Source organism: Marinobacterium stanieri, assembly GCF_900155945.1.
Classification (GTDB): domain Bacteria; phylum Pseudomonadota; class Gammaproteobacteria; order Pseudomonadales; family Balneatricaceae; genus Marinobacterium; species Marinobacterium stanieri.
This window is the reverse complement of the sequence record NZ_FTMN01000007.1, coordinates 230,686-284,519: the sequence shown is the minus strand read 5'-3', so window position 1 is coordinate 284,519 and position 53,834 is coordinate 230,686. Positions and strand designations below refer to the sequence as shown.

At 54.5% G+C, this 53,834-nt stretch carries 60 protein-coding genes (1 of these 60 running past the window's edge); 33 read left to right on the top strand and 27 right to left on the bottom strand.

Translation table 11 applies throughout. From position 1 onward, the window contains the following. Positions 1–179: 179 nt before the first annotated feature. The 7 genes from BW956_RS16105 (at position 180) to BW956_RS16080 (ending at position 4,056) form a co-directional block, all read left to right on the top strand. Positions 180–593 carry a DUF4279 domain-containing protein gene (locus BW956_RS16105; protein ID WP_076464201.1) on the top strand — a complete coding sequence of 138 codons (414 nt, stop codon included), beginning with the start codon at positions 180–182 and terminating at the stop codon, positions 591–593. Positions 594–703: 110 nt separating this feature from the next. Then, positions 704–1,180, top strand: coding sequence for a hypothetical protein (locus BW956_RS16100; protein ID WP_076464198.1), 477 nt, complete (start codon positions 704–706; stop codon positions 1,178–1,180). Positions 1,181–1,340: 160 nt separating this feature from the next. Next, positions 1,341–1,502: a hypothetical protein gene (locus BW956_RS22495; RefSeq protein ID WP_175612033.1), complete on the top strand. Its 162-nt coding sequence runs from the start codon at positions 1,341–1,343 to the stop codon at positions 1,500–1,502. A gap of 238 nt (positions 1,503–1,740) precedes the next feature. Continuing rightward, positions 1,741–2,046 carry a hypothetical protein gene (locus tag BW956_RS16095; RefSeq protein ID WP_076464195.1) on the top strand — a complete coding sequence of 102 codons (306 nt, stop codon included), beginning with the start codon at positions 1,741–1,743 and terminating at the stop codon, positions 2,044–2,046. A 109-nt stretch (positions 2,047–2,155) separates the two neighbouring features. After that, positions 2,156–2,440: a hypothetical protein gene (locus BW956_RS16090; protein ID WP_076464192.1), complete on the top strand. Its 285-nt coding sequence runs from the start codon at positions 2,156–2,158 to the stop codon at positions 2,438–2,440. 364 nt (positions 2,441–2,804) lie between these two features. Further along, entirely contained in the window at positions 2,805–3,323 is a 519-nt protein-coding gene (locus tag BW956_RS16085) for a DinB family protein (protein WP_076464190.1), read from the top strand. 106 nt (positions 3,324–3,429) lie between these two features. Next, the gene (locus BW956_RS16080; protein ID WP_076464187.1) at positions 3,430–4,056 is read left to right on the top strand and encodes a LysE family translocator; all 627 of its coding nucleotides are present in this window, start codon (positions 3,430–3,432) and stop codon (positions 4,054–4,056) included. 187 nt (positions 4,057–4,243) lie between these two features. Here the strand turns inward: BW956_RS16080 and BW956_RS16075 are convergent, their stop codons facing one another. Next, on the bottom strand, positions 4,244–4,633 hold the full coding sequence (locus tag BW956_RS16075; protein ID WP_076464184.1) for a universal stress protein: 390 nt from the start codon (positions 4,631–4,633) through the stop codon (positions 4,244–4,246). A 233-nt stretch (positions 4,634–4,866) separates the two neighbouring features. Between BW956_RS16075 and BW956_RS16070 the strand changes: the two genes are divergently transcribed. The 9 genes from BW956_RS16070 to BW956_RS16030 all read left to right on the top strand — a co-directional run bounded on the left by BW956_RS16070 (position 4,867) and on the right by BW956_RS16030 (position 12,627). After that, positions 4,867–5,940, top strand: a complete 1,074-nt coding sequence (locus BW956_RS16070; RefSeq protein WP_076464181.1) for a BamA/TamA family outer membrane protein — start codon at positions 4,867–4,869, stop codon at positions 5,938–5,940. A 152-nt stretch (positions 5,941–6,092) separates the two neighbouring features. Continuing rightward, on the top strand, positions 6,093–6,929 hold the full coding sequence (locus tag BW956_RS16065; RefSeq protein ID WP_076464178.1) for an acid phosphatase: 837 nt from the start codon (positions 6,093–6,095) through the stop codon (positions 6,927–6,929). 135 nt (positions 6,930–7,064) lie between these two features. Next, positions 7,065–7,724, top strand: a complete 660-nt coding sequence (locus tag BW956_RS16060; protein ID WP_076464175.1) for a hypothetical protein — start codon at positions 7,065–7,067, stop codon at positions 7,722–7,724. A gap of 20 nt (positions 7,725–7,744) precedes the next feature. Next, positions 7,745–8,764: a leucine-rich repeat domain-containing protein gene (locus tag BW956_RS16055; RefSeq protein ID WP_076464172.1), complete on the top strand. Its 1,020-nt coding sequence runs from the start codon at positions 7,745–7,747 to the stop codon at positions 8,762–8,764. Between the two features lie 58 nt (positions 8,765–8,822). Then, positions 8,823–9,419 carry a glutathione S-transferase family protein gene (locus BW956_RS16050; protein WP_076464170.1) on the top strand — a complete coding sequence of 199 codons (597 nt, stop codon included), beginning with the start codon at positions 8,823–8,825 and terminating at the stop codon, positions 9,417–9,419. Between the two features lie 255 nt (positions 9,420–9,674). Next, positions 9,675–10,403, top strand: coding sequence for a GGDEF domain-containing protein (locus BW956_RS16045; protein WP_139327212.1), 729 nt, complete (start codon positions 9,675–9,677; stop codon positions 10,401–10,403). Positions 10,404–10,607: 204 nt separating this feature from the next. Further along, positions 10,608–11,435 (top strand): AraC family transcriptional regulator, encoded by an 828-nt coding sequence (locus BW956_RS16040; protein ID WP_076464165.1) that lies wholly within the window; start codon positions 10,608–10,610, stop codon positions 11,433–11,435. A 30-nt stretch (positions 11,436–11,465) separates the two neighbouring features. Further along, a complete protein-coding gene (locus BW956_RS16035; protein ID WP_076464162.1) occupies positions 11,466–12,083 on the top strand; it encodes a LysE family translocator in 618 nt (205 codons plus the stop codon). Positions 12,084–12,168: 85 nt separating this feature from the next. Then, the gene (locus BW956_RS16030; RefSeq protein ID WP_076464160.1) at positions 12,169–12,627 is read left to right on the top strand and encodes a hypothetical protein; all 459 of its coding nucleotides are present in this window, start codon (positions 12,169–12,171) and stop codon (positions 12,625–12,627) included. Positions 12,628–12,677: 50 nt separating this feature from the next. Here the strand turns inward: BW956_RS16030 and BW956_RS16025 are convergent, their stop codons facing one another. From BW956_RS16025 to minC, 7 genes are all read right to left on the bottom strand, one after another. Beyond that, a complete protein-coding gene (locus BW956_RS16025) occupies positions 12,678–14,756 on the bottom strand; it encodes a methyl-accepting chemotaxis protein (RefSeq protein WP_076464157.1) in 2,079 nt (692 codons plus the stop codon). Positions 14,757–15,000: 244 nt separating this feature from the next. After that, positions 15,001–15,207 carry a transcription antiterminator/RNA stability regulator CspE gene (gene cspE / locus BW956_RS16020; RefSeq protein ID WP_010322464.1) on the bottom strand — a complete coding sequence of 69 codons (207 nt, stop codon included), beginning with the start codon at positions 15,205–15,207 and terminating at the stop codon, positions 15,001–15,003. A gap of 303 nt (positions 15,208–15,510) precedes the next feature. Next, a complete protein-coding gene (locus BW956_RS16015) occupies positions 15,511–17,601 on the bottom strand; it encodes a methyl-accepting chemotaxis protein (protein ID WP_076464155.1) in 2,091 nt (696 codons plus the stop codon). 372 nt (positions 17,602–17,973) lie between these two features. Further along, entirely contained in the window at positions 17,974–18,210 is a 237-nt protein-coding gene (locus BW956_RS16010; protein ID WP_076464153.1) for a hypothetical protein, read from the bottom strand. 247 nt (positions 18,211–18,457) lie between these two features. Further along, positions 18,458–18,706, bottom strand: coding sequence for a cell division topological specificity factor MinE (gene minE / locus BW956_RS16005; protein WP_010322461.1), 249 nt, complete (start codon positions 18,704–18,706; stop codon positions 18,458–18,460). Next, complete coding sequence (gene minD / locus BW956_RS16000; RefSeq protein WP_010322460.1) at positions 18,706–19,518, bottom strand: septum site-determining protein MinD; 813 nt, start codon at positions 19,516–19,518, stop codon at positions 18,706–18,708. Before minD ends, minE begins: the two co-directional genes overlap by 1 nt. 34 nt (positions 19,519–19,552) lie before the next feature. Further along, positions 19,553–20,323, bottom strand: coding sequence for a septum site-determining protein MinC (gene minC / locus BW956_RS15995; protein ID WP_076464150.1), 771 nt, complete (start codon positions 20,321–20,323; stop codon positions 19,553–19,555). A gap of 177 nt (positions 20,324–20,500) precedes the next feature. Here minC and BW956_RS15990 point away from each other — a divergent pair, with 177 nt between their 5' ends. Beyond that, positions 20,501–20,878 carry a glutaredoxin family protein gene (locus BW956_RS15990; RefSeq protein WP_010322458.1) on the top strand — a complete coding sequence of 126 codons (378 nt, stop codon included), beginning with the start codon at positions 20,501–20,503 and terminating at the stop codon, positions 20,876–20,878. Positions 20,879–20,975: 97 nt separating this feature from the next. Further along, complete coding sequence (cysG, locus tag BW956_RS15985) at positions 20,976–22,373, top strand: siroheme synthase CysG (RefSeq protein WP_076464147.1); 1,398 nt, start codon at positions 20,976–20,978, stop codon at positions 22,371–22,373. Between the two features lie 20 nt (positions 22,374–22,393). Here cysG and nhaD read toward each other — a convergent pair whose 3' ends face one another. Further along, positions 22,394–23,635, bottom strand: a complete 1,242-nt coding sequence (nhaD, locus tag BW956_RS15980; protein ID WP_076464144.1) for a sodium:proton antiporter NhaD — start codon at positions 23,633–23,635, stop codon at positions 22,394–22,396. Between the two features lie 73 nt (positions 23,636–23,708). Between nhaD and BW956_RS15975 the strand changes: the two genes are divergently transcribed. Continuing rightward, positions 23,709–23,990 (top strand): GIY-YIG nuclease family protein, encoded by a 282-nt coding sequence (locus tag BW956_RS15975; protein WP_175612032.1) that lies wholly within the window; start codon positions 23,709–23,711, stop codon positions 23,988–23,990. Positions 23,991–24,056: 66 nt separating this feature from the next. Next, entirely contained in the window at positions 24,057–24,356 is a 300-nt protein-coding gene (locus tag BW956_RS15970; RefSeq protein ID WP_010322454.1) for a hypothetical protein, read from the top strand. Here BW956_RS15970 and purT read toward each other — a convergent pair whose 3' ends face one another. Together purT and BW956_RS15960 are read right to left on the bottom strand one after the other, a co-directional pair. After that, complete coding sequence (gene purT / locus BW956_RS15965; protein ID WP_076464141.1) at positions 24,357–25,538, bottom strand: formate-dependent phosphoribosylglycinamide formyltransferase; 1,182 nt, start codon at positions 25,536–25,538, stop codon at positions 24,357–24,359. A 233-nt stretch (positions 25,539–25,771) separates the two neighbouring features. Next, entirely contained in the window at positions 25,772–26,398 is a 627-nt protein-coding gene (locus BW956_RS15960; protein ID WP_076464138.1) for a LysE/ArgO family amino acid transporter, read from the bottom strand. Between the two features lie 123 nt (positions 26,399–26,521). Here BW956_RS15960 and BW956_RS15955 point away from each other — a divergent pair, with 123 nt between their 5' ends. Next, positions 26,522–27,436, top strand: a complete 915-nt coding sequence (locus tag BW956_RS15955; RefSeq protein WP_244894382.1) for a LysR family transcriptional regulator ArgP — start codon at positions 26,522–26,524, stop codon at positions 27,434–27,436. An 81-nt stretch (positions 27,437–27,517) separates the two neighbouring features. On the opposite strand, the gene BW956_RS15950 is transcribed toward BW956_RS15955, so the two are convergent. Then, complete coding sequence (locus tag BW956_RS15950) at positions 27,518–29,248, bottom strand: DEAD/DEAH box helicase (RefSeq protein ID WP_076464136.1); 1,731 nt, start codon at positions 29,246–29,248, stop codon at positions 27,518–27,520. Between the two features lie 169 nt (positions 29,249–29,417). After that, positions 29,418–30,200, bottom strand: coding sequence for a hypothetical protein (locus tag BW956_RS15945; protein WP_076464133.1), 783 nt, complete (start codon positions 30,198–30,200; stop codon positions 29,418–29,420). A gap of 128 nt (positions 30,201–30,328) precedes the next feature. Between BW956_RS15945 and smrA the strand changes: the two genes are divergently transcribed. The 3 genes from smrA to BW956_RS15930 all read left to right on the top strand — a co-directional run bounded on the left by smrA (position 30,329) and on the right by BW956_RS15930 (position 33,753). Further along, on the top strand, positions 30,329–30,916 hold the full coding sequence (gene smrA, locus BW956_RS15940; RefSeq protein ID WP_076464131.1) for a DNA endonuclease SmrA: 588 nt from the start codon (positions 30,329–30,331) through the stop codon (positions 30,914–30,916). A 66-nt stretch (positions 30,917–30,982) separates the two neighbouring features. After that, positions 30,983–31,687 (top strand): hypothetical protein, encoded by a 705-nt coding sequence (locus tag BW956_RS15935; RefSeq protein ID WP_076464128.1) that lies wholly within the window; start codon positions 30,983–30,985, stop codon positions 31,685–31,687. After that, positions 31,684–33,753, top strand: coding sequence for a tRNA(Met) cytidine acetyltransferase TmcA (locus tag BW956_RS15930; protein WP_076464126.1), 2,070 nt, complete (start codon positions 31,684–31,686; stop codon positions 33,751–33,753). Before BW956_RS15935 ends, BW956_RS15930 begins: the two co-directional genes overlap by 4 nt. Here BW956_RS15930 and BW956_RS15925 read toward each other — a convergent pair. From BW956_RS15925 to BW956_RS15905, 5 genes are all read right to left on the bottom strand, one after another. Next, entirely contained in the window at positions 33,731–35,101 is a 1,371-nt protein-coding gene (locus BW956_RS15925; protein ID WP_076464123.1) for a methyltransferase, read from the bottom strand. The genes BW956_RS15930 and BW956_RS15925 overlap by 23 nt on opposite strands. Before the next feature lie 214 nt (positions 35,102–35,315). Continuing rightward, positions 35,316–36,716: a sigma 54-interacting transcriptional regulator gene (locus tag BW956_RS15920; RefSeq protein ID WP_010322444.1), complete on the bottom strand. Its 1,401-nt coding sequence runs from the start codon at positions 36,714–36,716 to the stop codon at positions 35,316–35,318. 3 nt (positions 36,717–36,719) lie between these two features. Next, positions 36,720–37,157: a hypothetical protein gene (locus BW956_RS15915; RefSeq protein ID WP_139327211.1), complete on the bottom strand. Its 438-nt coding sequence runs from the start codon at positions 37,155–37,157 to the stop codon at positions 36,720–36,722. A gap of 66 nt (positions 37,158–37,223) precedes the next feature. Then, entirely contained in the window at positions 37,224–38,642 is a 1,419-nt protein-coding gene (locus BW956_RS15910; protein WP_076464119.1) for a sensor histidine kinase, read from the bottom strand. A 142-nt stretch (positions 38,643–38,784) separates the two neighbouring features. Then, positions 38,785–38,991 (bottom strand): dodecin, encoded by a 207-nt coding sequence (locus BW956_RS15905; RefSeq protein WP_010322441.1) that lies wholly within the window; start codon positions 38,989–38,991, stop codon positions 38,785–38,787. Between the two features lie 120 nt (positions 38,992–39,111). Between BW956_RS15905 and BW956_RS15900 the strand changes: the two genes are divergently transcribed. Continuing rightward, complete coding sequence (locus tag BW956_RS15900; protein ID WP_139327210.1) at positions 39,112–40,104, top strand: hypothetical protein; 993 nt, start codon at positions 39,112–39,114, stop codon at positions 40,102–40,104. Positions 40,105–40,107: 3 nt separating this feature from the next. Here the strand turns inward: BW956_RS15900 and BW956_RS15895 are convergent, their stop codons facing one another. The 3 genes from BW956_RS15895 to BW956_RS22490 all read right to left on the bottom strand — a co-directional run bounded on the left by BW956_RS15895 (position 40,108) and on the right by BW956_RS22490 (position 42,641). Then, positions 40,108–40,611 carry a DnaJ domain-containing protein gene (locus tag BW956_RS15895; protein ID WP_010322439.1) on the bottom strand — a complete coding sequence of 168 codons (504 nt, stop codon included), beginning with the start codon at positions 40,609–40,611 and terminating at the stop codon, positions 40,108–40,110. A 47-nt stretch (positions 40,612–40,658) separates the two neighbouring features. Further along, positions 40,659–42,377, bottom strand: a complete 1,719-nt coding sequence (gene olsF, locus BW956_RS15890; protein ID WP_076464113.1) for a bifunctional ornithine lipid synthase OlsF — start codon at positions 42,375–42,377, stop codon at positions 40,659–40,661. A 90-nt stretch (positions 42,378–42,467) separates the two neighbouring features. Beyond that, a complete protein-coding gene (locus BW956_RS22490) occupies positions 42,468–42,641 on the bottom strand; it encodes a hypothetical protein (protein WP_175612031.1) in 174 nt (57 codons plus the stop codon). Positions 42,642–42,702: 61 nt separating this feature from the next. Here BW956_RS22490 and dinB point away from each other — a divergent pair, with 61 nt between their 5' ends. Further along, the gene (gene dinB / locus BW956_RS15885) at positions 42,703–43,794 is read left to right on the top strand and encodes a DNA polymerase IV (protein ID WP_175612030.1); all 1,092 of its coding nucleotides are present in this window, start codon (positions 42,703–42,705) and stop codon (positions 43,792–43,794) included. On the opposite strand, the gene BW956_RS15880 is transcribed toward dinB, so the two are convergent. Continuing rightward, on the bottom strand, positions 43,795–44,136 hold the full coding sequence (locus tag BW956_RS15880; RefSeq protein WP_076464110.1) for a HopJ type III effector protein: 342 nt from the start codon (positions 44,134–44,136) through the stop codon (positions 43,795–43,797). Between the two features lie 93 nt (positions 44,137–44,229). Further along, on the bottom strand, positions 44,230–44,553 hold the full coding sequence (locus tag BW956_RS15875) for a hypothetical protein (protein ID WP_010322435.1): 324 nt from the start codon (positions 44,551–44,553) through the stop codon (positions 44,230–44,232). Positions 44,554–44,717: 164 nt separating this feature from the next. Here BW956_RS15875 and BW956_RS15870 point away from each other — a divergent pair, with 164 nt between their 5' ends. From BW956_RS15870 to BW956_RS15860, 3 genes are read left to right on the top strand one after another with little or no spacing between them, the layout of a single operon-like run. Further along, the gene (locus BW956_RS15870; protein ID WP_010322434.1) at positions 44,718–44,960 is read left to right on the top strand and encodes a FeoA family protein; all 243 of its coding nucleotides are present in this window, start codon (positions 44,718–44,720) and stop codon (positions 44,958–44,960) included. Further along, positions 44,950–47,466 (top strand): ferrous iron transport protein B, encoded by a 2,517-nt coding sequence (gene feoB / locus BW956_RS15865; protein ID WP_076464108.1) that lies wholly within the window; start codon positions 44,950–44,952, stop codon positions 47,464–47,466. The genes BW956_RS15870 and feoB overlap by 11 nt, the downstream gene beginning before the upstream one ends. Then, positions 47,463–47,732, top strand: a complete 270-nt coding sequence (locus tag BW956_RS15860) for a FeoB-associated Cys-rich membrane protein (RefSeq protein ID WP_076464105.1) — start codon at positions 47,463–47,465, stop codon at positions 47,730–47,732. Before feoB ends, BW956_RS15860 begins: the two co-directional genes overlap by 4 nt. A 35-nt stretch (positions 47,733–47,767) precedes the next feature. On the opposite strand, the gene BW956_RS15855 is transcribed toward BW956_RS15860, so the two are convergent. Next, positions 47,768–48,727 (bottom strand): ketopantoate reductase family protein, encoded by a 960-nt coding sequence (locus tag BW956_RS15855; protein WP_076464102.1) that lies wholly within the window; start codon positions 48,725–48,727, stop codon positions 47,768–47,770. A 118-nt stretch (positions 48,728–48,845) separates the two neighbouring features. Between BW956_RS15855 and BW956_RS15850 the strand changes: the two genes are divergently transcribed. Continuing rightward, positions 48,846–49,166: a DUF6482 family protein gene (locus tag BW956_RS15850; RefSeq protein WP_076464099.1), complete on the top strand. Its 321-nt coding sequence runs from the start codon at positions 48,846–48,848 to the stop codon at positions 49,164–49,166. 14 nt (positions 49,167–49,180) lie between these two features. Here the strand turns inward: BW956_RS15850 and BW956_RS15845 are convergent, their stop codons facing one another. Continuing rightward, positions 49,181–49,489 (bottom strand): AzlD family protein, encoded by a 309-nt coding sequence (locus tag BW956_RS15845; RefSeq protein WP_076464096.1) that lies wholly within the window; start codon positions 49,487–49,489, stop codon positions 49,181–49,183. After that, positions 49,479–50,195, bottom strand: a complete 717-nt coding sequence (locus tag BW956_RS15840) for an AzlC family ABC transporter permease (RefSeq protein WP_076464093.1) — start codon at positions 50,193–50,195, stop codon at positions 49,479–49,481. Before BW956_RS15840 ends, BW956_RS15845 begins: the two co-directional genes overlap by 11 nt. A gap of 287 nt (positions 50,196–50,482) precedes the next feature. Between BW956_RS15840 and BW956_RS15835 the strand changes: the two genes are divergently transcribed. Beyond that, positions 50,483–51,133, top strand: coding sequence for a methyltransferase family protein (locus BW956_RS15835; RefSeq protein WP_076464090.1), 651 nt, complete (start codon positions 50,483–50,485; stop codon positions 51,131–51,133). A gap of 4 nt (positions 51,134–51,137) precedes the next feature. After that, entirely contained in the window at positions 51,138–52,157 is a 1,020-nt protein-coding gene (locus tag BW956_RS15830) for an AbrB family transcriptional regulator (RefSeq protein WP_076464088.1), read from the top strand. A 33-nt stretch (positions 52,158–52,190) separates the two neighbouring features. Here the strand turns inward: BW956_RS15830 and BW956_RS15825 are convergent, their stop codons facing one another. Next, positions 52,191–53,549, bottom strand: coding sequence for an aminotransferase-like domain-containing protein (locus BW956_RS15825; RefSeq protein ID WP_244894381.1), 1,359 nt, complete (start codon positions 53,547–53,549; stop codon positions 52,191–52,193). A 72-nt stretch (positions 53,550–53,621) separates the two neighbouring features. On the opposite strand from BW956_RS15825, the gene BW956_RS15820 reads away from it, so the two are divergent. Continuing rightward, positions 53,622–53,834, top strand: the beginning of a protein-coding gene (locus BW956_RS15820) for a DJ-1/PfpI family protein (RefSeq protein WP_076464083.1). The gene runs 390 nt beyond the window's last position; only the first 213 of its 603 coding nucleotides appear in the window; its start codon is at positions 53,622–53,624; the stop codon falls past the right edge of the window.

Here is a 53,834-nt window from a genome sequence, read left to right as displayed (position 1 = left end):
CCGTCGCTCAATCGAGCTGCTGCATGAAGGCCCTCAATGGCCGTTGAGGGTGGGTCCCAATTTACCCGAAAAACACAGAGAATTATCCATACAAGTAATTGTAGTCGCCCGCAAGCGGGCTGGGACCTCCACTGCTACGCAGTTCCGGCCCCTAAATTAGGCGTTAGGCATAAAAAGAAATGGCACAAGTAAGTAGATCGAAAGCGTCTTTACGATTAATAGGTGACTCTCTTAATCCCAAGGAGATATCAGATGTTTTGGGGTGTGAGGGTACAACTATGTATTCGAAAGATGATGTTCGTATCAACAAAAGAACAGGTAGCCATTACGAACGAAAAAGTGGCCACTGGTCTTTGGTAGCAGCGGAATGCGAGCCAGAAGATATTGATGGCCAAGTTTCGGAAATACTAAGCCAATTGTCCAGTGATTTAACTATTTGGAATGAGCTATCAAGTAAGTACAGCATTGATTTGTTTTGTGGGATATTCATGGAAAAAAGCAATGAAGGCATGGATATATCACCCAAGACATTGGTAGAGCTTGGCAATCGCGGCATTATGCTCGCGCTTGATATTTACGATGGATCGGAGTAAGACAATGCCTAACAAAGTGGTGTTGTTCGCCGCTATTGCGGCTGGGACCTCCACTGCGCTGCGCTTCGTTCCGGCCCCAAACCACGGCGTTAAGCTCAAAGGGAGTCAGGGTGTCAAAGTACGAGATTTTAAGTGTTCTCTTGGGCTGTATCGCCACGATCGTTAGTTTGATTGTTTGGTTTGGCCAAAGGAAAATTCAAAAAGAATCCAACGATCTGCAGCGGGCTACGTCCGAGCTCGCCAAAAAGCAACTGGAAATTTTGCTGCGTGAAGAGCGAGGAAAAAATACTGCTCGACTGTCATTCGATCTTTTCAAAGATGGCAAGACTTACCGTTTCCGCATAACCAATATCAGTGATGTAGATGCCAAAGATGTTGATCTAAATTTATTGGTAAAGCCGGAAGATAGCCCGCTAGTGAAAAATGACTACGAAGCAAAATTCCCCGTGCCAAAGCTCCAACCAGGCAGTTCAGTAACTTTAATAGCTGCGATCCACCTAGGGAGCCTTACTGCCTACAACGCAGTGCTCTCTTGGGTGAACCCGGATGGAACCAAGGTTTCGGAAGAGACCTATGCGGCATTGTAGGCTTAACAAGGTGCTGCACTCGGCTTTGGGATATGTCAGCCCGGCAGAGTACGAGCGCAAATGTGCATAATCAACGTGTCTACTTTTTGTGGGTAGGACCACATGCATTGCGTGTTACATAGTGCGCTTAAATATTTTCTTAACCAAAAGGAACTTGAAAATGAAATTTGTTGGGGTGATTCTTATTGTGATGGGTATTCTTGCCGCATTAGGTGCAGTTCAGCGAGGGAGTGGTGTTGAGTCTTATGCGATTTCCCTAATTTTTGTTTTACTTGGCGTGGGTGCCATCGCACAAAGAAAAACAAAACGAAAAGAGGAGTAGAAATATCCTGTGTAAGGCCCACATTTCTTTGGCAAAAATGTGGGCTTTATCGTCTTGAATGTGACACTTCAGCTGCTTGAATTTGACGTTAATTTTCCGATTTTCCTACGAAAAATAGACGTCATCTATCGTCAGATGAACCTACGACTGTCTAAGTAGGCACCTGTTCTAATTATTAGGATAGAGGTGTCCACCAGACAGAGGTGAGTCCAGATTGTCAAAGAAGGAGATATCTGGAATGTTTGAGGGGGTGATAAGAGTCGTAGAATACACTGCGTTAGGCCTTAGTGTTATCGGTCTAGCCTTTCGGTCTACTCTCTATTGGCTGATTCCTGTAGTGCCAGGCGAACCTGCTGGTCTTGGAGATGTAATCGAATTACTAATTCAATTTTTACTATTTGGCATCAGTTTTTTTTTGATAGTTTCTAGTTTAATACTGGCGGTGTTTAAAAAAACTAAGCCAGCTTTAAAAGCTTTTTTGATAGGTTTCTTATCTCCTTTTCTTTATTGCGTGATTCATTCGTATTTACCTAAGTTGCTCTAAGTATAAGTATTCTCATACCAAATCTGGTATTTGTTTTTAATTTATTTATAGGTTTTAGAAAATATTATGCTGTTATATCAATTACAGTTAATTTATCTGATTTTATAATATGATCGTAAAAATTTTTGATTTAGAAACGAAGCTTGGAATAAAAATTATTGAGGGTTTAAAAAGTAAAGGTTGGAAACAAACTAAGCAATATTCTCCATTTGCTTTTGATAAAGGTATCGACTTTGACAGCTATACTCTAATAAAAGACGGGCTTAAGCTTACATTTGAATGGTGTAACTGGTTCGAATGGGAGGTCAAAGGTTCTCCAGATGCTTTAGAAACTTTAGCGATTGAATATTCATTGAAAATAGAAAATGGTCCAGTGAATATATCAATATTATGATGTCCATTTTTTAAAAAAAAAGCCTTTATTTGTCTTATATTAAATGAGTATTATAGTAATAAGCCTTAAAATTAGCACATCATTTGGAGTGTTGGTTGGTCTAATTATGTGCTACATCGCTTGGCTGCATAACCCTCAATGTGAAACACATTGTGATGGTTTTATCGATTGGATTTATTTGTTTTTCATTTGGTTGAGTTGGTTTATTGTAGCTGGTGCGCCAAGCTGCATATGTATTAGTCTACTCTTATATTTGTTCAAATTGGTGCGGCGGGATACAAACGCATGACAATGTAGTGTTTCCAGTTTTAGCAAGGCTACCATTCTGCAGACTGACCGTGTCAGCCTCAAGCATTGATATTAGATGCCAATCGAGAGTTTTATGACATACACGCAAGTACTTACGCGCTACAAAGCCTGGGCTGACGACCTGTTTCTGACGGTGATAGCGTCTATTCCAGACTCAGAGCTAACTGCATCACGGCCAATTGCCTTTGGCAGTCTGATTCGCACGCTTAACCACTCCTGCACAATGGACTACGTCTGGCAGTGTCACCTGCTTGGCCAACATCACGGCCTAACCACACGTAACCCTGAGAGTTGTCCTGAAATTGAGGTGATTGTGAGAAGGCAGCGTGACATGAACGAATGGTACGTGGGCTACGCCGGCTCAATCACGGATAATGAACTGGCAGAAGTTGTGGAGTTTGAGTTCATCGGAGGTGGCGCGGGATGCATGAGTCGGCGGGATATACTTTTACACGTCGTCAACCACAATACTTATCACAGGGGGCATGCTGCGGACATTCTTTACCATCTCAATGTTTGTCCACCAACTACCGATCTGCCTGTGTTTCTTCAGCAGCAATCGGTTGGTATTTAGCAAGTCAATGAGATCGGCACGCAAAATAGCTTCAGCCAACTTGCTTGTTCTTCAGGATAAATGTTGATGATTCCCCTGAACCAGAACTATAACTCAAGGAGATATTATGTTCCCATTAGAGGTGCTCATTACGTATACATTGGCTTGTTTACTGTTAGTGATCTCACCGGGGCCGGATAATTTGCTCGCTATAGGACGCGGTTTGAGTCAGGGTCGATTGGCAGCAGTCATCTCAGGGATGTCTTCCGGAGTGGGTATTCTTTTTCATGTCGTCGCAGCAACTTTTGGACTGACACTTTTGATTCAAACGTCCGAAGTGGCTTTTTATGTTGTAAAGCTGGTTGGTGCTGCTTACCTGATTTGTCTGGGTGTAAAAGTACTTCTCACAAGAAACCTATTTTCATTAGAACCAGCTAAGAAACAGTCGCTTAAAGTAACTTTCTCTACTGGTTTTCTCTCTGCTTCACTTAATCCAAAGCCAGGTATGTTTGTTTTGGCTTTCATTCCTCAATTTGTGAACCCCAGTCTGGGATCAGTGACAACGCAAATGATTGGGTATGGGGTTTGGTTTTCATTATTGACCGCAGTTGGCTTTAGCTTAATGGGCGTATTTTCTTCACAATTATCTGAGTGGTTTAGAAACAAGCCTCGGCTGGTCTCTGGGCTAAATGTCGGAGCAGGTGTTACATTCGTTTCTTCAGGGTTGGCTGTTGCATTTATGAAGCAGCGATAACGTGAGTGCGATTAGATCTTGCAGACAGGCTCGGCACATAGAAGGACTTTAGACCCTCCATTAGGGTCTACAATATTTTTTAAGTCTCTTGCTTATTAATACAGCCCGCGTGCGCGGGCTTTATGTTGATGCGGCCCTCTTCCGGCTTACCCAGTACTTCAGGGAAGTTATGTAAACCCGGTACAGGCTATGACTCGATATACACTACAAGCAGGTCGGCTTTTACGTTGTTGACGAGTTTGGGTACCGAGCTGAACATGCGGCTGACCAGGCTATGGTGGTGCCCACACACAACCAGATCTATATCGCTGGTCTCGACCAGCCCGGCCACTTTCATATGCAGGTCACCGATAACGACTGCGGTATCCGTGACGGGATAGCCACAGGTGTCTGCCAGGTGTTGCAGTTGTGCTTCAAGGTGAGCGGTCTCCTTGGGGTCATCCCTTAGGTGGCTCTCATCCACATATAAAATCGAAAGTTTGCTGTTGTCTGGTTTGGCTTGCTCGATGGCTTTATCGACTAGGGCTTTGCTTACATCAGATAAATCCACGGTGACCAGGACATGTTGGTAGCTCATTGGGTTTCTCCTGGTTTAAAGGTTCGTCTCTCGTCAAAAGCTTAGCAGTTCACAGAAAGAGAGGTTCGTTTGAAGCGTCCTACGTGTTTAGTTAGGTGATGAATCAAGTGTGTGCTATCGAAGGTAGGCACACACCAGCTAACCTTAGTTGTTGAAGCACTGGAACCGAAAAAATTGCTGACTGGCTCAGATGTAGGTGCAGTGCTCCCTGAGCTGTCGAATAAGGAAGTGATATGAAAAGGCGTTTTACCCAACTTGTGTCTGCCACGGCGCTGGCTGCCCTGAGTTCACAGGCATGCGCGCAGGACGAAAGTAAGCAATCCGCTATCACACCAACGGCCTCACCCTGGCTGGCCGTGCCGATGGTCAGCAGCAACCCGAAAATTGGTACATCGGCAGGGGGAATGGCAAGTTACTTGTTTAAGCTGGACCCCGAATCCACTTCATCCATGGTAGGCGTCGGCGGTACCTTCAGTACCACCGACTCATACGGCGCCGGCGTGTTCCTGCGTACCTTCTGGGATCAGGATCGCAAGCGGCTGACGCTGTTTGGCGGGGGCGGCACCATCAATAATGACTATGAAGATTTTCTGGGCTCCGGTTATCCCGCACAAACCACGGACAACTTCCATGTGCTGCAGCTGAAGTACCTGCAGCAGGTGAAAGAGCAGTGGTATGCGGGTATCCAGGCTACCTACACCAATTACCTTATCTTCTCCGAAAATGGCGGGGTGAATGAGGCGCTGGGACTGTTGGGGCTAACCGGATTTGACTCGGTCGGTGTGGGGCTGGTGGGCATGTATGACACCCGCAATAACAAGAACACGCCAACCTCCGGCATCAAGTTTCAGATGGATAATTTTGCCTATCGAGAGTCATTGGGCGGTGAGGACAGCTTTGATGTCTATCGGGTTAAATTTCGTCAATACATTCCCCAGGCCAACAACAGTGTACTGGCCTATCGGGTTGATGGACGCTGGACCAATGATGCCAGTAACGGTGCGTATTCGAGTGTTGATCTGCGTGGTTACACTCAGGGCCAGTACCTTGCACCTAACGCCAGCCTGGTCGAGCTGGAAAAGCGTTGGCGATTGCGTGGCCGGTTTGGTGTCAATCTGTTTGTCGGTGTTGCCTGCCTGTATGGTGATGGCAAGAGCTGCACCAGCTCTGAGAATCTCTACCCCTCAGCAGGTGTCGGTGGGCAGATCATGATCAACGAAGCTGAACAGATATCCATGAGCTTCGACTTTGCTGTCGGCAAGGAAGGAAATAACGGATTTTATATGCGCTTTGGGCAGGCGTTTTAACAGGCCGTTCACGTCCGGTATCTGGCGGCCGATGCTAGGGAAACTATGAATGTCGGCTATGATTGTTTTGCCAAGGCTCATTAGCCGGTCCAGAAAACTTCACGTTATTCTCAAGCCTTTCACAAGCAGGGCTACAACCAGGGTAGGTAGGTATGAACAACGTTGTTAAACATGTACAGCTTAACAGGGCGCTTTTGCTGGGAGCAGGCGCTGTCCTAATCACGGGCTGTGCCAGCCTGCAGGGGGGAAGCCAGCCCGAGCCGGTCGCTGAAATTCAGCCCGGGTATCTTCAAGGCTACCTGTCTGAAACTGAATTGCCCAACAGCCTGGCGCTATTACCCAGTGCGCCGGTCAAAGGCTCTGCGGCTTTTCAGCTCGATCAAAGTATTGCCCAGGAAAAACTGGCAGTAAGAGGAACCCCTCGATGGATGCTGGCAGCACAGGATGCCGACCTCAGTTTCCCCAATGCCGCTGGCACCTTTTCCTGTGCAGTGGGTGCGCCGATCTCTCAAGAGCAGACACCTCACCTGTATCAACTGTTGAGAAGAACATTGACGGACGCGGGTCTGGCGACCTATTCGGCGAAGAATCACTATAATCGTGCGCGTCCCTTCATGATGAATAATGAGCCAACCTGTAGCCCTCAGGATGAGGCTGAGTTGAGACATGATGGCTCTTACCCTTCAGGCCATACCTCCATTGGCTGGAGTTGGGCGCTGGTGTTGGCTGAACTGGCCCCTGAGCGGGCGGATGAGATCCTGGCAAGAGGCCTGGCCTTTGGTGAAAGCCGTAATGTCTGCAATGTTCATTGGCACAGTGATGTTGTCCAGGGACGCATTGTGGCAACGGCAACAGTGGCTCGGTTGCATGCGGATGCCGATTTCCAGTCGGACATGGCAGCCGCCAAAGCCGAGCTGGCGTTTGTGAAGGCACAAAGCCTGCCACCGGTCCGCGACTGTGCTGCCGAGTCTGCCGCATTGGCACACTAGGGTGTTGTGGTGGCTGTCACCATAGCATGGCAGCCACTCACCAGAGCGGATCGGGTATTGATTAACCTTGCCAGCGGGAAAGTTGGCAGTACCCCCTGACTAAAGAAGCAGGGATAAAAAATAGAAGGGAGTCTTATGGGTATCAGTTTGACCTTCACCCTGTTGGCTGTTCTGGCCATCGTGTTTGTGATTAATCGTGCAGTTGTCAGCTCCATTGAAACCATGCGTCGGCCCAGTGATGTGCTGGAAGTCGTCAATGAGATTGATGATCCGGGCTTTCAGGCTGCTCGCGAAGCTTTCGCTGCCTGGGCCGAGCCGCGTGGGTTTATATTCGAGTGTATTTTCCTGTCCCATACTCTGAATGATGGCAAGGCCATCCAATGTGCTGCCTGGTGGTCGGACAGCCAGAACACCTGGGCGCTGGTGTATTACGCAAACGGTTTGGTGAACATCGATTTTGTCACTCGCTATTCCGATACCCTGGGGGTTACGACTGCATCCACAAAAGATGCCATGACGTTGCCAAATCGGACAACTGCTTACACTCAAGCCTTTACCCTGCTCGATAATGATGAACTCTATGCCCGCCACCAAGAAGCCTGTTACCGTGTTGAAGCGGCTGAAAGGATTTCACCCTTGCCAAAGCAGGACCTGATGGGTGAGGTAGAGAAATCCATGCTGTATCAGGTTGAATATGTCACCAGCTTGCCCCTGTGGCGCATGCGGGGCGTGTACTGGTTTTTTGGACGACGTAACCTGAAGGTGAACAAGCCTATCACTGTGGCAAGCGCCTGAAATGCATGGAGAAAATGTTAATGTCAGATAACCGGGATGAGTTCACGCGCTTCAGGGACAAGGCTTTGGCAAAGTCGTCCCGGGAGGTGATGGATAACTTTAAGGAGACGCTTCGCCAGGATATGGAGCAGCGAAGCGAAAACATTCAGCCCTGGCACAGCTTCTGGTATCACCGCCCAACCCGTGATTTTCCGCCCAAATCCATCCGCCACCCCTCTGAATATGATGGCGGTGACCGTATCAATATCGTCTGTACCCAGACAGAGTTGAAACCCTCCGAGCAGAAAAAATTGGTGCAATCCTGGTGTGAAGCTCTGCCTGGCCTGGATAAGGTTGAATATATCTGGTTTTCATCCAGGGCCAACCAGCAGCTGTTTGATGCTGTGTGCCAGATGAAGTCGATTAAGGGGTTGAGCATCAAGTGGAGCGGGATCAAGTCCATAGAGGCTGTCGCGCACGCGAAGACACTGAAGTACCTGTCGATTGGCAGTTCTCCCTCAATCACGCCACTGGCACCACTGGCTGAACTCCCTTTGCTTGAATGGCTGGAGCTGGAAAATATACGTGCCTCTGCTGACCTTTCATTCGTGTCTGGGTTGACCGGCCTAAAGGGGCTCAGGGTAGCCGGTGATGGCCATAGCCCCAAGTATCTCAATGTGGAGAGGCTGGAACCGCTGCTGAGCTTACAAAGTCTGTACTGGTTGTCACTGAATGTTGTCAAAGTTCAGCAGGGTGGATTGGCGCCTTTGGCTCGGTTAAGAGCACTCAAATATCTGTTTCTGAGCAACAAATACGAAATGGAAGATGTGGCAGCCTTGGTGGGTAGCAGGCCAGATATCGAGTGTGACCTGTTTACACCGGTTGATGGCCCGCTTGGGTACATACGCTGCAAGAAGTGTGGTCAGCAAACGATGATGCTGCTGACAGGGAAGGGCAAGCCTTCGCTGTGTCAGAGCTGTGATGCAGACAAGATTGCAAGGCACTTGAAGACGTTTGATGACATCGCCAACAAATATCTGAAATGGTCAAAGAAGATTTAGACCTCCTTTGTGGTTGGGATTAATCTGTCTTTGAATAAATTGCTTTCGGGGTTGTGGCATGAAAATCTACGGTGATAGGCAGTCGGGCAACTGCTACAAGGTTCAGTTGGTCTGTGCACTATTGAACATCGACCATACTTGGGTCGATGTTGATATTCTTGCCGGTGACACCCAGACGCCAGCTTTTCTCGGCATGAACCGCAATGGCAAGATTCCTCTGCTTGAATTTGAGCAGGGTGAGCCGTTGGCCGAATCCAATGCCATTATCAACTATCTGGCGCGTGGTTCGGAGCTGTATCCGAATGATGCCTTGCTGCAGGCAAGGATTCAGCAGTGGCAGTTTTTTGAGCAGTACAGTCATGAGCCTTATATCGCGGTAGCACGTTTCATCAACAAGTATCTGGGGTTACCGGATGAGCGCCGCGAAGAATACCTTGCCAAGCAGGAAGGGGGGCACAAGGCATTGCGTGTGATGGAGAACCAGCTCAGCAAAACCTTGTTTCTGACAGGTAATCAATGCACCACGGCTGATATATCCCTGTTTGCCTATACGCAGGTTGCTCATGAAGGTGGTTTTGACCTGAGTGCCTATCCTTCCATTCAAGCCTGGTTGCGTCGTATCACTCAGTTGCCCGGCTTTATTGCCATGCCCTGACTCTGGAGCGCAGTAAGGCGGTTTTCTCTATTCACCTGTTGCCGTATGGCAACCTATACTGGATTGAAGTGAAACGGACAGGCCGCCCCCGCCTTTGGAGACTGACGGCATGCATTTGCCCGCCGTAAGGAAGAAGCAGGTGGGCTCTAGCCCGGCTGGGTCATTGCTACATTGCTGACGTTTGGCCTGATTCTGGCGTCCTTTCTTTTAGCTCATTGGTTGTTGTTCCTGGTTATACCCGCATTGGTCTTCATCGTGTTTGGCTCCAAGTCTCTTTATACCTATTGCACGATGGGGCTGGCGCTGCTGATGTATAACGCCTTGGCAGTCCGGTTCAATCATCTTGAAATTGTCAGCCCTGAATGGCTGGAGGTTCTTACCTTTTCCATATCAGTGTCTTTTGCCGTTATTGTCCTCAGTGTTCAGCAGCGTATGCTGCGGTATGAGTCGGGCCTGCGTCAGGAGTGGCAGACGCGTGCCAGTCATGACCCTTTGACGGGGCTTCCCAATCGCATTGTGTTGATGTCGCTGCTGCAACATGAAGTTGAACGTCTCCATCGTGCCAATGGCAGTTTCAGTATCGCCATGCTGGATATTGATCACTTCAAGCGTATCAATGACACCTATGGCCATGCTGCCGGTGATGCGGTGTTGATTGAGTTCAGTAAGCGCATCGATAAAATGACACGGAGCGCGGATGTGGTGGGTCGGCTGGGTGGCGAAGAATTTCTGCTGTTGCTGCCCGAAACGGATGCAGCGAGTGCTCATCATGTACTGGATAACCTTAGAGCTCGAGTGGCCGATGATCCGTTCGAGGTATCCGGGAATCAGGTGCAGGTCACCTTCAGTACCGGTATTGCGCAATGCTCTCGCGCCAGCAGTGCCAAATCGCTTCTGGAAGAGGCCGATCAGCACCTTTATTATGCCAAGCAGTCGGGACGTAATCGGGTATCAGTGACTTCTCGTGTTGCCTGTGAGTCTTGAGCAATGTGTTCTGACTGAAAGGCAGCCTGTCCTGGTTCCATGTCTTTTGGTGTGGCTACCCTTGGATGCGCAGTGCGGTGGTGGGACAGCAACTACCATGGAAGCAGTGTCGGCAAGTTCGCAATAATGTCCAAGTGGTTTCAGTCCAAGGTCCGTATTCTGGGTCCCATGTAGTGACAGCCAATTGTGAGCGGGAAGGTAACTATGCAGGACAATCTCTTTCAGTACTGTAAAAGCCAGCACCTGGACGGTGTAACCCTGCTTCATGCCCGCATGCATGACTTCTCCTACAGGCGACATGCCCACGAAGAGTTCTCACTTGGTGTGACATTGGCGGGGCGGCAGGATTTCTGGTCTGAAGGCGGCTTTTACAGCAGCGCACCGGGTAATATCATCCTGTTCAACCCGGGGGCGGTACACGATGGTCATCCGGGAACGGACGATTCGCTCTACTACCGTATGGTGTATATCCACCCCGAGCAGATAGTGCCCATGCTGCAAGCGGCTGGCATGCGTAATGCGGGGCTTTTCCGCAGCCCCGAGACTTTATTGAACGATGCGCATCTCCGGTGTGCGATTCTGCAGCTGGCGGGTCTGATTGAGCAGGGCGTATGTGGCAGCCTGGAGCATGAGCAGGGCTTGTATTCAGTGGCAGAGAGGCTGGCGCAGTTACAGGGTAATTTTGAGCCTGCACGTCGGAACCGGCATGTGGACAGGCTGCTGTTGAGGGCACGTGAATTTATTCACGACAATGTACGTCAGGAGTTATCTCTTGAGCAGATCAGCGAACAGGCGGCCATGTCCAAATACCATTTTCTGCGTCTGTTTCGCCAGCATTTTGGCATGACGCCTCATCAGTACGTGCTCAATAACCGGCTGAACCGGGCCCGTGAGGCGCTGGCAGCGGGCAGGCCGCTTCAGGATGTGGTCTACGACACGGGTTTTTCCGATCTGAGTCATCTTAACCGGCGTTTCAAGCCGGTCTTCGGCATGACACCTCGCCAGTATCAACAGGTGGTACTGAACGGCTGAGGTTTGTTCACTACTTGCCGGAGTTTTCCAATGTTTGAAATTTTGTTGTATGCCATAGGGGTCATGTATACGCCTGGCCCCGTGAATCTGTTGAGTTTGGGGGCAGGGCTGAATGGCTCGGCTCCGCGCACGCTAGGGTTCTGCGCAGGTGTGGGACTGGCTATGTTGATCCTGTTTGCTCTGTTCGGCTACACCGGTGCCTGGCTGGTAGTGCCGGAATATCAACGGGTGATCAGTTTGCTGGGAGCGCTGTATATTCTTTGGCTGGCATGGAAGGTGGGCTGTTCCGCAAGGCGGTCGGCCAGTATGGATACACCACAGGCGAAACAGACAGATGTCGGTTCGACGTTGACGTTTAAATCAGGCCTTATCATGCAGCTGTGCAACCCCAAAGCGCCGCTGGCGGTTCTGCCGATTACAACGGTTCAGTTCCCGGCAGTCGGTATTGAGGGCTTTGGCATACTGTTCTGGTCACTGTTGTTGGGTGCGTTGGCCTTTGGTGCACCTGGCAGTTACGTGCTCATGGGGGCCCGAATGGGGCGCTTGATCAAATCACCTGTTTTCTTTCGTGCGCTGAATACTCTGATGGCGTTGCTGCTGGTGTATGTGGCGGTTGATATTACGTACAGTCAATTGAGCATGCTCTGAGTCTTAATCAACGAACAGGGGCTGGGGTACGGAGGCTGCTCTGGGTACAATCAGGCCCCTCTATTCACGGGCAGGTAAAGACCTCATGACGCTTAGCTGGCAGATACACGAAGACCAACACCCATTTGCGATTAACGAAACAGTGGCTGAGCACCGCTATCACGCGGCGGAGTCATCCGCGACAGAAGAATCAGCTGTTAAGGACGTCGTTGAAGCCGCTTTGGCGCAGGCTGAAACACTGTTGGACAGGAACGTCACCAACGCGTCACTGTTTTTTATGGTGACCTGGAGTCCACGGGAAGGGGCGCTGACTCTGAGTGTGACCGATGCGGACAAGGCCAAGGATGCGCCGGACCTGGTGACCTGTCGCCTGGCGGCTTTGAATGAGCAGCTGCAGGAAGACGGCGAAAGTGCCTACCAGGATTTTATTGGCAAACTGCAGTTCTGGATCAAGGATTACCTCTCTACCTCGACAGCGTTTATGAACTATTCGCTGGTTGCCGTATTTACTGACGCCAGCCGCAACCGCTGCCAGATTGTCTAATTGCCGAACGTAAAAAAGCGGCCCAGGTGGCCGCTTTTTCATATGTCTGTTCAGACTCTGAATCGACCCAGTTGCTGGTCGAGTCGGGCCGCGCTATCAGAGACCTCGTCACCCAATGATGTCACCTGACTGGCAGCTTGCGCCAATGCATCGGCGGCATCGCCGATCTGGGTGATGTTACGGTTGATCTCTTCATTCACCATGCTTTGCTCTTCAGCCGCCGTCGCGACTTGTGTGGTGTTTTCCGAGATGGAGGTAATACGTTGTGATGTGCCTTCGAGTCGTTCAAAGCTGCCGCGGCAATCGTCGACTGAGCGGTAGGCCAGGTCACGACAGGCTTGCATCTGTTCGACGCTGCTGTCTACATCACGCTTGAGCGCGGAAATCAGGTTGTCGATATCGCCGGTGGCTTCCTGTGTGCGTCCTGCCAGTGTACGAACCTCATCAGCGACGACCGAGAAGCCACGTCCGTGGTCACCGGCTCGCGCCGCTTCAATGGCAGCATTGAGTGCCAGCAGGTTGGTCTGATCCGCGATGCCGCGGATGGTTTCGATGATTGAATAGATCTCATCACTGCGTTTGGCGACGCTGCCGATACTTTGTGAGGTTTCGGTCAGCTGCTCTGCCATGCTGCCAACTTCGTCCACGGTCTGGCCAAGTGTCTGGCGAGTGCCGGTTACTTCCGAGTCCGCGTCGGCTGAGTCCTGCGCAGTGCGGCCTGCCAGATTGGCGACTTCAGTTGCAGTGGCCGACATTTCGTTGGCTGCCGTCGCTACGCTCTGTAGTTGTTGTTGCTGGTCGTGAGTGGATGAACGGGTCTGCTGGGCGGCGGCTGCCAGGCTGGTTGCGCTGTGCTGCAGGCCTGCGGAGAGCTGCATCAGTTCGCTGATAAGGCCCCGTATTTTGCGGGTAAAGCTGTTAAACCCGTCGGCCACGTCATTCAGCTCGGCATGGCTGGAGGCTTCCAGTTCATGCGTCAAATCGCCATCGGTGCCACCTAGCGCTTTCATGCGCTCGGCCAATACACGAATCGGTTTGGTAATCCCGTGGATGAACAGGTTCACGATGACCAGCGTAACGGCCAGAATAATCAGGCTGGTGATAATGAGTTCCCAGGTGGTGGACTGGCGATTCTTGTCTACCTTGCTGCCGAGTTGTTCCAGTTCAGCCAGTGCTGCCGAATAGGGTACTTCCACCAGAATACGCCAGCTGGAGTTGGCAATTTTCAGCCTGTGTTCAACGCGAATGGCATGGTTCTGGTCTACCGGCTGTAACAGTGAGGGCGCAGCACTTCTGGCGCTTTTACCCAGTGCATCTGTGAACTCGCTGGACGCGATGATACGGTTCTGGCTACTTAAAATGCTGATCGATGACTGGCCATCGTAAAGCTCTGCAGATAGTGAGCGTACCAGTGTTTGCATGGCGGGCAGGCTCAGGTCTGCACCGGCAACCCCGATGGTTTTGTCGTTGTGCACGACCGGAACGGTCAGTGAAGTCATCAGCACTTCATTGCCGGGGGTGACCTCAAACAGGTAAGGCTCGATAAGGCACTCCTGGCCGGATTCCAGCGGGCACAAATACCACTCGGACTCACGAATACCGGTATCGGTGAGGGTTTCTGAGTACATTACGGCACTGTCGGGCACTGCTGCCGTCTCCAGCTTGCCCTCATTCCAGAACCAGTAAATAGCGATGTTGCCGGTTTGAGTACTGTGACCCTGGCTGTCATTGAACATGTAGTCGAGCGCATCATAGGCGTTAGGCTCGAACATGGCATAGAGCGTGTCGATCTGTGTGTTCATGGACAGTGCTGAACGGACCAGTTCGCTGGCGGAGTCGCGGGGAATATTCAGTGAGTCCTGTGCCGTATTGCCCAGATAACCTGCCACTGCTCGTGCCGAATCAAAGCCGCGATTAAGACGCATCTCGACTGCCAGGGCGATGTTGTCGACTGTCAGGTCAAGCTGGTGCTTCACCTGTTTCTCGATCAGTGCCTGGGTGTCATCCATCACGTGATCGATGGAGGTTTTATAGGATTGCAGTGCCATAAAGATGATGACACCCAGTGACAGAATCACGGTAACCGCTGAGCCAAGCAGCAGCTTGAACCGGATTGAGAGCGAGTTCATTCAGGGGACCTGTAGTGTTGGGTTAGCAGAAATGATTGGGCAGTACGTGCCGGAAATTAATGAATATATTAAGCGACATTTATAGACGAAAGTCGGATCTGTTTCAAATCCCGTTATGCCTGAAAAAGCAATGATTCCTGTCAATCAGGAAGGAGGGGGAGGTGATCGGTGACTGTAGAAGGCAGATTATACGCAAAAAAAAACGACCCCGAGGGGTCGTCTTCTTGTCAGCTTCTGATCAGAATCAGATAGCGACGATGTTCTCAGCCTGAGGACCTTTCTGGCCCTGAGTCACTGTGAACTCAACCTTCTGGCCTTCTTCCAGAGTTTTGAAACCGCTGCCCTGGATGGCGCTGAAGTGAGCGAATACGTCAGGACCATTTTCCTGAGCGATGAAACCAAAACCTTTAGTTTCGTTGAACCATTTAACTGTGCCAGTAGTAGTAGACATAATAAATCTCTCGATCTGAGTAAAAATTTTAACCCTTGGCAAAATGCCGTCAGGGTTGGGTCGTGCTTAGGTAATGTTGGTACTTATGGTTCAGAACGAGGTACTTACTACAAGGTAGGACGTCGAAATGGTGCATAAATGCTTGTGTTACTCTTAAGCCTCTCCAGAGTATACGAATTGGGGCCGGAGTCAAAGCTTTTTCCGTCTTTTTCCCATCTTTCTTGTGAAAACCTGCTAGCTCGGTACAGCCATGACGAAAAAAAGGGGCTGATTCAGCCCCTGGAGTCTCGGTGTTGTATCCGGCTAGACCTTGAAGCGCCCCAGTTGCTGATCCAGCCGTGCTGCGCTGTCGGATACCTCTTCACCCAGTACCGACACCTGGCCGGCGGTTTGCGCAAGCATGTCGGCGGCATCACCGATCATGGTGATGTTGCGGTTGATCTCTTCGTTCACCATGCTCTGTTCTTCGGCTGCGGTGGCGACCTGTGTGGTGTTTTCAGAGATCGAGCTGATGCGGGTAGATACGCTTTCCAGCCGGTCATAGCTGGCGCGGCTTTCTTCAACCGTCATGGAGGCACGGTCCCGGCAGTGCTGCATGCGATCAACACTGTCATCCACGTCCCGTTTCAGGGCTGAAATCAGGTTATCGATCTCACCGGTGGCCTCCTGAGTACGGCTGGCCAGGCTGCGAACCTCATCGGCGACGACAGCAAAACCACGCCCCTGATCGCCGGCACGTGCTGCTTCAATCGCCGCATTCAGTGCCAGCAGATTGGTCTGGTCAGCAATATTGCGAATGGTTTCGATGATGGTGTAGATGTCATCGCTGCGTTTGGCTACATTGCCGATGCTGTCAGAGGCGCCATCCAGTGCCTGGGACATATTGCCGATTTCATTGACGGTCTCTCGCAACGTTGAGCGCGTTTCATTGACCTCATTGTCAGAGTCACCCGCATCCTGAGCCGTTTGGCCTGCCAGGTTGGCGACCTCGGTCGCGGTAGCCGACATTTCGTTGGCGGCAGTCGCCACACTCTGTAGCTGTTGTTGCTGCTCTTCGGTGGAAGAGCGGGTCTGCTGGGCATTGGCCGAGAGTGATGCGGCACTTTGCTGCATTTGCGCGGACAATGAGATCAGCTCATGAATCACATCACGAATCTTGCGGGTAAAACTGTTGAAGCCATCGGCAACCGCATTCAACTCTTTATGACTGAACGACTCCAGCTCCTGTGTCAGGTCACCTTCTGCACCGCCCAGAGCCTGCATGCGCTCGCCCAGTTTAGCCAGGGGCTTGGTGATACCGGAGATGAACAGGTTCACTACAATCAGCGTGATCAGCAGAATCGCGCTGGCAATGGTCAACAGTTCCCAGGTAGTACTGCTGCGATTATCTTCCATTTTGGTCTGTAGCTGGTGCAGCTCGGCGAGGGCTACAGTTTTGGGCACTTCAATGACGATACGCCAGTTAGCGTTGGCGATGGACAGGCCCTGGTTGAGAAGAAAATTTTCGGAGTCTGCTGACTGGCTGTTGACTCGGTTTATAAAGCCCCGCGAAACAGACTCAACCGGTTGGCCGGCAGCATTCTTGAACCGGCTGGACGCAATCACGCGGTTTTTTTCACTGAGCAGCGTGATGCTGGCCTGACCCTGATAAAGTTCCTGGGCCATGGCTTCAGTCATTTCTTGCAGTACCGGCAGGTTTACATCTGTACCGGCAACCCCGACGACCTTGCCATTGCTGATAATGGGAACTGTTAGTGATGTCATCAGGATAGAGTTGCCTTCACTGATTTCATACAGGTAGGGTTCGACCATACAGTTCTGCGCAGTCTCAAGAGGGCAGAGGTACCACTCTGATGCTCGAATGCCGCTCTCGTTAATAGTCTCATCATATTTACTTTCCGTGGATTCCGTCGCGTAGAAAGTAAGACCGCCGTTTTCCCGTACCCAGTAGATATCCAGGGTACCTTCTTTGGAACTGTGGGCTTGTTCTCCTTTGTAGATGCTGTCAAACCTGTCGTAGCCATTGGGTTCGAATTGAGCATACATCGAGCTCACATTCTTATTGGCGTCCAGGCTGGCTCTGACAAGCTCTTTTACGGCTGAGCGTGATATCAGTGTATCGGTTTTGGCGGTTGAGCCCAGAAATCCGGCAATAGCTGAGGATGAGTCAAAACCACTTTCCAGACGTTGACGGATACTGACCGCAATTTGGTCGCTGGTCAGTTCCAGTTTTTCCTGCACGCTGGTACTGATCAAATTGGTCGTATCATCAACAGCGGTGTTGATTGATGACTGGTAGGAGCTTAAGGCGAGGGCAATGACGATGCCCAGTGAAACCAAAATGGCAACGGCGGAACCAAGTAACAGTTTGAAGCGGATGGACAGGTTTTTCATCGTCCGTTCCTGGTCGGGGAAGCGAAGAAAATCAGGCATTCCAGCGTGAAATTAGAGTCGCACTCGGGCTAGTTGGGCCGAATAATCCATATTCAACCGCTATCAGCACAAGTTATAGGGAATTATGGGCCTCTTGTCGAGCAGTCCGTAATGCTGCTATTGGCGGACAGTTACAACTTATCCTGAAGATGAAGCGTTGTTGATAATCAGTCGCACGATAAAGGGCTGTTAATGGAATGAAGCTGCCTTAAGGAAGGGAAATTAAGTGAGCTCAAGCGCTGTGTATGGACCAGGTCTCTCGGTAAAGAGAGACCCCTACGACCATTCAGGAGTGGTCGTAGGGGCTTCGGTTATCAGCGCCGTAGTTGGCACTTAGTAGGTGGCGTTGATCCAGCCCAGTCGGGTCAGGGCCTGAGCTTCATGCTCGGTCAACTGATACGCCATATCAAACGCGGCCTGGCTGTCCCTTTGGCTGTGTTCCTGTATGGGTGCGGAGCAGTTTGAGCAGTTGTGAGAGATCTGTGCCTGGTTGTTCAGGCCAGGCAGCAGGAGTACTCCAAGGGCTATGGCCATGGCAGCCACCGCCGGAATGTGTCGGTTGATGTTCATGTGCAGCCCCTTTTATTTTTATCGGTTAGGGTCGAGCCTCAGGGCTCTTGATCAAGACAGTAGAGCGGCATGGATACAGGCGCATGGTCCATTTGGACTAGTTTGGAATTTCGAGGGGGTGAGCGGGGAGTTGATGCGGCAAATAGCCGTGTAACCAGGGGGAACAACCGGTAAGAAGGCGTAGGGAGACTAAGATTGACTAAGTGGAAATGAAAACGGGAGCCTGTAAGCTCCCGTTGTGCATGTGTCAGTTTTTTTCCGGAAGGGTGACATTCAGCTCCAGAATGGAGCAGTCTTCATCCAGGTTGATCTGCACATCATCCGTGGATACATCCACGTATTTGGCGATAACAGCCAGAATTTCCTTCTGCATCTGCGGCAGATACTCAGGCTGAGTGCGCTGGTTGCGCTCGTAGGCCACCAGCACCTGCAAGCGTTCCTTGGCGACACTGGCCGAGGTCGGCTTTTTTTGTCGGAAATAACTCAGAATACCCATTAGCCCTTCCGTCCAAATACTCGGCTGAGGAACCCTTTGCGTTCCACGTTCAGGAAGCGATGGTCGCGGTCTTCACCCAGGAAGCGAGCGATGGCATCGTCATAGGCTTGGCCGGCATCACTGTCGTCATCCATGATGACCGGAATACCCTGGTTGGAGGCCTTGAGAACCGCCTGGGACTCAGGGATTACGCCCAGCAGAGGGATGGCCAGGATATCTTTGACATCTTCCACACCCAGCATTTCACCGGCCTCAACACGGCTGGGGTTGTAGCGGGTCAGCAGCAGATGCTCCTTGACGGTTTCACCCTGTTCAGCCTTGCGCGATTTGCTCTGCAAAACACCGAGAATACGGTCAGAATCACGTACGGAGCTGACCTCGGGGTTGGTAACGACAATTGCCGTATCAGCAAAGTAGAGGGCCAGGTGGGCGCCTTTCTCAATGCCAGCCGGAGAGTCGCAGACAATATAGTCAAAGCTCTCGGAGAGTTCGTTCAGGACCGCTTCTACGCCTTCAACGCTGAGAGCATCCTTGTCACGGGTCTGTGAAGCCGGGAGGATGAACAGGTTGTCGGTACGCTTGTCCTTGATCAGTGCCTGATTCAGCGTGGCTTCCTGGTTGATCACGTTGACGAAGTCGTACACTACCCGACGTTCACAGCCCATGATCAGGTCCAGGTTACGCAGGCCCACGTCAAAGTCGATCAGAACGGTCTTGAAGCCGCGCAGGGCCAGTCCGGTGCCGATGGCGGCGCTACTGGTCGTTTTGCCAACGCCCCCCTTGCCTGAGGTAACTACGATTATTTCAGCCATGCATGCATATCCATCAAGATGAAAAAGCGGTTCATTAAAGTGAAACTGTATCCAGTCGAGACCCTCTGAGCAACGCCTGTGTGGGCTGTTGCCAGCATTCGCTGTGCAGGTCTTCACTGGTTTTGAAATAGCCGGCAATGGAAACCAGCTCGGCCTCCATGCTCTGGCAGAATATTCGGGCATCCGTGTTGCCGTTTACACCCGCCATGGCGCGACCCCGCAAGGGGCCATAAACGTGAATATGGCCATCAGCGATGATTTCTGCACCGGCGCTGACAGCAGACAAAACAATCAAGTCGGTGCCACGGGCATAAATCTGCTGGCCGGAGCGCACCGGGGTGGTGACGACACGGGCGGCAACAGGTTCTGACGGCTGGGGCTCTTGTTCAGTTTGAGGCTCTTGTTTGGGCTCAGGTTCGGCTTTGGGCTCAGCATCCGCTGCCGGAACGTCCGGCGCCTGAGGCCGGCTGCGCTGTTGGCTGAAGTCGGCCAGTTGCAGGGTGCGGCAGAGCTCCGGGGCGTCATTCTGATCGGCCTTGAGGCCGACGGGCACCAGTGACAGGCGTCGGCACAAATCCAGCAAGGCTTTAACCCGCTCCAAAGCAGGGGTTTCTTCCAGTGCCTGCAGGTTCAGGATCACCGGCATGTGACTGAACAGCATGGGTACACGGGCCGCGTGCGCTTCAAGCTGGGGTTCCAGACGCTGGATATCGTCACAGGTCAGGATCAACTCATTCAATGACGCACGGGTGCTCTTGAACTGGAATTCGTTATCGGTGGCTACCTGGTGTTTGGCATCGGCCATGGTGTTCTATTCTCGCTAAACGCCTGTGAATGCGTGAGTTTTCGCTAAAAGAGAAGCGCTCTACCTTAGCATGGATACCGGGTTGGCTGACAGCGCAGGGCCCTGTCGATACGGTTTTTTGACCCCGGTCATTGTAGTACACTGCGCCATCGCGTTTTAACGGAAGCTGAAAGCATAATGAAAGTCGTTCGCTGGGTATTGGGCCTGATTGTCATGGCCCTGCATGGTTTAACCCTTCCTCGTCGCGGCAAGCGCTCGCCGCAACAGCTGCAGCAGCTGGAAGAAGCATTGCAAGGCTTCGCACTGTACCAGCTGCCAACCTGTCCTTTCTGCGTCAAGGTGCGACGCTCCCTGCGCCGCCTTAACCTGCCGCTTGAACTGCGTGATGTGCGAGGAGATGCCCGCCATCGTCAGGACCTGATCGAAGGTGGTGGCCGCATGAAAGTGCCTTGTTTGCGCATCGATCATCAGGATGGCCATACGGAATGGATGTATGAATCCGACGATATCGTGGCATTCCTGAACAAGCGGTTCCCGCTGGATGACGCGCACTGAGCGGTAAATTCTAAATAAGTTATAAAAAAATTATTTTTTATTACCTTATTTGAGGCTATAGTGTGAGCATCCTACATGCTGTACTGGAGCCTCAGTCATGGATTATCTGCCGCTTTTTTTCGATCTGAAACAACGCCCCGTGCTGCTGGTCGGGGGCGGTGACGTTGCCTTGCGCAAGGCGCGGCTACTGACCCGTGCCGGTGCACAGGTGACCTGTGTTGCCCATGCTGTATTACCGGAACTGCATGAGATGCTGGATCTGCATCAGGGGCAGGTGATTATCGGTGAATACCATGCGGCGCTGATCGACGGCAAAGTGCTGGTGCTGGCAGCAACCGATGATGATGGCCTCAATGAGCGTATCCATCATGATGCCGTAGCACGCAATGTGCCGGTCAATGTGGTGGATAGCCCGGCGCTCTGTACCTTCGTATTTCCAGCGATTGTAGATCGCTCCCCCATTGTAATCGGTATCAGTTCGGGCGGTCAGTCGCCGGTTCTGGCGCGCCTGTTGCGTGCCAAACTGGAAACCTGGATTCCTACCGGCTACAGCCGTCTGGGGCAGCTGGTGGGCCGCTTCCGTGACAAGGTGAAGGCTCGCTTTGGCAGTGTGAACGAACGCCGTGTATTCTGGGAGTCCGTGCTGCAGGGGCAGGTGGCCGAACGCGTATTTGCCGGCCAGGATGAGTCTGCCGAAACCTTGTTGGAGCGCCAGATTGAAGAGGGTAATGCCCGCCATCAGGTGGGTGAAGTCTATCTGGTGGGTGCTGGCCCCGGTGATCCCGAGTTGCTGACATTCAAGGCACTGCGCTTGATGCAGCAGGCAGACGTGGTGTTGTACGACCGCTTGGTTTCGCCCGAGGTTCTGGATCTGTGCCGCCGCGATGCCGATCTGGTGTTTGTGGGCAAGCAGCGTGACAACCATGCCGTGCCCCAGGAAGGAATAAACAAACTGTTGGTGGACCATGCCCTGCAGGGCAAGCGGGTCGTGCGTTTGAAGGGTGGTGATCCCTTTATTTTCGGCCGTGGTGGCGAGGAAATTGCCGAGCTTAAGAAGGCGGGTGTTCCTTTCCAGGTCGTGCCGGGTATCACGGCGGCCAGTGCCTGTTCGACCTACGCCGGCATTCCGCTTACGCACCGGGACTATGCCCAGTCAGTCAAATTCATTACCGGTCAGCTCAAGCACAGAACCACCGAACTGAATTACGCAGAACTGGTGCACCCCAACCAGACCATCGTCTTTTACATGGGGCTGCATACTCTGCGGCAAAACTGTGCGGGTCTCATCGCTCATGGCAAGCCGGCTGATACGCCTGCTGCGATTGTGTCCAAGGGAACGGCTGAGGATCAGCAGGTGCTGGTGGGAACACTGGCAACACTGCCGGATTTGCAGGATGAGGCCCAGTTACCGGCGCCTGCACTTGTGATTGTGGGGGAAGTGGTCAGCCTGCAGTCGGATCTGTCCTGGTTTGGTGAGAAGGCCCCTCTGGTGTGATACCAGGGGGGCGGTCCTTTTTAGTGAAGGGTGTGGCCCACCAGGTAGCTGCCGGCAAAGCCAACGCTATACGCAATCAGAATATACAGTGAGTAGCGCATGAAGCTGATGAAGGTAATTTCCTTCACCTTGCTCATGGCGACTATGCCCGCTGCAGAGCCAACCACCAACAGAGAGCCACCCACGCCAACGGCGTAAGTCAGTGTCAGCCAGCTGGCCGTATCCATGGCGATATTGGATTTCAGCAGTGCTGCTGTCAGCGGTACGTTATCGACCAGGGATGAGAGCAGGCCCATGACGAAATTGGCACCGGTCGTTGGCAGGACATCGTAAATCTGTACCAGTGAATTCAGCACGCCGATCTCTTTCAACATGCCTACCAGCAGCAGAATACCCAGGAAGAACAGCAGGGTATCGAACTCGATGACGCGGATATAATCCAGCAGGTTTTCGCGCTCGTCATCCTTGTAGCACAAGCGTCCCACCAGGAACATGATTGAAAGGCCAAACAGGAAGGTCAGCAGCGGCGGCACGCCGGCAATCACGTTAAGCACAATGGTCGACAAAATGGTGAGCAGGAAGATAAGACCGATCACCATCCCGACCTTGTCATCCCGCCTCGGCGTCGGGTGAATCACCACCTCTCCCTTCAAGGGCATCGACAGCATGCCGGCCAGCAGCATTACGCTCACCAGTGAAGGCAAGCTGAGCCATAGCAGGTCATCAATGGCGACCTTTTCCTGCATGAAGATCATCAGGGTGGTTACGTCGCCTGTGATCAGTGCAACCCCTCCGGAGTTAACCGCAAATACCACCAGAACCGCGAAGCGGCGTGTTTTGCGGGCATCCAGCTTCAGTGACAATACCAATGCGATCGAGATCAGGGTGGCGGTAATGTTGTCTGACAGGGAGGAGAAGAAAAAGGCGAAGCCGGCCACCAGAAACATGAGCTTGCGCTCACCCAGGCGTTGCGGCAACACCTTGTAGATCATGGTTTCGATCAGGCCCTGATGGTTGAGGAAGGCAACGAAGGTCATGGCGGCCATCAAGAACAGCCATAGACTGGCGATTTCGAGGATGTTCTCGTTGAGTTGTTCTTGAATGTCCTGGCTGTTGAGGCCGTGTTGAGGAAAGAGGAAAAGTAATAACCAGGCTAGGGTGCCGAGGAATAGGGTGGTTTTCGCCTTGTTGATGTGGAACACATCTTCCAGAACGATCATCAGGAAGGCGAGCCCTGCAATCGTCAGTAATAGTATTTGCATCGGTAGAACCGAGCCCCCAAAATTATGTGGAGGCAGGATTTTACGCCGGTCAGGGTAGGTTAAACAGAGTAAAATGGAACACAGTACCAAGCCAGTATTGCAACAATGGTGGGTCTACATGCTGAAGTGTGCGGATAGCACCTTCTATACCGGTGTAACCACTGACCTGGACAGGCGTCTGGCTGAGCATAATGGCGACCGGGCGGGCAAGGGAGCGCGGTATACTCGCGCGCGACGCCCCGTCGAGCTGGTGTGGCATGAAGCCGGTCATGATCGCAGCAGTGCGCTCAAACGAGAATATCAGTTGAAACAGTTAAGTCGAAATGAGAAACGCTTGCTTTGCATTAAGGGTTGACGTGTCTCTTAATGAAGACGGTGTGTTATGATTGCGACATATTCATGAATCCGGTGAAGTCGCGTTATGTTCGCAGAGGATAAAGAGCAATATTTTCCTACTCATACCCACCCCGACGGTAAGGGATTTCAGCCCTGGTACGAACGTGTCGGGCGTAAGGTATACCGCAGCTACGGCCATCCCGAGGGCAAGTCATCCGACGCCGAATTTGTTGTACAGCAGGATAAGTTGATTCCGCTGAACGGCCATGCTCAAAGCAGTGTTACGGGTGCGCCCTGGTTTGTGAAACGGGAAGACAAGATCTATCCCGGCTATGGGCACCCGGCCGGCACCAGCCGGGTTCCCTGGTTCGAGTCGCGCCGCTGATTAGAACTTAACGTCTATATTCTGCGCGCAGGCGCGTGCTTTCTGGCGCGCGTCATCAATATCTTCACCCAGAGCCAAGGCAACGCCCATGCGGCGGCGACCATGTATTTCGGGTTTGCCGAACAGGCGCAATTCCGTGTCGGGTGTCGCCAGTGCCTGTTGCAGGTTGCCAAAGCGGGTCTGGCTTGATTCTCCGGTCGGCAAAATCACGGCAGAAGCAGAAGGGCCATACTGACGCAGCGTCGGAATCGGCAGATTCAAGATAGCGCGGGCATGCAGGGCAAATTCTGACAGGTTCTGAGAAATCAGTGTCACCAGGCCAGTATCATGTGGGCGGGGTGATACTTCGCTGAACAGCACCTCATCTCCTTTGATAAACAGTTCTACGCCAAAGATGCCGTGACCGCCCAGAGCTGTTGTCACTTTCTCCGCGACGTTACGGGCATTCTCCAGCGCCTTGGCGGTCATGGCCTGAGGCTGCCAGGACTCGCGGTAGTCGCCATCAACCTGAATGTGACCGATGGGATCACAGAAGCTGGTGCCGCCAATATGGCGAACCGTGAGCAGTGTGATTTCGTAGTCAAAATCAACGAAGCCTTCGATGATGACGCGTCCGCCACCGGCACGTCCGCCTTCCTGGGCGTACTGCCAGGCTTTCTCCAGGTCGTCATCGCTGCGCAGAGTGCTCTGGCCCTTGCCTGATGAGCTCATGATCGGTTTAACGATGCAAGGGTAGCCGATGGCGGCGACGGCCTGGCGAAACTCGTCTTCGTCACCGGCAAATTGATAGGCCGATGTGGTCAGCCCCAGTTCTTCTGCTGCCAGCCGGCGAATGCCTTCACGGTTCATGGTGAGCTGGGTGGCACGCGCGGTTGGAATAACCGTGAAGCCTTCCTGTTCCAGCTCGGCCAGAGTGTCAGTGGCAATGGCTTCGATTTCCGGCACGATATAGTGAGGCTGTTCCTGCTCGACGACCTGGCGCAGAGCTTCGCCATCCAGCATTGAGATCACATGAGCGCGGTGAGCAACCTGCATGGCAGGGCTGTTGGCATAGCGGTCGACCACAATGACTTCAACGCCCAGGCGCTGCAGCTCGATAACGACTTCCTTGCCCAGTTCACCGCCTCCGCACATGAGGACACGTGTGGCCGTGCTTGATAATGGTGTGCCCAAAGTGGTCATGAATGCGCTGCTCCCTGTTGAAAAAGTTTCACGCATTATAGGGCGCGTGCCAGCCGTAAGGCCAATGCTGGCGACTATACTTAGGTCGTTTTAAGGCTAGTGCTCAGGTTCAAGGCTAGTGCTCAGGTTTAAGACTCATACCCCCAGGTATGGTCCTTGGCCGGAAACTTGCGGCTTGGTCGGGCTGCCCGTATTGGGCAGCCCGCTTTATATCGGCAGATAGGGCTACCGACTTAGAGTACAACCAGCAGGCTGACCGCAATACTCCACATCATCAAACAGATCAGGCCATCCAGTACGCGCCAGGCAGCCGGTTTGCGGAACAGGGGGGCCAGCCAGCGTGCGCCAATGCACAGGCTGCTGAACCAGATGACAGAAAAGCTGATGGCGCCGGTGGTAAACCAGATGCGCAGGTCAGGTTCATATTGCCCACCAATGCCGCCAATCAACACGATGGTATCGATGTAGGCGTGCGGGTTCAGCAGGGTAACAGCAGCTGTGGTCAGCAGGGCGCTGCGCAGGCTGCGGACATTGCCGCCTCCGGTGGTGAGGCTCTTGCTGTCGAGCGCACGGCGTGCTGCCTGCAGACCAAACCAGAACAGGAACAGGGCACCGCCCCAGCGGGCAACTTCCAGCAGCAGCGGCGACTGGTTGAACAGGACACCCAGACCAACTACGCCCGCGGTAATCAGAATCACATCAAACAGCATGCACGTCAGGGCGATGGGCCAGTGAAACTCACGGCGCAGGCTCTGTGTGAGTACAAAGGCATTCTGGGCACCGATCGCCATGATCAACCCGGCCGTTGTGGCCAGGCCCTTGCTCCAGGCAAGCATTTCAACAGTCAGTAGTGGGGTCATGGCGGTGTCTCTCTCCAGTAAGGCATTAGGGGTCGGGTTCAGGCGGGCCATGTTGCGTGTGAAGCGATTGTAAGTAAAACTAATCTTTTTAATTAATGATTAGTATGGCTAATGATGTTCGATATGCGTCAACTGGCTGCGCTTGCAGCGGTGGTAGAGGAACAGAGTTTCGAGCGCGCGGCTCAGCGGCTTTTTGTCACTCAGTCGGCCGTTTCCCAGCGCATAAAGCAGCTGGAGCAGCGTCTGGGGCAAGTATTGGTGAAGCGAACGGTTCCGGTCCAGGCCACAGAAACAGGGCAAAAAATCCTCAGATACTACCGCCAGCTCAGTCTGTTGGAAGATGAGTTGTTACAGGACTTGTCCCAACAGGATGCGCAGGGTTTTACCACTCTCTCGATCGGGCTTAATGCCGACAGCCTGGAAACCTGGTTTCCCGATGCCGTGGCTCAGCTGGTGCACGAGCAGCGTCTGTTGCTGGACCTCAAGGTGGATGATCAGGATGTGACCCAGCAGCTGCTGAAGGATGGCGAGGTGGTCGGCTGCATCACGGCGTCTGGCAAGGCGATACCGGGCTGTCAGTGTGTACCCCTGGGAGTGGTGCCCTATCGTTCGCTGGCAAGCCCGGAGTATCTGCAGCGCTACTTCCCGGAGGGTGTTGTGGCGGAGGGGTTCCGTCGTGCGCCTGTAGCGGAGTTCAGTCATAAGGATCAACTTCAGAACCGGTATCTGCAGCAGTACTTTGGCCTGGGGCCGCATGAATACCCTCGTCACCGCATTCCCTCGTCACAGATGTTCTGCGGCATTATCGAGCGTGGTCTGGCCTGTGGCATGTTACCGGATCAGCAGGGGCAGCCGCTTATCGAGCAGGGTCTGGCTGTTGATATGACGCCGGGGCGCTATCTGGCCGTGCCCTTGTATTGGCATGTATGGAATCTGGGGTCTCGATTGATTCGAGCACTGACCGACGCAGTGGTCTTTGAAGCGGAAAAACAGTTGGACTCATTTGACCAGCATGCGCAGTTGACGCATCCAGACTGAAACGAGGAAGGGAAGGGAGAGAAGATGCTGCCGCATCCTGGATCATTCAGATCCTGGGAGATGCGGCAGCGTCAGGCAGGCTTAGTCGCGTGCCGGGCGGCGTGGAGCGCCTTTGCGCGGACGGCGAGGAGCACCGCCTTTTTCCTGCCAGGGGCGGATTTCCAGGCGCTGGCCGCACACGCGGGCACGTTTCAGTGTCTGCATCTGCTGGTTGTCCAGTCCTGACGGCAGGTCAACGCAGCTGAATTCTTCAGCGATGTTGATGCGGCCGATCTGGCGGCTTTCGATACCGGCTTCGTTGGCAATGGCACCGACAATATTGCCCGGCTTCACGCCGTGCTGGTGGCCAACACCAATCCAGTAGCGCTCCATGCCGTCAGCTACCGGCTCGTTGCGCTGGTTGCGGCGCGGACGGTCGCCGCGATCACCACGATCACCGCGGTCCATACGCTCACGCGGCGCAGGACGGTTGGGATCAGGTTCGTTTTCGTTCATCCACAAGGGCTTATCCTTGTGCATATACGCCAGCGTAGCCGCAACAAGCTGCTCTGCGGTCAGCTCGGACTGCTCCTGCAGGGCGCAGATAACCGGCATGTATTCGTCCAGCTTGGCGCTTTCGGCAGCAGCCAGAATCTTCTGCTGCAGGCGCTCGGCGCGCAGAGCGTTGATCTGCTTGGCGGTCGGCAGCTCCAGTTTGTCCAGTGGCTGGCGAGTGGCGCGCTCGATCTGCTTCAGCAGTCGCTGCTCACGGTTGGTCACGAACAGGATGGCATCACCTTCACGTCCGGCACGGCCGGTACGGCCGATACGGTGGATGTACGACTCGGTGTCGTAGGGGATGTCATAGTTGATTACGTGGCTGATACGCTCAACGTCCAGGCCGCGTGCCACAACGTCGGTGGCGATTACCACGTCCAGCTCGCCTTTCTTCAGCTTGCTGACGATGCGCTCACGCTGTGCCTGAGCGATATCACCGTGCAGGGCTGCTGCCGGGAAGCCTGCCTGATTCAATTCTTCAGCCAGAGATTCTGTAGCCGTCTTGGTGCGTACGAACACCAGCGCGGCTTCATGCTCGTGCAGCTCCAGGATACGGGTCAGGGCCTGAGTCTTGCTCATGCCGCGAACTGTCCAGGTACGCTGACGAATGGTGCTGGCAGTGGCGGTCTGTGCCTTGATCTTGATGACCGCCGGTTCCTGCAGGTAGTTTTCGGCAATGTGACGGATCGCCTGCGGCATGGTGGCCGAGAACAGTGCGATCTGGCGCTGGGCCGGAGTATGCTGGAGGATCCACTCGACATCGTCGATGAAGCCCATGCGCAGCATTTCGTCAGCTTCATCCAGAACCAGTGACTGCAGACGGTCCAGCTGCAGGGTGCCACGGCGAATGTGATCCATTACACGGCCCGGGGTGCCAATGATAACCTGGGCACCACGGCGCAGGCCGCGGATCTGGCTGTCGTAGCCCTGACCACCATAGATGGAGAGGGTGCGGAGGCCCGGCAGGTGCTTGGAGTACTTTTCACAGGCAGTCGCAACCTGCAGCGCCAGTTCACGAGTCGGCGCCAATACCAGCAGTTGCGGGTGAGTAGCGGTAGTATCAATACGTTGTAGCAGGGGCAGGGCAAAGGCAGCGGTTTTACCGGTACCGGTTTGCGCCATACCAAGTAGATCCTGGCCCTCGAGCAGAGGCGGAATACTCCGCGCCTGAATCGGTGAAGGCGTTTCGTAGCCAACATCGGCCAGTGCGTTAAGAATAGGAGTAGACAGTCCCAAATCGCCAAAGTTGGCGGGGCTGGTATCAGTGTCGGACATGCTGTGAGTTACACCTGGGTCTTTTTTAGAGGAGGCAACAGAGATGCGCGTGTCTGATTTGATAAAAGCGCGGTGCTGCCTTGAATAAGGCGCAAATTATACTCTAACCCCGGGGTAAGGTCCACTGAAATGCGCGAGAGGCGCGGGCTTCGCTCTGAAGCCCGGCAATTTAGTGCTGCTGGATGAAGTGGTTATAGATGTTGATCAGCTCATCTTCATCAAAGCGAACAATGATCAATTGTTGACCAGGATGGATGACGTCGGGGTTCTGACCCAATAAACCGTGCTCGTAGTTATAGACCCAGGTAGTCTCCACCTTGTTTTTCAGCAAAGTACCCAGCCAGGAGCTGCGCTGGTCGGAGAGCGGTTCGTCTGCATCCTCGGGAATCGTCACGCTGAGCAGGCGGGAGCGGTCATCAATGCGAATGCCTCGGGTAAAGGTTTCGATCAGTCCCTGATGAATAATGCCCCAAAGCCCCTGGCGATCGGCACCATCCACCGAGTGAATATAGAACACTTCGCTACGTGCCTGGTCGGGGTTATTCAGCAGCTCCTGCAGGCGCAGTTTATCCATGGAAGCCAACGCGGCGGCACTGCTGCCAGCAGTGTTGTTGGTGCCGATCTTGGCACGATCAACGGCAAAGGCCACCGCCGTGCTGTTGGTATCGGCCTCATTCATTGAAATGGCATCACCAGAGCCCTGGGCTTTGGCGGGCAGTTGCAGCAGCTGGTCCCCCGTCACAAAGTGGTCGGCTTCATTCATGGCAAGGGTTTGTTCGGCAGCCTGCTGGGTCAGACTGGAAATATGTTCCTGAGCATCACGTTTGGCCTGTTCAGAGACAGGAGGCGGAGTGTCGTCGGTGGTAACTGCTTGCTCAGAGGCGGGTTGCAGGAACAGGTAGCCGGCGGCCACGAAAACAATGAGGGTAAAGACGATGATCAGGCGCTGCATGACTGTTGATTACCTCTGCCGTTGCTTGCTTACACTCTAATAGAGAATGCTACCGCTGCAAAACGTTCAATTCCGTACAGACTGCTGTCACAATACAGTACGTACTATACGGATACGAGGAGAGGCCCATGCAATCTTGGCACGATGACAGTTTTTCCGAACTGATGCAGGCAGAAGGTGTGCAGCGTATCCGGCAAGACACAGGCTCAGGCCCTGCGGTACCGGCTGCACGTTCACTCAGAGCAGACCCCGGCAAGAGTATTCGACGTCGTTTGGCTCAGGGCTCCCCTGAAGGGTTGTCGCTGGACCAGGTTGAATGGCTGCACCCGGCTGATCCCATCAGCTGGAAACGAGACGGTGTGCAGGAAGGTGTCTTCAGAAATCTGCGCCTTGGCCGCTACAGTTGTGATGCGAGCCTGAACCTGCAGCATTTTGAACCCGCTCAGGCCCGTGACGAACTGGTGAGCTTTGTGCGTCAAAGCCATGAGTTGGGCATCAGAACGGTGCTAGTCCAGATTGGGCGTGCACGCAGCGTTGAAGACCCGGCCAACAAGCTCAAGAGCTATCTGGACCAGTGGCTCAAGCAGCTTGATCTGGTGATGGCTTTTCACTCGGCCCAACCGCATCAGGGCGGCTTGGCAGCGGTCTATTTGATGCTGCGCAAGAATGCCCAGGCACGTCAGCATAACTGGGAAAAACACCAGAAGCGCGGTTAGTGTCGCGTATTGAATTCAGCGGTAAAAGCCGCTTTACTGAACAGGGATAAAGGTGAGGATGCCGGCATGGACTCGGTTTTTGTGGAACAGCTAAAGCGCAGTCGTTATCTGGTCACCCTGTTGATGGTGCTCAATGCGTTAGTGCTGGCGCTGACAGCAGGTGGCGAGACGTCAATGGGGCTCAAGCTACTGGCCGGTCTCGCGCTGGTGGTGAGCCTGGTGCTGTTCATGATGCTGCGCAACAGAAGCATGAGTCGTGCTGTTACTCAAGCAAACGAGCCTCTGTTGGCTGTTGATCCCAATACCGGCATTGCCACCGAGCACTGGTATCGTCACATGCTGGCGCTTGAGTGTCGGCGTGCCGTACGCGAGTTCAGCCCGTTGACCGTCATGCGCATCAGCCTGGGCGCTAAGGTTAAACGTGAACACCTGTTGCAGCTTATCCGCGTGCTCAGCGAAGAGCTGTCCCGCCCGGGTGACCTGATCGGCTGGGACGGTGAGCATGAAATCGGTGCTGTTCTTCCGGCCACCAATGAGCATGCCGGTGCGCTTGCTCAACGCTGCTATGAGCAGATTCTTGAACATACGGATATCCAACCGTCCGACCTCTGGCTGGTATCACAGACTTTTCAGCCGCGCGGCAGTCTGAACCTGGCACGTGTTCTGGAGTACCTGGGCAATCGCATGCAGAACGAGCAGGAGCCTGGTGTCTATTATGAAGCTGAGCATGTCACCAGCCCTGACGATAACATGATGTATTCCGAGGGATGAGCCTGGCGTCTTTTTTACGGCGCCTGCAGCACTCCCGACAACGTGTTTTGATCTGGGCTCAGGGGCCGCGCCAGCTGGTGCGTGATCGGCTTGAGCGTGATCTGCTGCCACTCCTTCAAGGTGAGGGACTGCTGGTATCCGACCAGCCACTGTCCTCCCTTCATCCCATTGAGTCCCGTCAGGCTCAGATCTTTCTGGGGCAGACGCTTGATTACCTGCTGTTTGATACCTTTGCCGGTTTTAATCCGAACGCCTTTGGTCAGCTCTGTGGCACCCTGAGGGGCGGTGGCGTTCTGGTGTTGATGACGCCAGAGCCAAGCGAGTGGGGCGAATTCGCAGACCCTGAATACCGTTCGCTCTGTGTTGAGCCTTATCGGCCAGAGCAGATTCGGGGGCACTTCCTTAAATACCTGGTGGGTTGCCTGCAGGCTTCTGCCCACCTGGTTCAACTGACACCCGAAACCCTGGTGTTGCCAGAGCACTGGCCGGAACCTGAGGTTGAGGTATTGCCTGAGGGCCCTTGCCTGACCGGCGATCAGGCAGATGCAGTCCAGGCGATTCTGCACACATGCCAGCGCCGTCGCCACCCGCTGGTGCTGACGGCTGATCGTGGGCGCGGCAAGAGTGCGGCTTTGGGCATTGCCGCGGCTGAATTGTTGCAGCAGGGGCGAAGTGTTCTTGTAACGGCGCCGGATAAAGCCGCAATTGCTTCGCTGATGGCTCAGGTCGAGTTGGCGGCGCCAGAGCACTCACCGGTGCTCAGGTTTATGCGCCCGGATGAGGTGTTACGCCAGGTGCCTGAGGCTGAAGTGCTGCTGATAGATGAAGCTGCTGCGATTCCTGTCCCTGTGCTGACGGAACTGCTGCAGCGGTACTCTCACGTGGTATTTGCCACCACGCTGCAAGGATATGAAGGTAACGGCCAGGGGTTTGCTCTCAGATTTCTGAAAAGGATGCGTGAGACTGGGCAGGCGTTCACCGAATTGCATCTCAAAGCCCCCGTTCGCTGGCAAGCGCCTGACCCGCTGGAGGCACTGTGTAATCGACTGTTATTGCTCGATGCCGATGCGCCCGCTCCGAACCTTTCAGGCACTCCCGTTTTTGAACAGGTGGACCGAGCTGAATTGGCTGCTGATTCTGAGCGCTTGAGTGCCATATTCGGTTTGCTGGTGCTGGCGCACTACCGCACCACGCCGGGTGATCTGCGTATCCTTCTGGACAGTCCCAATATTGATGTTTTTGCCTTGAGCCTGGAAGGGCAGCCAGTCGCATGCGCACTGGTGGCACGGGAAGGGCCTTTGGCTCCGGAGCTTACCGAAGCTATCTGGGAGGGGCGTCGTCGACCCCGGGGACATTTGCTGCCGCAGACACTGGTGGCACAAGAAGGGTGGGGCGAAGTGGCACAATGGCAAGGCTGGCGCGTGGTGCGCATTGCTGTACATCCCTCCGCCCAGCAAAAGGGGCTTGGCCAAAGGCTGTTACAGGCGATTGAGCGAAGCGCAAAGGCGGAAGGGGTTGATTACATGGGGGCCAGCTTTGCCTCTGAGCCCGGATTACTGAGCTTCTGGCAACAATCGGATTATTGGCCTGTGCGACTGGGCGAGCAGCGCGACCCGGTGGCGGGCAGCCATGCCTTGCTGGTGGTAAAACCGCTCAGTGATGACGTCTCAGCCTGGTTTGCCGAGGCGCGTGAATGGTATCGACAAAGCCTGTTGTTGCGCTTGTCGGGGCAGCTGGCTGATCTGGAAGCGGTCTATCTGCCGGCCTTGATGCGAGGGCTGAATTCTGAGCCCCTGGACGCTTCCACACGCGAGCGTTTGCTTGGTTTCGCCCGAGCGAACAGAACGCTGGAGTCCAGCCTGGTGCCATTAACTCGGCTGGTGCACGCAAGCTTGCCTCTGTGGCATCTGCTGGAACTGTCCGCTGCCGACCAAGAGCTGTTGTGTCAGCGAATTCTGCGTCAGCAGGCGCCGTCTGCACAGCTTCAGCCGGTCGGAAAAAAGCCTCAGTTGGAGCGCCTGCGTCAGTTGTGTGAAGTGTTGCTTAACAGGGGCGACGCAGAATAATCAGCGCCCCTTCCAGCATATTGCCCTGCTCGCGACGCAGCGGAAACTCCTCAGCAACACAGACTTCATAGCCCTGCTCTTGTGCGTTTTTAAGCAGCTTCTGTGCATCATGACGATAACGGCCTGATGCATCCAGCATGACACCCTCCGAGTGGCTACAGGTCTCCAATGTGAAGGCAAACAACCCTCCGGGCGTGAGTGCATTGAAGGCTGCCTGCAGTACAGGTGACAGCTCGCCGGTATAGATAAGTACATCTGTCGCGGTAATAAGGTCCGCCTGCCAGGGCTTGGCAAGGGTGCTCATCAAGTCGGCATGCAGCAGCTCGGTATAGACCGACTTTTCAGCTGCATGTGACAGCATTTGCTGGGACAGGTCGCAACCAATCAGGTTTCGAGGGTGAAGAACCGGCTGCAATGCCTGCCCGCATAGTCCTGTACCGCAGCCAAGATCCAGCAGGGTATTGATTGCTCCTTGGGTGAACTCTGGCAAACGCTCGGCCAGCAGGGTGGGGGCTTGATAACCCAGTCGGCCCGTCAGTCGCTCCTCGAACGCATCAGCATGCTGATCATAGAGACTTTCCACGTAAGCATCGGGGGCCTGGGCTGTGCACTCGCCCGCTGCAGCGCTGAGCATATGACGTACGCTGACATTGCTCGGGTCCAGTTCCAGTGCGGCCTGGTAAACGGGTGTGGCCAAAGTGGCGAACCCCTCTTCAGCCATATAATCAGCGACCTGTGTCAGCCAGTGTGCGGCCTGGTTCGTCTGTTGACCGTATTTGATAACGGGCTCGATCTGGTTGAGGATGGCCGCGTTTAATGCCCATTCAGCCTCGGCGTCAAGACTGTTCAGAGTCGTCTCGAGCAACGCCAGCGCTTGTTGATTCTGGTCGGTGTGCCGAAGCGCGACGGCCAGTGACAGGCGGGCTTCGGGGTGCTGCTGCAAGCTGGTGAAACCCTTCAGGTGCGCAATGATAGCGGACCAGTCACTACGCTTTTCCAGTGCACCTAGCAGATTGAGATGAAAGGCGAGTTCCTTGGGCTGGTATTCGATTGCCTGTTGCAGAGCCTCACAGGCGTTCTCCAGTCGGCCCCGCGCCTGAAGGACCAGTGCCAGATTGCTCAATGCCTGGGCTTTGAAACGGGCGGCAACAGGCAGGCGGCTGGCCTTCTGCAAATCCTTGGTGGCGGCCAGCAACTGACCGGCCTTGAATTCGATCAGGCCGAGCAGGTGGCGGGCGTTGAAATCGTCAGCGCGCACAGCGAGGTGCTGACGGCAGATGGCGGCAGCCGCCGGAAAAGCCTGTTGGTTCATTAAAGCCAGGGCTTCGTTCAGTGAGGGAGCAGACATGGAGCAGCCATCCGTTCAATCAGGAAAACAGGCGCATGGTATTAAAGCAGTGGCAAAAGTCCAAGTCTGAAAGCGAATTTGGGTGCTGGGTGCTTGGCAGGTATTAGCGCAGGTGTTGGCGCAGGAGTGGGGTGGTTGAGCGGGTAACGAAAAACTGCCTGATCCCGGTGTGCTGTCACTCCGGGTCAGGCAGTTTGGCAAGCCTGGCTCAGCCTTAGCTGGCTTTACGCGTCTTGCGGGTTTTCTTCAGCGCTTCTTTCTGGGCTGCCACAGCGGCTTTGGCATTGGCCTTGAACTGAGCGGCTTCCAGCTGGTGCTTGTTCAGCAGCTTGTAGAAGTCGGTGCGGTTACGCTGGGCGATGCGGGAGGCGTGAGTCACGTTCCCTTCAGTGATCTGCAGCACCTTGATCAGGTAACGACGTTCAAAGTCGGCACGGGCCTCATTGAACGAGGGGATAACCCTTTCCTGATTGGCCAACGCCTTGGATACCAGACCTTCCGGAATGATAGGTGAGGGGCTCAGTGCGACCACCTGCTCCATCACGTTTTCCAGCTGGCGTACGTTGCCCGGCCAGGCGGCCTGAGCCAGCAGGTGCAGTGCGCCCGGAGAAATGCCTTTGACCTTGCGGTTGTGCTTCTGCGAAGCTAGCGTCAGGAAGTGGCGTGCCAGCAGCGGAATGTCTTCGGGACGTTCGCGCAACGGCGGCAGTTCCAGATTAACCACGTTGAGGCGGTAGTAGAGATCCTCGCGGAACTCCTGGCTCAGCATGGCGGTTTCAAGATCACGGTGTGTTGCCGAGATGACGCGCACATCAATCGCAACCGATTCGGTAGAACCAACCGGACGAATAACACGCTCCTGGAGTGCACGCAGCAGCTTCACCTGGAGGGCCAGCGGCATGTCGCCGATCTCGTCCAGGAACAGGGTGCCGCCCTGGGCCGCACGGAACAGGCCGGAGTGCTGGTTGATGGCACCGGTGAACGCACCCTTGGTATGACCGAAGAGTTCGGACTCCAGCAGTTGCTCGGGCAGGGCGCCGCAGTTGATCGCTACGAACGGCTGGTCGGCACGCGCACTTGCCTTATGAATGGCACGAGCTACCAGTTCTTTACCGCTGCCGCTGGGGCCGGTAATCAGTACGCTGACATCAGATGCTGCTACACGGTGAGCCTGGTCGAGAACCTGCTCCATCGGGCCGCTGTGGCTGATGATGCCTTCGCGCCAGCTGTGATCCAGACTGCGCTGAGAGCTGTTCAGAGCTGCGCGGACGGTATCCAGCAAATGCTGCTTGTCGATCGGCTTGGACAGGAAGCCGAACACGCCCTTTTGGGTCGCTTCGACGGCCTCGGGGATAGAACCGTGTGCGGTAATGATGATCACCGGCAAATCAGGCTGTTCCTGCTGGATGCGAGTGAAAAGAGTGAGACCATCCATGCCGTCCATTTTCAGGTCGGTCAACACCAGGTCGTAATGCTGCTGGCGTACCTGGCCAATAGCCTCTTCACCGCTTTCGGCGCAATCGACCGTGTAGCCGGAGGCCTCAAGGCGCATCTCCAGCAACTTCAGCAGAGCGGTATCATCATCAACCAGAAGGATGTGGGGGGTTGATGTCATCTGTCAGTGCTCCTCACGCTGTTGCGTTATCTGTCGTTCCAAATCTGTCAGGGCATCGACCTGACGTTCAAGTTCCATTTTCTGCTGCTCCAGATCGCGGATCTGTTGCAGTGACTCCAACTGCAGATTGAGCTGATGCTGGCGGTTAGCCAGGTACTGCTCGGCGGCGCACAAATCACTGGGATCAGGTGAAATGCTGGCCAGCAGCTTGGTGGCACGCTCCAGTTGTGCCTGCGACTGTCCGGGACTACTCAGAAGTAGCGCATGAAGTGCGCTAAGCTGTCGTCTTTCAGCGTCTCCCAAAAGCGCCTGCCTGTCACTAATTGTAGACGAAATAAAACGATGTTCATATTTTATCCATTCACTCAACTGACCGGTATCAAAACGGCAATGGCTGAGTGCTGGTGTTTTGACAGGCTCGCTGGTGCTTTTGATAGGCAACAGAGGGCTCTGGCAACCAGCCAACAGTACTAAGGGAATGAATAACAGGGGCAAGCGTTGCATTGCTCAGGGCTCCAGGCTCGGCAGTTCCATAGTGAAGACGACCCAACGATCATGATTCTGGCTGATTTCCAGGTTGGCGTTGAGTGTCTGGCAGGCTTGAGCAGCAATGCTCAGTCCGATACCTGACCCCTTGAGCGGTCCCTTGCGTTTGTTCTGGCCCTGATAAAAGGGTTCGAACAGTCGCGATAAATCCTGTTCCGGGATGAGAGGCCCGGTGTTGCCGACAGCCAGTTTCAGCTTACCTTCATCCAGGCTGCCTTTAATCTCGATGCGTCCTTCTTCGTCCGCATAGTGTACCGCGTTGGATATCAGATTGCTGAGAATGCGTTGCAACATCTGAGAATCCGTAAACCAGTGGTCAACATTATTAAGACCAATGCTCACCTGTAACTGTTTTTGTTCAATTTGCAGCCTGTGCGGTGCCAGCAGACGTTCCAGCATCGGCTGCAGGGAAATCTTGTCGCGCTGCAGGCTGCTGGGTTGTTGCAGGCGGTTGTAATCCAGCAACTGCTCAATCAGTGATTGCAGGCTAATGCTGTTTTGTTGCAAAAGACTGACAATCTCATGTTGTTTTGCATTGAGTGGGCCGGCCAGCTCTTCGGACAACAGGTCAGCACCTTCGCGCAAGGTTGTCAGAGGTGTTTTCAGCTCATGAGAGATATGACGCAGAAAGCGTACCTTGTCTTCTTCCAAAGCTTGAAGGCGCTCGGCCAGCCAGTTGAGCTGACGGTTTACTTCCACCAGCTCTTCAGGTCCTTTAAGCAGGGGCTTGGGATTGCGCTCACCTTCACCCAGGCTGCGAATACGGCGGATCAATTGCTGTACAGGGCGGTTGATACGCCCGCTGAAAAAGAGAATCAGAATGGCGGTTGCCAATACCAGTGCCATCGCCTGCCAGCCGCTTTTGCGCTGTTCTTCCAGGGTTTGGGCTTCCAGCACAGTGAGGCGGGCATCGAAGTGCTGGTCAAGCTGCACGCTGAGCTGCTGGGTTTCGGTAATCAACTGCTCCAGCAGTTCGGGGTCGAACCGTGGTGGTTCTTCTTCCAAAGAGCGCTGGCTCAGAGTCTTCAGGTGTTCGCTCAGTGTGGCTGACTGCTGCTGCGGCAAGCTCGGCAGGGCACTGCCGTTCAGCAGGGTCTCGAAGGTATCGATCTGGCTCAGCAGGCGCTCACGCAGCTCAATACGGTTAACAATGTCGTACTGGCGGGCGGAACGGACAATATCTTCAGCCTGTGTCAGCAGTTGCTCGGTCTGGCGACGGCTTTGCTGCATTTCGCGCGCGAGGGTGCGGGCGCGTTCGGACTGGTCAACCAGGGCATTGCCCGACTGGTACATGAGCACGGCCAAGGGCACAACTGCCAGCACAAAGGCAAACAGGGTCAGCTGCTTCAATGAATGTGTGTGCCAAGGCAGGGAAGACATGTGCCGCGAGTGGTATTCCAGTTACCGGCTGGCGCGAAGGCGTCAGCATCAAGGGACAGTACTGTAGATCTGGGTGGATGAATACCAGATGAACCGAGACTGAACCCTGCCAAGTCTTTGAATATCAGGGAGTCAGCTTGTTTTACTCAAGCCTGAAGCCGATCCGCAAAACCACCTGGAAATGGGCAATATGTCCATCTTCAATGTGCCCGCGCATCTCCTTCACCTCGTACCAGTTGATATGTTCAATGGTCTCGGCAGCCTTTGCAACGGCTTTGCGAATGGCGTCGTCATGACTTTCGGTGGAAGAGCCTGCGATCTCAATCAGTTTGTATACGTGGTCAGACATGGCTTGCTCCTTCTCAATGGTTGCATTCAGTGTAGAACAGGTTTTTATGTCTGAATGTTTGGCTGCCAGGCAAAAGGGGAGACATAATAATAAGACTGATGGAACTGCAGGGTAGCGAGCATGGTAGGTCGAAATTGGGTTGTAGCGGCATTGGCGGCTCCACTCATGATGTTGAGCGGGTGTCAGACGACAACGCTGAAACCCGGTGCACAGGATCAAATGCTGCGCGGCACGTTGATTGCAACTGGAGAAAAATACTGGTTTGAAAGCTGCCTGGGCGGTGAGCGCCAGCCGGTTCTGGCAATGACGGACGCGCTTAAGGCCAGTCATGAGCGTCAAAGCCTGGGGGATGAATGGCCGGTCTATGTTGAAAGCCTGGGGCGCCAGGAAGCAGAGGGCGTCATGTTGACCCAGGGCTTTCTGGCAGGCGGGACTCAGCGTGCCTGCCGTTTCGACTTGCCGGATGTGGAGTTGCGTGCAGTCTCGGCCGACGAACAGGTGGTGTTTGATCTCACCGAGCGGCACATTCGCGTTCAGTTTATTGACCGTCTGCTAATGCTTGCATTTGAGCGCCCTGAAGTGGAAATCGAGGGCGAGGTCCGCCGTTGGGAGCAGTCGATGCAGGGCAGTGGTGAAAGCCAGAATACCTTACTGCTTGAAGTGCGCCCTGAAGCCTGCACCGGTAAACGTGGCGACTGGTATGGCCTGAGTATGGAAGCCGAGTTGAATAACCGCTATTTCAGCGGCTGTGCCCGTTTGGGTGATTTTGTGCACTGGCCCCTGCGCCAGCGTTATCAGACACCCGACAGTGTGCAGACCCGTCGCATCGACTTGAGCCTGATGGCTGATGGTCAGCTGCATTGGCGTGAGGATTACATGAACGACCAGCCGTTACTGGAGCATGAAGGGCGCTGGCGCCGGTTGTCACCCAGCCTGGTGCAGGTGGTGCTGGACGGTCAGGGCGCGTCGGACGCTGGCATGGTATTCAGGGTTGCAGACGATGGAGCCCTCAAGCTTGAGGGCTTTCATCCGGCCTACGGGCGGGAGCTGGAGTTTGAATCCAGTGCGGGCCTGTTGAGATTTAATTCCGGTGAGCTGGACTGGTGGCAATAGGCATCAATCCAGCAGACTGTCCCGAGCAGCATTAATCTGAGCGGCCAGGTAAGCGCTGCCTTCTCGGTCAGGGTGTACCTTCTGCATCAAACGCCGGTGGGCGGCCAGTATCTCTTCCCGGTTGGCACCGGGCTTCAAGCCAAGCACGTCCAGAGCCTCTTCGCGGCTCATGCGATTTGCGTTAGAAGTATTCTTGCCGGAGTGCTTGCCAGAACGCTGTTGGCCCTGTGGCCTTTTTCTCTGTTGTGACTGCCACCAGCGGGCCAGGCCCGGCAAAAAGCGTAACAACAGCGGCAACAGCTGCTTAAGGAAGGGCAGGGTCAAGGCAATAAGTGCGCCCAGCCAGTGCATTCGACCTGTGATGGCCAGTGCCAGCAGGCCAATCACCAGAAACAGTAGCACCAGTTTCCAGCTGGCGCTGCGGCGCTGTTCCGGTGGCTGCTTCTGCCACCAGTACCAACTGCCCAGCGCAATGACTGCGAAGAGTACCAATCCCAAAGGGTGCATCATGTCTCCCGTTGCCGCGGCATCTGCGGTTCAGGAACACCCTTAGTTTAGCCATCCGTGCCGATATAGCGCTCGCGCTTGCGGGGCTTCACCTTGTGGGTGTCCACCAGAACCAGTCCGTCGATACAATAATTGAAGTCGGCATCCACACCGAAGTCGAGGAATGAGACCCCGCCGGGCTCGCAGAGTTCACTGTACTGCTTGTACAGCGTGGGGACCGATACCCCCAGAAAATCGAGCTGCTGGCGCAGGCGGCTGAAGTCTTCACGGTAGTCGTTGCCGGTAAAAACGGACTCTACCACGGCTTCAGCATCGGCATCGAGCTGGTAGGGGCTGAACGAACGCGCACGTGCTTCATGGTCAGGGAAGTAGTGGCGGTAAAACCATACCAGCAGGTCGCGGGCACGTTTCGGGTAACTGTGACTCAGGCTGACCGGCCCGAACATGTAGCGCACATCCGGGTGGCGGCGCAGATAGGCACCTATACCGTACCAGAGGTAATCCAGCGAACGCTTGCCCCAGTATCGTGGCTGCACAAAGCTGCGGCCCAGCTCTATACCCTGCGCAAAGACCTCCTGCATGGAGTCGTTATAGCTGAACAGGGATTCACTGTAGAGCGGCTGATCCGGTGTTTTGACACGGACATGACCCTCACCGATACGGTAGGCACCGGCAATTTCCAGATCTTCTTCATCCCATAAAATCAGGTGGCGGTAATACTGGTCGTAGCGATCCAGATCACGTTTCTCGCCGGTGCCTTCGCCTACGGTGCGGAAGGCTTCTTCGCGCAGACGGCCAATTTCACGCATGACTACAGAGTCGGAGCGGTAGTTGAACAGGTAGATCTTCTTGCCGTCATTGGTCTCGCCCAGCAGTTCTGCCTGTTTCAGCTCTTTTTTCAAAGCCTTGCGGTCCTGCGGGTGAGCAATGGTCTTTTCGGTGATAAACAGCGGCTGCTTGTTGCGGGCAATGCGATACAGGTGCTTTTTCAGCAATTTTGCCTTGTCACGGTTGGATACCGGCAGGGCATCCAGCTGGCTGAAAGCGATGGGTTCTCCGACACGCACGGGCAGGGTGACGGAGCGCTTGTTAAACATTTCGTGTGCCAGCATCAATGTCGATGCAGACTTGTTCAGATAGGAAAGCCCATAGAACAGGGATGAGTTGCGCCCGCCCAGGTAGACCGGCAGGATTGGCGCATTGGCCTTGCGCGCGAAATGCAGGAAGCCACTGTTCCACTTGCCGTCACGAATGCCTGTGAGGCCCGCACGAGACACTTCCCCGGCCGGGAATACCACCACTGCTTCGTCGTTTTGCAGGGCATCTACGATACGAGCGATGTTCTGCTTGCGTGTGCCTTTACCCAGATTATCGACCGGCAAAAACAGGTTCTGCAGGGCATCAAAGTTCATCAGCAGGTCATTGGCGACAATGCGTACATCGCGTCGCACTTCACCCACCAGCTTCAGCAAGGCCAGGCCATCCAGCGCGCCCAGTGGGTGGTTGGCGATAATCACCACACGCCCGCTGGAGGGGATATTCATCTGTTCCTTGTGGCTGATGGAATAGCTGAAATTGAAGTAGTCGAGAACGGCGTCGATGAACTCGAAGCCCTGAATGCCCTGATGGGTATCCAGAAAACGGTTGATCTCGTCTTCGCGAACCAGACGGCGAAGGCAAAACAGTGTCGAGCGTTTAACGGGAGCAGGCTTTTGTGCGAAGGCGGGGTATTTGTTGACCAGTACCTGTTCTACATTGATCTGCATGTTCAGTCACCTCTTTCACTTGCCGCTCTACACTATGGCGAACAGGTGACACCGAGGTGACTGGCAGGTGACTGCTCTGTGACAGCGGGATTAACTGTCTCTGTTTTTCATCCAGGGATCCTGTTCATCCTTGCGCCGGCCACGGTTCTGCCTGCGGTCGCTTTTGCCGGGCTCAAAGCGAATGTCTTCGCGGCGGTCGGGTGTCTGGCGGCGGTCCGGATTTTTGCGTCGTTCGCGCCCTGTCCATTGTTCTTGTTCTGACATCGGCTTGCTCCTGCGCGTGATTCATGCGTGAATAGCGGGCTCAGACGTACAGTGTAAACCAATGAAATCAGAAGACCCCGCTTTTACAGCCCCGACCCTGCGCAAAATCATTCACCTGGACTGCGACTGTTTTTTTGCCGCTGTCGAAATGCTGGAGCATCCGGAGTGGCGTGATATCCCCCTGGCTGTTGGCGGCTCCGCCAGTCGCCGAGGTGTAATCTCCACCTGCAACTATCCCGCCCGCGAGTTTGGCATTCATTCCGCCATGCCCAGTGCCCGTGCGCTGCAGCTGTGTCCGCAGCTCAAGCTGGTATCCGGCAATATGGCACGCTATCGCGAAGTGGCTGAGCAGATCTTTGCCATCTACCGGCGCTTCACCGGTCTTATCGAGCCGGTGTCGATTGACGAAGCCTACCTTGATGTCAGCGATACGGGCGCCCTTGGGGGCAGTGCAACGCACATTGCTGAAGAGATTCGAACCCAGGTGAAGCAGGAAACCGGTATCACCGTTTCCGCCGGCGTGGCGCAGAACAAGTTTTTGGCCAAGGTGGCCAGTGACTGGAACAAGCCGGATGGGCTCTGTGTGATTGCACCTGCGCAGCAGGCCGAGTTTGTGTCGCAACTGCCGGTGAAGAAGATACCGGGTGTGGGGCCGCGTACGCAGGAAAAATTGATGGGGCTGGGCGTAGGGACCTGTGCCGAGTTGCAGTCATTGTCACTGATTGAGCTGAAGAACCACTTTGGCAAATTTGGCGAACGGCTATGGCAGTTGGCGCGGGGTGAAGATGAACGCGAAGTCAGAACCCACCGTGAACGCAAGTCGGTGAGTGTGGAGCACACCTTCAGCCAGGACCTGCCGGATCTGGAACACTGCATGGATCAGCTGGAAAAGCTGATGGATGATCTTGAAGGGCGGTATGAGCGCCATCGCGAATCACGGCAGATTCTGGGCGCGGTGGTAAAGGTGAAGTTCAACGATTTCACGCAGACCACGGCAGAGTGCCGAGTGGATGGGCCGGATCTGGTGATCTTTGCCAGCCTGCTGGAAGAGGCCTGGATGCGAAAGCGCAGCGCCGTGCGTTTGATCGGCGTGGGTTATCGCCTGGGGGCAAAGGAAGAAAACGCGGAAGCCGAGCAGCTCCCGCTGTTTTGATCAGGCCTTGCGCTGCAACGGCTGACCTTCGAACTTGATACCGTCCCAACCGGTGACCATGAAGTTACGGATGTTGCCATGGTCGCTGCCATCCGGGGTGTTCAGGACATCGCGATAGAAGCGACCGAAACAGGCCAGCGTCTGTGCCTGATCCAGCTGCAGCAGTTGACCCAGTGCGAAGATCTTGCAGGAGCCTTCGTTCTGACCGGCGTCATTGGCGACTTCACCGTTGCTGAACGCGCAGGGGGTGTAATCGAAATATTCACTGATTACGGCCTGGGTATCTTCAAAATCCAGGCTGTCATCCTGTCCGATGCGGCTGGCAAATTCTTCTGGTGTCATCGCTGTATCCTCTGAACGATCTGATGTGGCAATCTGCAAAGCGGGGCATTATGCCGTCACCGGGTCGCTTTGCACAGAGCCAGTCCCCAGCTCTTACTCGACGATATCGGCGCTGCTGATTTCCACTTCATGCCCCGGGCCGGCATTAAACATCACGCTGTATTCCCCCTTGGGCTTGTCGAACTCGAATTCGCTGTATTCATTCATGCTGCCTTCCATTAACGCGTTGCCATTGGCGTCCAGCACACTGACTTCAATGCCTGACGCTGAGGAACCATCCGAAAAGCCACCTTCGCACAAAACCGTACCGTCGCCGTTGTCATAGCAGGCGCAGAGTGGGGTGTGAGCCAGGGCTTGGCTGCTGCCCATGATTGCTGTCAGGGTTAGTGCTGTCAGGCCGTATTTGATTCGCCGCATGTTGCCAGTCCTTATGATCGGTTGTCGCAGGGTATTGAAAGCCATGTGATATCTATGAGAATGAATATCGTTATATCCTTGATTAAACAATATAGCATCACTATTATTTGCGTATCAATCTCATCTAGTAGACCTCTACGGAACACCTCTCAGAAGGCAGCCCTATGGAACAGCTCTTTCGCACGCTTAATGATCTCAAGCCGGGCCAGCGTGCCTGTATTCGCCGGCATCGTTCTGAGGGAGGGGTAAGGCAGCGCCTGCTTGACCTGGGGCTGATGCCCGGCGTCGAGGTAACACTGGTGCGCAGCGCACCGCTCAATGACCCGGTTGAGCTCAAGGTTGAAGCCAGCAGCATTTCATTGCGTAGAAAAGAAGCCGGTACGATCGAGATCCATCATGATGAGTAAAGCCAATATCTCGGTTGCACTGGCCGGACAGCAGAATGCCGGCAAGTCCACGCTATTCAATATGCTGACCGGTGCACGTCAGCATGTGGCCAACTACCCCGGAGTAACCGTCGATAAAAAATACGGCGCCTACCGGGATGAACAGGGCAGCGTTGAGACCATCGACCTGCCGGGCACCTACAGTCTCACGTCGTTTTCATTGGAGGAGCGTGTAGCGCGTGATTACCTGCTGACGGATAAACCGGATGTGGTCGTCAACGTGGTGGATGCTTCCAATCTGCGTCGATCATTGCATCTCACGCTTCAGCTTATGGAGATGGAGCTGCCCACGGTGCTGGCGGTCAACATGATGGATATCGCCAGAGGGCGGGGCCTGAACATTGATGTTGAGCAGCTCGGTCTGCGCCTTGGCTTTCCCGCCGTGGCGACCGTGGGGCGCAAGGGAGAGGGCAAGGCTGAGTTGCGCCGGGCAATACGGGGTTCTGTGGGTGGCAAACTGCCGCACAGGCTGCTGGATTATGCTGAGCTGGAAGCGGATCTGGATGCACTTGCGTCGGTGTTAAAGCCGTTGGAAGCCCTCCAGCAGATACCTGCTCGTTGGCTGGCGTTGAAATTGCTGGAACAGGATAGTGCTGCAGAGGTGTTGGTGCAGCAAAAGCTTGGGGCCGAGCAGGCTGAGGCGCTGATTGCCCAGGCGCGACAACGTGCCCAGGCCTTTCAATCAGCCCGGCAGCTGGATGTAACCGACCATGTGGTGGCCTGTCGTGAACGCAAGGTGCGCTCGCTGCTGCAAGGTGTTATCAGTGGCCATGACTCCGAGCGCCCGACACTGACGGATCGTATCGACAGGGTCGTATTGAACCGCTGGGGCGCACCGCTGTTTCTCATTGCCACCGTATTTCTGATCTACCAGATCGCCATTGTCTGGGGGTACGAGCTCACTGCCTATACCTGGCCGTTTTTGGCGGGCTTTCGCGAGGTGGTTGCCGGGTTGCTGCCCGAGGCAGGGTTTCTGGTTGACCCTTACACTCGCTCGCTCGGGCTCTGGCTGGTGGATTCAGCCAACACGCTCCTCAACTATGTGCCGATCTTTATCATCCTGTTTGCCCTGATCGCCATTCTTGAAGATTCCGGCTACATGGCCAGGATTGCGTTTATTCTCGACAAAATCCTGCACCGTTTCGGCATGCACGGTCAGAGTACCCTGCCGCTGATACTGGGCGGCGTGTTTGCCGGTGGTTGCGCCGTTCCCGGTGTTATGGCCACCAAGGGAATACCGGATAACCGCGCTCGTATGGCCACGATTCTGACGGTGCCGTTCATGAACTGCCTGGCCAAGGTGCCGCTGTACACCCTGTTGCTGGGTATTTTCTTTGTTGAGCATAAATCCCTGATGATGTTCTACATCGCCACCATGACCATTATTTTTGCGCTGCTGGTATCCAAGCTTCTGACCAAAACCATCCTGCGCAAACAGGAGACCGCTCCTTTTGTCATGGAGTTGCCGGCCTACCATATGCCCACAGCAACCGGCGTGGCCCAGCGTTCGTTCGAGCGTACCTGGGTGTACATCAAGAAGGTGGGGTCCATTGTTGTGGCCGTTGCCGTGGTGGTGTTTACCCTGTTGCAGTTCCCGGGGCTGCCGGATGAGCGCAAGGCATACTATGAGGCCGGTGGTCAGGCGGCGGTGGCAGCCTTCCAGCAAGACATTGCCGGTAACCCTTACGCATCGGTAGCCCGCAGCGAGAACCTGGTCCCCTTGTTGAACTATTTCAATGACTTCAAGCGCGCGAAGTTGAACGCGACCGGTGCTGAGGCTTCACGTGCCGTGAATGTGGACTTCCAGCAGCGCAATGCGGATTTTTATCCTTTTGTGCGTGCACCCAAGGGTGACCGAGACGCGCGCAATGCAGGCCGGGCGTTGAAGAAGCTGGCATTGGCGAGCAAGTCATTGCGTCGTGAAATGAAAGAGGAACGCATCACCAATTCGCTGCTGGGTGGAATAGGGCGCAGCCTTGAGCCGATTACCCAGTTCGCCGGGTTTGACTGGAAGATCAATGTGGCCCTGTTGTCCTCTTTCGCCGCACGTGAAAGCAGTGTGGCCACACTGGGTGTGCTGTTCCAGCAGGATGATGACCAGAATGCCACTCTGGAAAACCGCATGGGCGCAGAAACCATGGCAGGAGGTGCCACCTCGCTGCTGGCGGTGTCCATGATTCTGTTTTTTGCACTCTACCCGCCATGCCTGGCCACCACGGTGATGGTAAAAGTGCAGACAGGTTCCTACAAATGGATGCTGTTCTCCATCGTATTCCCGACTATTCTCGGTCTTGGCGTATCCAGTCTGGTGTTCAGTATCGGCACGGCAGTGGGCGCCACAGGCATCCAGGCAATGAGCGCCGTGTATATCGGTGCACTGGCATTGTTGCTGTTGATCGGCATCAGGGACGGGGAGAAACAGGCGGGCTTTGATCCAGCGTTGGCGGCAAGGGAGTTAAAAGGATGAATGAGTCCAATACAGAACAGCTGAGCGTTGATAGCGGCATGGTCGTGAGCGCAGACCAGCCCTTTTCCATGGTGGATGTGGGCGTCGTACTGGTCGTTGTGGCCGTGGCCGTTTACTACCTGTATCGCAAGCTCTGGCGCAACAAAGGCGCCTGCTCCTCCTGCAGTAACAAGAAGGGCAGTTGCCAGGTAAAACCGGATGCCGCATCAGCTTGCACGCAGCCCATTGAGGTTGTAGAGCTGCGCGGAGGGCAGGTTACCAAGTAGTACGATGCAGAAGGGGTAATCAGGTGTTTTGGGCTCTATTCAGAGCCCAGCGGACGCCACTGCTCGGGTTTGATATCCAGCTGTAGCAGACGCTGGACCAGTTCGCTGTTTGGGGCTGTTTCCCCCAATGCCTTGCAGCGACGAATCACCGCGCCGCTGATATCGTCCAGCTCCAGCGGACGGCCTTTTTCACGGTCAACCAGCATGGAAGTCTTGATGGCATCAAAGTTACTGATCAGTGCAAACATCTCGTCCACGTCGGCCTGGGTCAGTTCAACCTCATCGGCACGGGCGGCGACAGCTGTTTCCTGCATCATTGCATAGACGGTTTGGCCCAGTGTCGGATCGGCGGTGAGGCTGCGGGTATCCAGGCCGGTAAGGGCGCTGAGCGGGTTCACGCCATTGTTGATCAGCAGCTTCTTCCATAATTCATAACGGATATTGTCCGTCAGGCGGGTCGGTATCTGGGCGTCATTCAGCACCTTGGCCAGTTGTTCCAGAGCCGGGTCCGTCTCGTTTTCATTGGGCCAGCGCCCCATAACCACCTGCGCGGGGCCTTTGGCTTCAATATGGCCAGGTGCAATGATATGGCCACCAATGCGAACGGCCAGCCCACCCAGAGTGCGGCTGGTGCCGAGGGTGTCAGCGATCAGAGGTTCATTATCGACACCGTTCTGCAAGGAGAGTACAGGCGTATCGGCTTCCTTGAGCCAGGGCGCTGCCGTTTCCAGCCAGTCACGGGTAGCACCGGATTTCAGCGCCAGCATGATCAGGTCGTAATCACTACAGGTGTGCTCGGACATCACCGCTTGCATGGCGCGAGCGTCGACAGCAGCGTTAAATTCGAGGGCTTCGTGCTCAACCTTCAGCCCCTGGGATTGCATCGCTTCCAGATGAGCGCCGCGTGCAACAAAGGTCACCTGATGGCCGGCTTCGATCAGCCGGGCGCCGTAGTAACAGCCGATACCACCGGCTCCGATAATGAGAAACTTCATCCTGTATCTCCATTCAGCAGGAAGCTGTTTTTAACCCAAATCCGGCGAAAATTAAACCGGGCAGGGTGGGCGTGCGTATATCCATTAATACAATCGGGAAGCGATGGATGGATACGACATGAAAATCCTGTTGAGTGATGTCAAAAAGCAGTACGGCCTGATCGAGAAACTGTTATTACGGGCCTTCGAAAGCAGCATGTATCTGGTTCAGGTACAGATGAAACAGGGCACAGAACTGCTCAATGTCTGCGATGACAAGGGCGATATCCTGCGTTTTCACAGCCAGCTGGATGCCAAGCTGCCCTTCAAGGGCCTGGGTATTCAGAACACGGTGTTGGTGCACGAAAGCCCCTACAACGAGATGATCGGCATGCCATCAGGTGAAAAGCCCGAGCCGCTGCAGGTGAAGCTCGCCAACCCGGATGATGATTATTCCTGAGCCTTCGTACCCTGCTAAAGCTGCCGGAATAAAGCGGCAGCCAGCACGCCGGCGGCAATCGCCGGCAAGGGCTTCTTCACGACCAGCATCATGATAGCCGAGGTCAGCAGCGCAAAGCGGGCACCGTTATCGCCCGCGACAGCCATGGGGGTGATCAACGCGACCAGCACCGAGCCGGACATGGCGTTAATGAACTGTTTTACCCGATAGCTGATCGGTACGTACGACATTACGAACACACCGCCCCAGCGCGTTGCCAGTGTCACCAGTGCCATCGCAATCACGATGGCGACGGAGCCCAGTCCTGCTGTTTCAATGCTCATCGCCAGACTCCATCCAGAATGCGCCCAGAATGCCGCCGGCCAGCGCACCCACAATAACGTGGCTATTCTCTGGCAGGTACCAGTAAGCAAACAGGGATGAGCCTGCGGCAACAACCCAGATCACCAGCATGCGCAGATTCTTCTCGCCGCCCACCACCATGGCCAGCAGAAAACATCCCATCACCATATCCAGACCCAGGCTTTTCGGGTCTTGAATGGCACTGCCGAAATAAATACCCAGCCAGGTACCCAATATCCAGAACGACCAGAGCGCCAGGCCGCCGCCAAACAACAAACCCAGGCCCGGTTTGCCACGGCTGAACGCCTGCATGGACATGGCCCAGTTGGCATCGGATGCGACCATCATCACGGCGTATCGCTTACCCGTCGAAAGGTGCTGCAGCCAGGGGTAAAGGGTGGCCCCCATCAGCAGGTGGCGGGCATTGATGGCAAATACCGTCAGCAATACCGTTAACAGCGGAACCTGAGCGCCCCAGAGTTCGAGGGCGGCAAACTGGGATGCACCGGCAAACACCAGCGTGCTCATGGCTACCGTAAGGGGTTCGCTCAGTCCGGTTTGGGTGGCCGCCAGTCCGAAGGCGATACCAAAGGCGACAACAAACAGGGAGATGGGCACCAGTTGCTTGAAACCGTCCCAGACAAGTTGGCGGTCGAAGTGATGCAGCTCTGGGCGGGGGCTGGCCATGCTGGTCTCCATGGGTGAGTGATGCTGAAGCTTAAACGCTGTGAGGCGGTATCGGCTTGTACACAATTGCACTATCGTTATTCGAACGAACGATAATACCGATTACACAATTATGCGCAACGGGGTCTAGGGCATCAGCTCACTAAACATCTGTCTGTGGCTTAGGTCATGGTGAAATCTGCTAAAAGCCTGCATAATTAACAGGTTAATCAGTTGTTCGCTTGACGAAAACAGGTCTTTTTTCGAGCCATTCAGCACCTGCTGCCTGGCCCTTAACCGGGACTCCTATGTCTTTGATCGATGCAGATAGCCAGGTCCTTGAGTGTACGCGGGTGTATCTGGCACTGTTTTTCACCTTCGTGGCGGCGTTTTATACCGCCCGCATTCTGTTCCTGAAGCAACGTGAACAGCGGGACTTTGTGTTCCCCGGCAACGCCTGCAGCGGCACCTGGTGGAATCATCTGGCGTTTCGCGTGTTCCGGGTACTGATTTGGGGTGTCTGCGTCTTTCGTGTTCCGTTTCCGGGCCTTGATACGGCCCTGGTGATGTTGCCGGGCCTGCAGTCTGCCGCGGTTATCGGCACGGGTGTGGTGCTGCTCAGTCTGAGTTTTGCCTATGTGCTCGTTGTTCACTTCAGCATGCATATGAGCTGGCGCTCCGGTATCGACCCGGGCGGCCCTGCAACGCTCATGACCGGCGGTTTCTACAAGTATTCCCGCAACCCCATGTTTCTGGGTGTGTCGCTGGCGCAGCTGGGTTTCTTTCTTGCCCTGCCATCGCTGTTTTCATTGCTGTGTCTGTGTATTGGACAAGTGTTTTTACATCGACAGATACGTTCAGAAGAGCGCCACCTCGCACAGCTGTTCCCGGATACTTATCCGGCCTATTGCCGCAAGGTTGGGCGCTGGCTGACGCTGCGACCGGGCTCTGCGCACTGATCCCATGCTGAAAACCATCCTCTGGACGTTAGCCGTTGGTGCTGTTGGTGGGGTAGTGGCCAGCATGATCGGCTTGCCTTCACCCTGGTTGCTGGGCGCCATGCTGAGTGTGCTTGCCACACATGGGCTGCGCCTGCCCGTGCACATGCCGGGCAAAACCACCTCCCTGATAGCACTGTTTATGGGCGTCTCCATCGCCTCCAGTATCGAGCCCGATTTCTTTGATCACTTGGTTGAATGGCGCCCAGCGGTATTGCTGCTTTGTGTAATGCTGACGCTGTTGTTGGGGCTGTTGTACCTGTTTTATCACCGTCGTTGTGGCTGGAGTCGCAGCGATGCCTTGCTCTGCTCGGTGCCCGGCAACCTGGCCGTGGTGCTGATTTTCGCTTCCGAAGCCGGGCTGGACCCCAAGCGCATTGCGTTGGTACACAGTGTCCGTCTGTTTTTTCTGGTCTCGGCCTTGCCGTTGCTATTCCCCATTGTGGATCGCCCCGAAACGGATATGGCGGCAGGTGTCGCTTACCTGGACCTGCTCATCGTGTTCCTGTTGGCCGCGATGGCCGGCTGGGGCGCAAGCCGGCTGAAAGTACCCGCCGGTATGCTGGTGGGCGGTATGCTGGCTGCACTGGTGATGAAACTGGGATTTGGGTTCGAGATCAGCATCCCGCCGGACTGGTTCCGAGTGGTGCTGGTCATATTGGGAACCGCTATTGCGGTGCGTATGACCAAGCTGGATCTGGCGCTATTGAAGAAAACCCTTAAGGGGGCGACCGGGGGCCTTGCACTATCCCTGCTGATTTGCGGAGCCTTTTCCGCGTTGCTTCATTTCGGTTTTGATGTGCCGCTGCTACAGGCTGTTTTGGCCTATATGCCGGGCGGGCTGGAAGTCATGATCGCCATTGCGTTCAGTACGGATGTGGACCCGCTGTTTGTCGCAACACATCAGCTATTACGGGTGTTGATCATGTGCTTTGCGTTGCCGGTGTTGTTCGGTTTGCTGAACAGGAAAAGCTCCTCCGTTTAAGGCTTCCCCTGTCCTTCAGCGGGGCTTGTTAGCCTATACAACACCCACCGACAGATCATCGATGACCTGTCTTACGGTTTTAAGGGTTGGCTCGAGTTGCTCAAAATCGATGGAGCCTAACGCCATACGAATGGCATTGGGAATATGCGTAGTCGTGGCAAAGGGCTCTGCTGTCGCAACGGCGACCTGACGGCTCAGCAAGGCGGAAACGACTTGTTCTGCTCGCACGTCTTCAGGCAACTGAAGCCAAAGAAAGGACGAAGCTTCATGGCTGATGCAGTGCCAATCATGAAAGATGTTGCTTGCAAGGGTTTGCCTGGCGAGTGCGTCTTTTCGCTTGGCCTGTTCCAGCTCGGCAAGGGTTCCGTCTTCAATCCAGCGGCACACAAGTGCCGTCATCAATGCAGGGGTATTCCAGGTTGTTGCACGGATAATACGTTCAAGCTTCGGAATCCAGTGCTTTGGAGACACGATGTAGCCAACCCTCAAACCTGTCGCTACATTCTTTGAAAATCCAGAAACATACAGGGTGCGCTCTGGCGCGAGTGCAGCCAAAGGCGGCGGTGGCTCTGCTGCATGAAAGGCATAGGCCGCGTCTTCAATGATGATGAGTTCGTGCTTCCGTGCAATATCGATCAGCCGGCGACGTTGCTCAAGACTCAGCACCCAGCCCAGAGGGTTATGCAGCGTTGGCATGGCATGGAGTGCTCGGACCTTGCGCTGCTTACACAGAGCTTCCATTTCATCCAGATTGGGACCCGACTCCGTCAGCGAAACCGGGAGAATTTCCAGTTTGTGCATCTCGGCGACAGCCCTGAAGCCCGGATATATCAGCGCGTCGGCCAAAACTGCATCACCGGGGTTCAGCAGTGCCAGAATGCTGGTGGCTAATCCTTGTTGAGCCCCGCATGTAATGACAACCTGTTCGGCTTCTGTGCTCAGCCCTCTCGATTCCAAATACTGTGCTACCAGCGCACGCTCATGATGGCGACCTGCATGTGGTTGATAATGCAATAAGGCTTCAAAATCACCGGATGCTGCCAGGTTACGCAATCCTTCCCTTAGCATGTCGGCTTGGCCCGGCAGGGCAGGCGAGTTGAAGTTCAAATCCTGAGTATCTGCCGGGTTAGGGGCTTGATCTATACCATGGCCCCTTGGAACGCTGGTTTCTCTAACAAAGGTGCCGCGTCCTTTTTCGCCACTGACCAGTCCCATGGTCTCCAGCTCGGCATAGACTCTTGAAGCGGTGACCAGCGCCAAACCGTATTGCTGTGCGAGTTTACGATGGGTCGGTAACCGGGTGCCGGGTGGTAAGGCCCCGGAGCGTATCTCCTCTGAAAAGCGATCAACAAGGCTTTTGTAACGGGCACGGGGCATGAGGATTGTATCCATGACAATAATTTTATTGTCATGATTTTAGGCCTTAGGCTGAGCTCCTCACAATCGATACAGAGGCTGAGCAACATGCATGTTTCAATTCTGACCTTCGAAGGTTTTAACGAACTCGATTCGTTTATCGCTTTGGGTATTCTCAATCGTATGAAAGACAAAGATTGGCGTATTTCAATCGCTTCGCCCACAAAGCAGGTTACGTCGATGAATGGCGTGGTTATTGAGTCCCACCTCTCGTTGCCGGAAGCCTGCCAAACAGACGCGATCCTGATCGGCAGCGGGATT

Bases quoted from the DNA above. Each gene is read 5' to 3' on its own strand.
- BW956_RS16105 (WP_076464201.1), top strand. From the start codon at position 180: ATGGCACAAGTAAGTAGATCGAAAGCGTCTTTACGATTAATAGGTGAC.
- BW956_RS22495 (WP_175612033.1), top strand. From the start codon at position 1,341: ATGAAATTTGTTGGGGTGATTCTTATTGTGATGGGTATTCTTGCCGCA.
- BW956_RS16095 (WP_076464195.1), top strand. From the start codon at position 1,741: ATGTTTGAGGGGGTGATAAGAGTCGTAGAATACACTGCGTTAGGCCTT.
- BW956_RS16090 (WP_076464192.1), top strand. From the start codon at position 2,156: ATGATCGTAAAAATTTTTGATTTAGAAACGAAGCTTGGAATAAAAATT.
- BW956_RS16085 (WP_076464190.1), top strand. From the start codon at position 2,805: ATGCCAATCGAGAGTTTTATGACATACACGCAAGTACTTACGCGCTAC.
- BW956_RS16080 (WP_076464187.1), top strand. From the start codon at position 3,430: ATGTTCCCATTAGAGGTGCTCATTACGTATACATTGGCTTGTTTACTG.
- BW956_RS16075 (WP_076464184.1), bottom strand. From the start codon at position 4,633: ATGAGCTACCAACATGTCCTGGTCACCGTGGATTTATCTGATGTAAGC.
- BW956_RS16070 (WP_076464181.1), top strand. From the start codon at position 4,867: ATGAAAAGGCGTTTTACCCAACTTGTGTCTGCCACGGCGCTGGCTGCC.
- BW956_RS16065 (WP_076464178.1), top strand. From the start codon at position 6,093: ATGAACAACGTTGTTAAACATGTACAGCTTAACAGGGCGCTTTTGCTG.
- BW956_RS16060 (WP_076464175.1), top strand. From the start codon at position 7,065: ATGGGTATCAGTTTGACCTTCACCCTGTTGGCTGTTCTGGCCATCGTG.
- BW956_RS16055 (WP_076464172.1), top strand. From the start codon at position 7,745: ATGTCAGATAACCGGGATGAGTTCACGCGCTTCAGGGACAAGGCTTTG.
- BW956_RS16050 (WP_076464170.1), top strand. From the start codon at position 8,823: ATGAAAATCTACGGTGATAGGCAGTCGGGCAACTGCTACAAGGTTCAG.
- BW956_RS16040 (WP_076464165.1), top strand. From the start codon at position 10,608: ATGCAGGACAATCTCTTTCAGTACTGTAAAAGCCAGCACCTGGACGGT.
- BW956_RS16035 (WP_076464162.1), top strand. From the start codon at position 11,466: ATGTTTGAAATTTTGTTGTATGCCATAGGGGTCATGTATACGCCTGGC.
- BW956_RS16030 (WP_076464160.1), top strand. From the start codon at position 12,169: ATGACGCTTAGCTGGCAGATACACGAAGACCAACACCCATTTGCGATT.
- BW956_RS16025 (WP_076464157.1), bottom strand. From the start codon at position 14,756: ATGAACTCGCTCTCAATCCGGTTCAAGCTGCTGCTTGGCTCAGCGGTT.
- cspE (WP_010322464.1), bottom strand. From the start codon at position 15,207: ATGTCTACTACTACTGGCACAGTTAAATGGTTCAACGAAACTAAAGGT.
- BW956_RS16015 (WP_076464155.1), bottom strand. From the start codon at position 17,601: ATGAAAAACCTGTCCATCCGCTTCAAACTGTTACTTGGTTCCGCCGTT.
- BW956_RS16010 (WP_076464153.1), bottom strand. From the start codon at position 18,210: ATGAACATCAACCGACACATTCCGGCGGTGGCTGCCATGGCCATAGCC.
- minE (WP_010322461.1), bottom strand. From the start codon at position 18,706: ATGGGTATTCTGAGTTATTTCCGACAAAAAAAGCCGACCTCGGCCAGT.
- minD (WP_010322460.1), bottom strand. From the start codon at position 19,518: ATGGCTGAAATAATCGTAGTTACCTCAGGCAAGGGGGGCGTTGGCAAA.
- minC (WP_076464150.1), bottom strand. From the start codon at position 20,323: ATGGCCGATGCCAAACACCAGGTAGCCACCGATAACGAATTCCAGTTC.
- BW956_RS15990 (WP_010322458.1), top strand. From the start codon at position 20,501: ATGAAAGTCGTTCGCTGGGTATTGGGCCTGATTGTCATGGCCCTGCAT.
- cysG (WP_076464147.1), top strand. From the start codon at position 20,976: ATGGATTATCTGCCGCTTTTTTTCGATCTGAAACAACGCCCCGTGCTG.
- nhaD (WP_076464144.1), bottom strand. From the start codon at position 23,635: ATGCAAATACTATTACTGACGATTGCAGGGCTCGCCTTCCTGATGATC.
- BW956_RS15975 (WP_175612032.1), top strand. From the start codon at position 23,709: ATGGAACACAGTACCAAGCCAGTATTGCAACAATGGTGGGTCTACATG.
- BW956_RS15970 (WP_010322454.1), top strand. From the start codon at position 24,057: ATGTTCGCAGAGGATAAAGAGCAATATTTTCCTACTCATACCCACCCC.
- purT (WP_076464141.1), bottom strand. From the start codon at position 25,538: ATGACCACTTTGGGCACACCATTATCAAGCACGGCCACACGTGTCCTC.
- BW956_RS15960 (WP_076464138.1), bottom strand. From the start codon at position 26,398: ATGACCCCACTACTGACTGTTGAAATGCTTGCCTGGAGCAAGGGCCTG.
- BW956_RS15955 (WP_244894382.1), top strand. From the start codon at position 26,522: ATGCGTCAACTGGCTGCGCTTGCAGCGGTGGTAGAGGAACAGAGTTTC.
- BW956_RS15950 (WP_076464136.1), bottom strand. From the start codon at position 29,248: ATGTCCGACACTGATACCAGCCCCGCCAACTTTGGCGATTTGGGACTG.
- BW956_RS15945 (WP_076464133.1), bottom strand. From the start codon at position 30,200: ATGCAGCGCCTGATCATCGTCTTTACCCTCATTGTTTTCGTGGCCGCC.
- smrA (WP_076464131.1), top strand. From the start codon at position 30,329: ATGCAATCTTGGCACGATGACAGTTTTTCCGAACTGATGCAGGCAGAA.
- BW956_RS15935 (WP_076464128.1), top strand. From the start codon at position 30,983: ATGGACTCGGTTTTTGTGGAACAGCTAAAGCGCAGTCGTTATCTGGTC.
- BW956_RS15930 (WP_076464126.1), top strand. From the start codon at position 31,684: ATGAGCCTGGCGTCTTTTTTACGGCGCCTGCAGCACTCCCGACAACGT.
- BW956_RS15925 (WP_076464123.1), bottom strand. From the start codon at position 35,101: ATGTCTGCTCCCTCACTGAACGAAGCCCTGGCTTTAATGAACCAACAG.
- BW956_RS15920 (WP_010322444.1), bottom strand. From the start codon at position 36,716: ATGACATCAACCCCCCACATCCTTCTGGTTGATGATGATACCGCTCTG.
- BW956_RS15910 (WP_076464119.1), bottom strand. From the start codon at position 38,642: ATGTCTTCCCTGCCTTGGCACACACATTCATTGAAGCAGCTGACCCTG.
- BW956_RS15905 (WP_010322441.1), bottom strand. From the start codon at position 38,991: ATGTCTGACCACGTATACAAACTGATTGAGATCGCAGGCTCTTCCACC.
- BW956_RS15900 (WP_139327210.1), top strand. From the start codon at position 39,112: ATGGTAGGTCGAAATTGGGTTGTAGCGGCATTGGCGGCTCCACTCATG.
- BW956_RS15895 (WP_010322439.1), bottom strand. From the start codon at position 40,611: ATGCACCCTTTGGGATTGGTACTCTTCGCAGTCATTGCGCTGGGCAGT.
- olsF (WP_076464113.1), bottom strand. From the start codon at position 42,377: ATGCAGATCAATGTAGAACAGGTACTGGTCAACAAATACCCCGCCTTC.
- BW956_RS22490 (WP_175612031.1), bottom strand. From the start codon at position 42,641: ATGTCAGAACAAGAACAATGGACAGGGCGCGAACGACGCAAAAATCCG.
- dinB (WP_175612030.1), top strand. From the start codon at position 42,703: ATGAAATCAGAAGACCCCGCTTTTACAGCCCCGACCCTGCGCAAAATC.
- BW956_RS15880 (WP_076464110.1), bottom strand. From the start codon at position 44,136: ATGACACCAGAAGAATTTGCCAGCCGCATCGGACAGGATGACAGCCTG.
- BW956_RS15875 (WP_010322435.1), bottom strand. From the start codon at position 44,553: ATGCGGCGAATCAAATACGGCCTGACAGCACTAACCCTGACAGCAATC.
- BW956_RS15870 (WP_010322434.1), top strand. From the start codon at position 44,718: ATGGAACAGCTCTTTCGCACGCTTAATGATCTCAAGCCGGGCCAGCGT.
- feoB (WP_076464108.1), top strand. From the start codon at position 44,950: ATGATGAGTAAAGCCAATATCTCGGTTGCACTGGCCGGACAGCAGAAT.
- BW956_RS15860 (WP_076464105.1), top strand. From the start codon at position 47,463: ATGAATGAGTCCAATACAGAACAGCTGAGCGTTGATAGCGGCATGGTC.
- BW956_RS15855 (WP_076464102.1), bottom strand. From the start codon at position 48,727: ATGAAGTTTCTCATTATCGGAGCCGGTGGTATCGGCTGTTACTACGGC.
- BW956_RS15850 (WP_076464099.1), top strand. From the start codon at position 48,846: ATGAAAATCCTGTTGAGTGATGTCAAAAAGCAGTACGGCCTGATCGAG.
- BW956_RS15845 (WP_076464096.1), bottom strand. From the start codon at position 49,489: ATGAGCATTGAAACAGCAGGACTGGGCTCCGTCGCCATCGTGATTGCG.
- BW956_RS15840 (WP_076464093.1), bottom strand. From the start codon at position 50,195: ATGGCCAGCCCCCGCCCAGAGCTGCATCACTTCGACCGCCAACTTGTC.
- BW956_RS15835 (WP_076464090.1), top strand. From the start codon at position 50,483: ATGTCTTTGATCGATGCAGATAGCCAGGTCCTTGAGTGTACGCGGGTG.
- BW956_RS15830 (WP_076464088.1), top strand. From the start codon at position 51,138: ATGCTGAAAACCATCCTCTGGACGTTAGCCGTTGGTGCTGTTGGTGGG.
- BW956_RS15825 (WP_244894381.1), bottom strand. From the start codon at position 53,549: ATGGATACAATCCTCATGCCCCGTGCCCGTTACAAAAGCCTTGTTGAT.